Raw genomic sequence first — 57,671 nt, forward strand, 5'->3', positions numbered from 1 at the left:
GGTTATAGTGATTTAGATTTGACTTGGAAACAAAGCCGACCTTATCGAATTCATTTAAGTTTAGATGACTCTGGTTCTAAAACAACAGCTAAATATCAAGGTACAGCGACAATGTCCTTTGATCATCTTTTAACGCTGAATGATTTATTTTATACAAGTTATACGCATGATGTATTCCAGCATGAAAAGAATAAAGGAAGTACAAGTGTATATTTGAATTATACCGTGCCATGGGATTACTTTTTATTTTCTGTGAATTATAGTGACTCTAAGTACAGCCAAAATGTAGTGGGTAAAAATGAGAACTACCAGTATAGAGGCAACAGCAATCAACTTAATTTTGATATTACATATTTAGTTTATAGAGATGCGTATCGTAAAGTGTCTCTAGGTACTGGAGGGTGGTGGAGACAATCCCATAATTTTATTAATGATGTTGAAGTGCTTTCACAATATCGACGTACTGGCGGTTGGCAATTCCATATAGATTATACTGAATATTTAAACAAAGCGACGATAACGTCAAGACTTTCTTATAAGCGTGGAACGGGTGCTTTTGGGGCAATTCCTTCATCAGAAGAACAATTTAATGAAGCCTTTACCCGTGTTGGGATTTGGCAAGCAAATTCAACATTACAGATTCCATTTAAAATTTCCTCCACACCATTTTCTTATAGTATGGATTTACGCTATCAATATAGTGATAAAATTCTAACACCTCAAGACCGTTTTTCCATTGGTAATCGTTACAGTGTGCGTGGTTTTAGTGGTGAGGAAACGCTTGTTGGAACAAACGGATTTTCTATTAGAAATGAATTTAACTCTTCTCTCTTTAATTCACCTCATTTACTTTATTGGGCAATAGATTATGGATCTGTTGGAGGGAAGAGCTATGATTATATTGAAAATAAGCCTTCTTATCAAAAAACAGATAATCACTTACTTGGTACAGCCATTGGTCTAAAAGGCCAAATATCAAAATTGAATTTGAACTATGATATTTTTGTTTCAACACCTTTAGAGCAACCAACTAAGATGAAGCCTGATCACTTAGTGACAGGTTTAAATTTGAATTGGAATTTTTAATTTTCTTTTTTTTATTATTTAGTATTTATTTTGGGTGAGTCAGATGAATAAGAACTGCTATCGTGTTATTTTTAGCCAAGCTTTGGGTGTGTTTATTGCTGTTGCTGAATATGTTAAAAGTAAAAAAAAGCAATTGGGGCAGTCAGGTGGGTGCAGAAATAGTACAGTTTTAGCGGATGTTGCAAATGCTCACGAAATTACATATAAAAAATTAAAGTCTATTAGTTTCTCGATTATGGTCGGACTTGGGGCAACAGTTGTAGTTTGCCCTACTTTTGTTGTTGCAGACAGTCAAATCGTTAGTGATCGTTCAGCACCGTTACATCAACAACCAACAATTTTAGAAACAGCAAATCATATTACACAAGTGAATATTCAAACACCAAGTGCTATGGGAGTTTCTAGAAATACATACTCTCAATTTGATGTGGGTCAAGAAGGATTAATTTTAAATAACTCAAGAACCACAGCAAAGACAAACTTAGCTGGTTGGGTTCAAGGTAATCCTTGGCTTGGTCGAGGCGAGGCCAAAGTTATTTTAAATGAAGTAAATAGTAATAACCCAAGCTATTTACGAGGGTTTGTTGAAGTTGCTGGAAAATCTGCACAAGTCATTATTGCAAATCCTACAGGTTTAGTTTGTGATGGCTGTGGGGTGATTAATGCAGATCGTTTTACCTTAACAACTGGCCAAAGTAAGTTTGATTCTAGTGGTTATTTAGAATCTTTTCTAGTCAGAAAAGGAGACATTACAATTGCTGGGAAGGGCTTAAATGGTAGCCTAACTCCTTACACAGATATCTATGCAAGAGCATTAAAACTTAGTGGGAATCTAGTTGCAGAGAATCTGACTACAATTACTGGCGAGAATGAGATTAAATATAAGGTAGAAGATGACCAGAAGGTGGTACCTTTGGATAATGGGAATCATCAATCTGAGTCAAAGCCTGAATTTGCAATAGATGTTGCACACTTAGGAGGGATGTATGCTAAAAAGATACAACTCATCGCGACAGAAAATGGAGTGGGAGTCCGTAACTCAGGTACATTAAGTAGTAATACTGGGCCCTTAAAACTAAATATTCAGGGTGATCTTACCAATACTAGAGAGGGTAGTATAGTCTCGAATCAAAACGAGATAAATATCCAAGTGGATAGCTTGAAAAACCAGAATGTTATTCAAAGTCAACAAGATAAAATACTGATTAATACAAAAAATATTAATAATGAAGGTTCACTGAATACGGATGATGAAATTTTTATAGAGAATAAAAATAATTTAATCAATACGGGGAAGATAACGGGTCAACAACTTAATATTCATTCTGATGTGCTTACAAACATAGGGCTCATTGTACAAGAAGGACAACAAAATTTAGAGTTAAGTACAGAAAAACTATCAAATAAATTAGGTGAAATAGGAATAATAACATCTAATAATGCATCTAATAATGCATCTAATAACAAGGTAAATCGTAAGGTTTATACCCAGTCAGGTACGCTCATCTCAGCTTCTGGTATAAATAATCAAGGGCATATTTATAGCAATGGACAACTCAATTTATCTATAAATGACTTGGTAAGTAATAAAGAAGGGCAAATTAATGTTGAAAATTTTATAAGTAATATTTCTATAAATAATGATGATGGAAAGCTTAATTCAAAAAATTTGACGGTCAATGGAAATTATTTAAGTAATCAGCAGGGTGAAATTTTTAGTCAAAATATTGATATAAAAAATCAGGCTGTTGACAATAGTAATGGGGTGATATTCGCAAGTAATATGGCAAAGATTACTTCATTTGAAGATATTAATAATGCGCAAGGGAAACTTGTAGCTAATAAAGATCTTCATTTAGATGCAAAAGGACTTGTTGATAATACGTCAGGGCAACTTACCTCTCAAAATAATCTTACAATTAAGTCTGGAAAATTAGAAAACCAATTTGGTAATATCGCGACAAATAATATTATTGATGTTGTAAGCCATGAAATTTTAAATAATAAAGGTAATATCCAAGGAGAGAGTATTCTTCTAAGTGGACAAGATTTTTCTAATTATGGGCAGCTTTATGCCAAGAAAAATTTAAATATCGCAATAGATAAAGTTTTAAATGATGGAGTATTAAGTTCAAGTCAAGATATTGCTATAAAAAGCAGTTTATTCTCTCAAGGTATTCATGGCGTATCGATAGCTGGTTTGAATAACACTGTTAAATATGGCAACTTAAATATTTTAAGCCAGAATATAATTGCCAGAGGGATTTTAGAGGCTACGAATAGAACAACGATTACTACACAAGATATACTTAATCTAGAGCATAGCCAGATCAGTGCTCAGGACATTACCCTGACCTCGAAGCAAAGCGACCTCTCTACAGCCCAAGCCCAAGTACAATCGAAAGGGCAATTAACACTCAGTGCATCCCACAGCCTCAACAACCAACAAGGCCAACTCCAAGCCAACCAAATCAGCGTATCTGGAGACAGCCTAAACAACCAACAAGGCCAACTCTTACAACTTGGTCAAACAGCCCAAAGCATACAGTTATCACAGATCAATAACGAACAAGGCCAAATCAAGACCAATGCCACAGACCTAAGTGTACAAAGCACCCAGCTGAACAACCAATCAGGCGTCATAGTACATGCGGGCAAAGGCCAACTAGAGATCAACAGTCGCACACTCGACGGTGCACGTGGAAATATTGCAAGTGAAGGCCATCTTAGCGTACAAGGCCAAAACATTGACCTCAATCATGCCAAGACCCAAGCATTAGGGATTGATATTACAGCAGACACACTGAACCATGATTCAGGAGAACTATTACAAACAGATCAAAGCCAACAGCTCAAGATTGCGGTTGCACAAGGTCTGAACAACCAATCTGGTCGTTTAGTTGGATTGGGTGATGTGAGCGTAAACAGCCATGATTTAAACAACCAACAAGGCACTCTTCAAAGTGGTAAAACACTTGGATTGACAAGCGTTAGCCTCAACAACCAACACGGTCTGATCGATCAGTGCAGGAACAAAAGCCACCCTTGAAGCCACGACGATAGACAACAGTCAACAAGGCCAGCTTCAAAGCACAGGCCAGCTAGAGGTCAGCAGTCAACAGCTCAATAACAACAGTGGACACATCATTGCCAATGATCACATCACACTGACAGGTCGTGATCAAATTCACAACCAAAAAGGAGAGATTGGTAGTGTCAAGGGAGAAATCCGTCTGGTCGGTGGAGAGATAGATAACCGTCAAGGCCTGATCCAAGGAGAATCGCTACAGATTGAAGGGCAACAGCTGCAAAATACAGCAGGTAAACTGCTATCAAAGCAATCGATGAAGATCGAGCAAACGGGTCACTTTGACAACAGTGCAGGTACACTACAAGCAGGGCAACGCCTAGATTTAATTGCTCAAGGCATCATCAACCAACAAGGATTAATCCAAGCCGGAGAGCAGCTACAGATTGATGCCAAAGGCGGTGACATAGACAACCAAGCGACCCAAGACAAACAAGGGATCATCAGTGGTGGTGCGCTGGTGATAGAGCAAGCCAACCAGCTCAACAACAACCAAGGTCGTATCATTGGTCAAGAAACAGCGAAGATCACAGCCAAGCAATTAGACAACCTCCAAGGCCAAGTGGCTTCAAAAGACCTGACACTTAAAATTGATACAGTGAACAACAGCGGGCTGATACAAGGAGAAAACCAGCTGAAGCTCATTGGTCAACAGCTAGAAAACCAAGGCCAATTGACAGGTGGTCAGATTGACTTAAGCATCAAAGACACCCGTAACCAAGCCACAGGTCAGATCATCGCCAAAGAGCGTCTAAATATGACATCTTATGGTTTGATAAATAATGGCGGACTCATTCAGGCTACCCATCAATTAAACATTGACACACAAGGGCAAGACTTAATTAATGACGGATCGAATACATCTAATCAAGGTATATTGAGTTATGGGGACATCACACTCAATCATGTGAGAAATTTAATGAATACATCTGGCTATATTGGTTCAGGTGCAAATATAACAATTGATAGTAATCAACTCAACAATACGAAAGGCACGATACTGGCTGGTGAAAGACTGACTTTGGGGGTGAATAATGGTCGAGTGACCAATATTGACGGATTGCTCTCAGGTCAAAAGTCAATTTCGATTACAGCAAAAGACATTGATAATAGTCGTTCTTCTTTGAGTTCAACACATGGACAAATTACTTCGCAAGGTGATGTGGGATTAGCGGTCGATTACCTTACAAACAATGGCAACACTAAGGGGATTGTTGGCCAAAATATTGAAATTTATGCGAAGCAAATTGACAATAATAATGGCAGTATGGTTGCTGTAAATAATACCACACTTAATCTTTTCGCATCGCATGGGTGGTTTGGAAGATCACAAAGATTAAGTAATACTAGGCTTAATCTTTCAGGGACACTTGATAATACCCAAGGTATGCTGATTTCTGGTCAAAACTTTAGTTTAAATGCAGCAGATACTGTATTTACAAATACAGGAAAAATACTTGCTGGTCAGCAAATTAACTTAGATTTAAAAGGTTTAACCACGTCAGGTGAATTTAAAACCAATGGTGATATGAGTGTTCATGTCAAAGATAATTATGAACATACAGAAAATGATCATTTCCTCGTAGATGGTGCATTATCTATTACAAGTGATCAAAACATTCGTAACTTGGCAACACTGACAGCTGGTCAAAAAATTAATTTAACTGCTAATCGAGTAATTAATGAAACAACGGGTACAGTTAGTGCAAAAGACACACAAATAAAAGCACAAGAATATATTGATAATTATGGTCTAATGAATGGTGGTGAAACGTATCTAAAATCTCAAGTGATTAATAATAATGGAGCAAGAATTTATGGTGACCATGTTGCTATAGATGCAGTGACATTAAATAACAGTAATACCCCTCAACAAGGTGGTGTCATTGCCTCACGTGGCAATATGGATTTAGGCGTTCAGTATTTAAATAACTTTGCACAGCAAGATAATATTCATGAAAAAGCAGCTGATAATGCATGGATATTTAGTCAGGGTGATTTATTTGTTGGTGGTTCACTCAATAGTCAGCATCAAGCCACGGGTCAAAGTAAATCTATTTACAATGGCAGTGCTCGTATAGAGTCCATTGGTAATATGTCGCTCGCTGCCGATAAGATTGATAATAAAAATCTTAATTTGGTGGTTCAGCTTGAAGAAGTAGAGCGTAAGCATGTAACAGAATATGAAAAGAATGGTGAAAGATGGGATTCTAGTGTTGTTCAGCTTAGAAATATCGACAGAGCGCCAAATGGAGAATTATGGGTATTAAAACCTGATGAAGAAAGGATACGTCCATATTATCACACTGTATATGAATATATTGGCTCTGGTCGAAATAGAGAAGTTATCGGTTCGCACGAGGAGTTAATAACTCCTGAACAATATAAAAAGATTACCGAAGATTATGGTATTTACAATTATGACCGAGTTGTAAAAAAAGAAATTGTCAAGCAAAGTAGCCCTGCACAAATTATTGCTGGTGGAAGTTTAAATGTTCATACCAATGCGTTTAATAATATCAATAGTGAGGTGATTGTTGGTGGTGATCTATTTATAGAAAATAGTGTACTCAATAATCAAACCACTGAGTTAAAGAATATTACTAATGTATCTAATGGAAACTACGTATACCATGAAGTAAAATATGAAACGCAAGGTATTAATCAATATAAGAGAGATAAATATAAAAATCATGCTGCATACACCCCAGCAGATGAAGTAACCACTCAAAATGCCACGTTTGGTAAGATTGTTAAAAATACACTGGTATCATCAAATACGCCAACCACAGATGCTGTAAGTGGATCTCATCCTAATGAAGCCATTGAAACCACTGGTTCGGAAAAAAGCAATGAAAAAGCACTACAACAAGTAGGTAGCCAACCATCATCTGGACTACAACCTGCAACAACTGCACCATTAGAACAAAAGTCATCATCCACTCCACAGGCAAGTACAATCAATGCCATTACCTCAAGTACGGATATCAACAAAAAACAAGACATTGCTACAGGTTCACAAAAAACGGTCGATACCACGGTTCAAGAAGACAGTGGTCAACACATTTCATTGAATCAGCCCTCTATAAGTACACCATTGCAAAAAACTGTGGATGGTGAACAAGAAATACAAGCAACATCAAACGTACAACAGGTTGATGCACCTAGAGCAAATACTGCCACTGTAAATACGCAAAATGCGGGCTTAGATGAAGTCAAACAAGCAAAAGCTGAAGGCAGATTAATCACGCCTATTGATGCACAAAAAAATGTCAATCAACAAAGTCAATTGAATGTCTTTTCAGGAGAAGATACACCTTTAGGTGTAAGGATGATAATCAATCAAGAAACAGGTGAGATAGAAGTTCTTGAGGTCATCAATCAACAGCATTCTACTGCATTAGCACCCTCTGATACTTCGGATAAAGTAGATTATGCTTTAACGACACGCCATGATCTCGACGTTAAGCGTACTCATGAAGTCACAGTAGATAAGAAAGACATTGGACCGATTACAAAAGGTAGGTCTAATCTTGTAGAAAACAATACAAATTTATTACCTAGCCAACAAGTATCAAATACGCAAGATGTTGCTACGGTTGGTGTAAAAAATAAGCAAATTGTTTTGACGGAAGGAGCAGTCACTGAAAGTTCACCACAGATAAAAGCGATCAATAAAGATAATGACAACATAGATACAAAACCAAAAGACCAACAGATGTATCAGTTACATGTTGTTGAGACTGTAGAAGAATTGAACGTTGCGCCAGTGAAAAGCTCTGACACTTCGGAGAGCAAAGCAGATTATGCCTTAACGACACGCCATGATCTCGACGTTAATCGTACTTATGAAATCACAGCAGATAAAAAAGACATTAGACAGATTGAACGTGAAAGTCACGTCAATACTCAAGCAACACTTCAAACATCAGATCAGCAACCACAGGCAGTAAACACCAAGTTATTGCCAAATACCCAAGATCAAGTTGTACGTGAAACTGATCTTGTAAGATCAAAACAAGAGATCCCACAGGTTGTTGAATATCAAAGTTCAGTCAGTACAAACACACCGCTTGAGTCAAACGAAATAGAGCATACTTCAAATCGAACTGTGGTCAAAGCTCCTGAAAATAATTCAGTTGTACTTTTGGGTGAAACACTCACACCACAGCAAGTTGCAGCCATTGAAGCCCAACAAAAAGCAGCTCCAAGCCCATCTGTTTCAACGCCAAACCCTGTTCAAGCAGATGAAGTTCGCCATCTTGACTTAGGCACAGTCCAAATACCACACAGTGCACTGTATAAAGTAGCGACAGCAACACAAGCCTCTTACCTAGTAGAAACAGACCCTGCGTTTACCAATTACAGAACATGGTTATCATCAGACTACATGCTCAGTGCCGACAGTACACAAGGTGCTATAAACATTCATGCACAAGACAACATCCACCTAAGCAATGGATTAAATAGCAACAGCATAGATGAGCGCCATTTGTCCCAAAGTTCAGGGTTACTGGGTAAAAGAAGCGAAGATGTCCAGTTCAAATACGACTTAAAACAGTCCATTGCCAATACACTCAATGCAGGCCAGAACATCTCAATGACGAGTCAAATGGGTGATTTACAAGCCACTCACTTGATTGCCAATGCAGGGAGTAATATCAGCTTAAATGCTGACCATGGAAACTTACAGTTACTATCTGCTGTGAATAGTGAAAGCAGTGACTTTAAATCAGAAAAAAAGAATGCCATAAAATATGAAAACAACCGTGTTGGCTATGTCCATGAAGACATCGCCCAAACACAACTCAACGCAGGGAAAAATATACAGATCAATGCAGGGCAAGACCTGTATATTGCGAACGTAAAAACCAACACAGCCAATGGGCAACTTAACCCATCGACGACCCCTTTGCCACAAAATATACAGATCTCTACCCTTGCGACCCAAAATGAACAATGGAATGAACACCAATCAGGATACCGAGGCATAGCCAAAGAGCTGATTAAGGTAACTGCAATGGGTATGGAAGGCTTGCCACTGTTTAAAGCCCCGATGAGCATTGGAGAAAGCAGTAAAACATACAGCCAAAACATCACCCAAAATGCAGGTCAGTTAAATGCCACCCACATAGGCATACAAGGCTTAGGCAATACCACATTAACCAGCACAGATATTCATGCCAAAGACGTCCTCATCACAGGAGAAAAAGTCACCCTTGATGCGGCTGAAGAACAGTCGAAGAACATGAGCAGTCAGGGTGAAGAAACCATAAAAGGTTTAGGTTTAAAGCTTAACAAAGACAGCATACGTGTTGCAGGTTCCAAATCAGAAGACATCACCCAAAGTACCACAACGACCTCCACATCGCATAAAGCAGGTCAAATCAGTGCAGGCAATTTAAAGATACAAAGCAATACAGGGATAGACATTTATGGCCAAGAGATTAAAGTTACAGGCTTAACAGAGATTGATCAGGGGCAAGGTGCACTAAATATTGGTGGTTATGAAAATAAAACCACTACAGAACAAAAAACCCATGTAGAAACCATTTCTACAGAAATAGGTGTACGTAACGCCTATCTAGATGCAGCCCTTGCTGTGATTGCAGTAAAAGATGCTGCTAAAGCCTTAAAAGATGCAAAGCAAGCATATAGCCAAGCAGAACAAGACTATGCGACAGGAAAAATTACCAAAGACGCCTTAAATGACAGTAAAGCCAATATTGCCATGGCGACAACCAACCTTGCTACTGCCCAAATTGCAGCAGGTGCGGCGGTGGCGGGAGCTGTTGCTAGCACAGCGACTTATGGATTTACCATAGGAGCCAGTGGCCAACGCCAAGAAAGCACAGACATACAAAGCACCATTCAAGGCCAATGGCAAGGCAGCCAACTTGACCTGAACAACCTGATTGGGGGGGTTACCGTAAAGCAAAAGCAAAAAAAATGCGTAACAGTTGGGGGACTGTTACGCACAAAATTGAATCTAGATAGGGGGCGACCTATCTGTCTTTCTATGTTTTCATAGTAAGTGATTTGGCTGTATCTTTCAGTCAACATGCTGTATCAGTATGTGTGTGTTCTGTAAGAAATAGCCAAATTGCGTAAGTCAAACTCCAATGGTTCCCCATAACTTAAAATTTAAACATACCTAAGCCATGCTTAATTTCATCTAAAGTACTTTGGGTAACGATTTGACATTTTTCAGTGCCAGCCTTGAGTACATCCATGATGTAGTCAGGATCTTTTGACAATTCATTACGACGATCTCGGATAGGTTCGATCATTTCTTTAAGTACCGCTTCTAGGCGTTTTTTGACCGTACCATCACCTAAACCACCACGGCGATAATGCGCTTTAAGTTCTTCAACTTCTTCTTTGTTTGGATCAAAAGCATCTAAGTAGGTGAATACCACATTACCTTCAACTTGGCCTGGGTCTTCTACACGTAAGTGATTTGGGTCAGTGTACATGGCATTGACCGCTTTTTTAATGTCTTTATCAGTCGCATTTAATACAATGGTATTACCTAAAGATTTTGACATTTTCGCTTTACCATCAAATCCTGGTAAGCGTCCTGTATTTGAGAGTAGTGCTTTACATTCAGGTAAAATGTCTTGACCAATTTGGCGGTTAATACGGCGTACAATTTCGTTGGTTTGTTCGATCATTGGAATTTGATCTTCACCTACAGGTACAACACTGGCTTTAAATGCCGTAATGTCTGCGGCTTGTGCAACGGGGTAGCATAAGAAACCAGCTGGAATATCTCGCTCAAAACCACGCATTTGAATTTCAGACTTAATGGTTGGGTTACGCTCTAAACGAGATACTGTCACAAAATTAAGGTACAGCATGGTCAGTTCATTGAGTGCAGGTAAATGCGATTGCACACAAATGGTCGTTTTGGTGGGGTCAATGCCCACAGCCAAATAGTCTGTCGCAACTTCAATAATATTACGACGTACTTTTTCGAAGTTATCTGCATTATCAGTCAATGCTTGTGCATCTGCCAATAAAATATGTTGATGGTGCGAGTCTTGTAACCCCACACGAGAGCGTAGTGAACCCACAAAATGGCCAAGGTGAAGCTGTCCTGTCGGGCGGTCTCCAGTCAAAATAATTGGGCGTTGATCTGTGCTCATACGAGTCAATCCTAGATGTTTTGTTGTTAGCAATAATTTAGCTATTGTACGATATTCAACAGCAATATGTGATAATTTGCCACTAATCTATATTTTCTGATGAAAACTTTATCAATATATTGTGTTTATATTCGCCAATCTTACAGAATATCTTTAATATAAAGCTAAAATCAAAACAAAAGACAGGTGTGTTATGGCGGGTAGTTTGTTGCTTTTATTAGATGACATTGCAACAGTATTAGATGATGTTGCGGTCATGAGCAAAACAGCTGCGAAGCAAACAGCAGGGGTGTTGGGTGATGATTTAGCACTCAATGCACAACAAGTTACAGGTGTTTCTGCAGACCGAGAGTTGCCTGTCGTATGGAAAGTGGCAAAAGGCTCTTTTTATAATAAATGTATTTTAGTGCCTTTGGCATTATTGATTAGTGTGTTTATACCGTGGCTGATTACGCCACTTTTAGTGATTGGTGGTTTGTTTTTATGCTATGAAGGTGTAGAAAAAGTCATGCATATGTTTATGCATAAAGCCTCAAGTGAAAAAACACAGACACAAGGTAATCAGCCTCAAGATTTAGCCAGTTATGAAAATGAGAAAGTAAAAGGTGCAATCCGTACCGATTTTATTTTGTCTGCTGAAATTATTGTGATTACTTTAGGTACTGTAGCAACAGCACCATTGATTGATAAAATTATTGTAATGAGTATTATTTCTGTTGCCATGACCATTGGTGTATATGGCTTTGTGGCGTTGATTGTAAAAATTGACGACTTTGGTTTGTTTTTACAAAAGAAAACAGCAATATGGCAACAAAAAATAGGCCAACTGCTTTTGGCATTTGCACCTAAATTAATGAAAACATTGTCTGTGGTAGGTACAGTGGCAATGTTTTTAGTGGGTGGCGGAATTATTGCTCATGCAGTGCCTGCGGTGCATCATTTCACAGAACACAACACAGAAAGTTTAGGACAAATTCCAAATGTAGGCTTTATTATTGGTAGTTTAGTGCCAACAGGTGTGAATCTGGTCTTGGGTGTGGTTGCGGGTGCTGTCGTGGTTTTACTGGTGATGTTGGTGCAAAAAATATTTAAAAAGTCATCTGCATCGTGAGTTTAGGTGAGAATAGAATATTAAGGTGAGTCATTATGCGTTGGAAAGATAGAGAGCAGAGCACCAATGTTGAAGATCGCCGTGGTGGCGGTGCTGTAAAAACAGGTGGAATTAGTATTGTGGGTTTGGTTGTGGCCTTTGTTGCATGGAAGTTCTTTGGTGCAGACCCACAACAAGCGTACCAAGTGACCAAACAAATTACATCGCAAAGTGCTGGTCAAACACAAGGGCAGGCACTACGCCAGCCAACAGCAGAGCAAGCCGAATCTAAACAATTTGTGACCACAGTCTTGGCAGATACAGAAAAAACATGGTCGCAAATTTTTAAAGAGCAAGGCAAACAATATACACCACCCACAATTGTTTTATACAGTGGTACAACGGCTACAGCTTGTGGCACAGGCCAAGCCGCAATGGGGCCATTTTATTGCCCAGCTGATCAAAAAGTGTATTTAGATACGACTTTTTTCCAAGATATGCGTAGCAAAATGGGTATTTCTGGTGAAAAAAATCAAACAGAACTCAATACCAAAGGGCAAGCGGGCGATTTTGCGATGGCTTATGTAATTGCACATGAGGTAGGGCATCATGTACAAACGTTGTTAGGCATTTCAAAACAAGTGTCACAGCTGAGTGCTAAATCTAGCCAAAAAATTGCCAATCAATTGTCTGTTCGCCAAGAATTACAAGCAGATTGTTTCTCTGGTGTGTGGGCAAAACGTACCAATGATCGTGAACACTTTTTAGATGAAGGTGATATTGCTGAAGCCATGGACGCTGCACAAAAAATTGGTGATGATTATTTGCAAAAACGTGCTACAGGGCAGATTGTACCAGATAGCTTTACGCATGGTACAAGTGCACAGCGTATGCACTGGTTTGATCGAGGTTTTCAGTCAGGCAACATCAGCAGTTGTGATAGTTTTGGGCAAGAGATTTAAGTTTAAGACCTTTGTAAAGTATTGATTTAAAAAGGTCTTATTTTTATGATTCAGTTGTTTTTATAAAATGAGAGAACAACATGAAGCCATTCAAGGTTTTCACTTTGTGTGTAGATGATGCAGAACAAACTTTTCAAGCTTTACAAGACAAAGACATTTATCATTTTATTTCAGATGTGCAGTACCAAACTATAAATGAGCTAAAAGAACGATATACATTTTTAGTAAATGGCTCATTAAATAGTAATGAGACATGGTTGAACTGGGTGATTTATCAAGATGATACTAAAACTGTACCTGTAGGCACAATACAAGCCACTATTTTAAAAGATGAACAAAAAACATATGTTGGCTATGTGATTTTTAAAGAGTTTTGGAATCAAGGTTATGGGACAGCTGCGTTAAATTGGTTAATTCAGTTTTTGATTGAAAATATAAATATAAATATAAATATAAAAAGTTTAGAAGCATCTGTTGATATGCGTAATACGTATTCTATTCGATTACTCGAAAAATTCTTATTTGAACGAGTTGGTACAGATGGCGGTGATTTTATTTATAGAAGAGATTTATAATATATATATTGGTATATATTTTGCTTTCTTTGTAACTTAGCAGGCTTTATTCTTTGATCATAAAGCCTGAAATGATAATAGAGGGTTTTTCATTGAAATTCAAATATATAAAAACAGCACTATTAAGTGCTATGCTTTTAACAAGTTTAACAGTGTATGCTGAAGGAAATAAGTCTGGGATTGAATCTCAGTATTTTGACAATAGTACGAAGCCTACAGACGACTTTTATCAGCACATTAATGGATTATGGTTAAAGACAAATAGTATTCCTGATGATAAGTCTACATGGGGAACTTTTGTTATTTTAGATGAAAAATCTAGAAGTCAAATACATGAGATTGTGAATAGTGTAGCAAGTAAAAGTTTTTCTCAGGGTACAGATGAACAAAAAGTTGCAGACTTATATTCTAGTTTTATGAATGAAAGTGAAATTAATAAATTAGGCTATCAGCCCATACAAGCAGAAATTGCAAAAGTTAATTCGTTACAAACAAAAAAAGATATTGCAAGTTTAGTTGCAGATTTCTCAAAAATTGGAGTAACCACACCTTTTGATATTGGGATTACGCAAGATATGAAGAACTCAACGAAGATAATTGTTGAGTTGTATCAAAGTGGCTTAGGGTTACCTGATCGTGACTATTACTTAAAAGATGATAAGAAATTTAAGGAAATAAGACAAAGTTATTTAAAATATATTGAAAAAACACTGAGTTTGGTGGGTGACACTGATGCAAAAAACAGTGCAAAAAATATCCTACGTTTGGAAACTCAACTCGCACAAGCTCAGTGGACGAATGTACAAAACAGAGATACACCAAAAACATATAATATTTATAAAACTAAAGACTTATCTACACTTAGCTCACAGATTGATTGGAAGCAATATTTAGATGTAGAAGGCTTGACCGGAAAAATTGACACCATTCAGGTTGCACAGCCTAGTTTCGTGAAAGCATTAGATCCAATTATTCGTAATAACTCTCTTACTGTATGGCAGTCATATTTTAAATTTCACTTAGTCAATAATTTTTCACCTTTATTGAGCCAAGCATTTGTTGACAATCAGTTTAATTTTTACAGTACTCAGTTAAGAGAGATAAAGCAACAAAAGCCTCGCTGGAAGCGTGGTGTTGAAGTTGTTCAAGCATCTTTAGGTGAAAGCTTAGGTAAAATTTATGTTGAAAAAAACTTTTCACCTGAAAAGAAACAGCGTATGGAAGATTTAGTACATAATCTTTTAAAAGCGTATGAACAAAGTATTAATAAGTTAGATTGGATGAGTACTGAAACTAAAATAAAAGCAAAAGAAAAGCTCTCAAAAATTGCTGTAAAAATTGGTTATCCAAATAAATGGCGTGACTATTCTGGTTTAAATATTGTGAGTGGTGATTTAGTTGGTAATGTCATACGCTCTCGTGAGTTTGAGCATCAGTATGAATTAAGTAAACTTGGTAAACCAGTCGACCGTGACGAGTGGGGAATGTTACCCCAAACAGTAAATGCGTATTACAATCCAACACTAAATGAAATTGTATTCCCTGCTGCAATATTACAACCGCCATTTTTTGATATGGAAGCAGATGATGCAGTCAATTATGGTGCAATTGGCGCGATTATTGGGCATGAAATTAGTCATGGCTTTGATGATCAAGGAAGTCAATTCGATGCGATGGGAAATATGAAAAACTGGTGGACGCCAGAGGATCAAAAGAAGTTTAAAGAAAAAACAAAAGCATTAATTGCACAATACAATAATTATGAGGTATTACCAGGCTATCATGTAAACGGTGAGCTAACTTTAGGTGAAAATATTGCAGATAACTCTGGACTGTCGATTGCTTATAAAGCATATGAGCTCTCGCTCAATGGTAAGCCGTCTCCGGTCATTGACCATTTAACGGGTGAACAACGTTTTTATATTGGTTGGGCACAAGCTTGGCGTGAAAAAATAAGAGATGGGCAACAACTTGAGTACCTGAAATCTGATCCACACTCTCCAAATAAAGTACGAGGAAATGTAACTTTACTGAATCAAAGCCCGTTTTATGATGCATTTGGTGTGAAAAAAGGCGATCAAATGTATCTTGCACCACAGAAGCGAGTATCTATTTGGTAGTTTGTACGGTTCAATAAAATAATATACTTCTGCTGACTTTATAGTGGAAGTATATTGAATGTCATGAATTATATTTTAAAATCAGACACTTGATTTTGTATAAAAACTCTAGAATACCTATTTAAACGCATTTTATATGGTATGTTTATAAGTTGGTTTGGGGTGATTATATGTGTGCCAATGTGATATACATTCGTAAAAATAATCTTGGCAGTAAATTTGAATTACCTCTTGTCAAGTATCTTTATTCTCATAAGTTAGCGTATTTAAACCATCAAGATAATCATTTTGTCATTGCAACACATTTAGATCATATTGTGGGTGTAGGTGTCATCTATACCAATGATTTTCATCCAAGTAATCATTATTTTTATATTCATGTCTCTACTATGTTTCAGCGTCAGGGCATCGCTTCAAAACTATTAAAATATGTAGAATGTATGCAATGTGTTGATAGGTTACAGTGCTTGATTAATGCTAAAAATATTGTGGCTAATGATTTTTTATTAAAGCATCAGTTTTATTTGGTGAGAAAGACATTTGATATTGAGGTCATTGAGGTTTCTTCAGAAAGTATGATGTACGAAACCAAAAAATTAAATGAACTGAATGTGGATGAGTTTAATCAATTTAAAACAATATTTTATTCAAATTATTTTAAATATCATGAAAGTGTAAACCCACTCAACCTTAAATTTGATCAAAACACTTTTTTTGAGAGTGTGAAAGAGACATTAGATTTAGATCAGTCGATCGTACTCATAGGCTCTCAATTTGATACAGCATACTTGGGGGCAGATGGTGTTTTGGCTTATATGTTATTTGGCGACTCAGATCATAAATCTGTTGAACTTGCATATTTGGGTGGGCAGTCTGAGTCGGAAATTGATTATTATTGTGGTTTTTTCTCTTATGTCATGGGTATGTTTTTAAAGCAATATAGTAAATTATATTTTGAATCAGACAGTACAGATTTTTATATGACCAGCTTGGTGAAATATTTAAAGATACAACCTTCCCAACAATACAATACCTATATTAAAAAGCTATCTGTTTTGGAATAGAACGCTACATATTTTAGCTTTTAAGTATAGTGTTTGATGTGACTAGTTTATATGCCATAGTTTAAGATTTTTGCAGGAGTACAAAATGTTAGAGCTACGTCCAAGTTGTGAGTGTTGTGATGTTGATTTACCTGCTGATTCAGTGAGAGCATTTATTTGTAGCTTTGAATGCACATTTTGTAGTGACTGTGCAGATAAAAAACTTAATTATATTTGCCCGAATTGTGGGGGAGAGTTGTTAAAACGGCCTCGTCGCCCTAAAGAAAAATTAATGAATTCTCCTGCATCAGAGCATAGGGTTTATAAATTAACAGGGTGTTAAGTGGGGTTATATTCCAAATGAAGAAGATATAATTTAGGTTGATTTGAATAAAACACAAAGTTTTTTGGGAGTAATATGTTGTATCTCTAGGTGCTTTCACGCTATTTGTTTGACCAGATACACAATATTAAGAAGTTAGCGTTTTAAGTTTATAATGAAGATGTTGAAAGCATCTGCGAGTGAAAGCTATAGATCACCGATAGGCAAGACCTTAATTGTGCCATTTGGGTGAAACAAATACCTAGTTGATCTTGCATTAAAAATAGATCTAAGAGGCTGTTTTAAATACAATATATTTATTTTAAATATGTATAATCACATATAGTAAATGATAATTATTAATCATTTAAAAAGGTTCTAATCATCGCTATGTAAGTTCTAAGTATTACAGATGAGTACATATTGATCGGATTTATGACAAATCCATAAATAAATTTGGATAATAACCAATGCCTATTAAATTAATTTCAGTCTTAGCGTCATTTTGTATATGTCTGACGGGGTGCCAAGTAGTAGAAACAGCAGATAATAAAAAATCTGTTTCAATGTTACCTTTGTATATTCCAAAAGAAGAGCGCTATCTAGATATACGATCAGATGCACCTATTGCGGAAAAGCGTGAATTATATGTAGCCCAATTGGTGAGCCCAACACAGAAATATGCCACAATTAAAACAATCCCATACACCTTTTTCCAAGGTTCAGGTTCTTTAAGTGCTTATCCATATACCATATATACTTTTGATCAAAAGCGTGTGAAGTTTGCAGAAAACTCAATATTGAGTCCTTCAACGACGATGTCTAGGTTTGATTACTCACAATTAAAAGTGAAGTTGCCTATAGGACAGCATGATATTGTTTTTGTAAGTGGTGTAGGGAGCCATAGCTATTTTACTGAAATTAAAAATGTGCATTTAGAAGAAAATAAAGACTATGTCATAGGTATTGATCAACAACCTAATGCAAAACCACTCGTATTTATTGCGGAATATGAGGTTGATTCAAGGTTTAAAGCCAATGAACCAGAATCTATTATCATTAAAAAACGTATTGTTGAGGGCATTGAGCATGCAAATCTTAAAAATATCAAAACTTATTAAAAGAGCGATGATATTATGTGTCTGCATTTCATTTCCACTCATGCAAGGTTGTGTAAGAGCCATATTACCTACGTCAGATGCAGAATTGGTTTCGAAGTCGATAAATGGTGGTGGGTCAGTTGAAGTTCAATTAAATTATGTTCAGGCATATGCAAACTTAAAACAGGCATATATTAAATGTGTGCAATATAAAAACTCAAATGACTATTTAACGGTTGAGGCTCATTTGGATCGTGAAAATAAGATTGGAACTTTTTATGGTAGACCGCCTTTTGGAACATATATATTCAAAACAATCATTACACCTATTGATATAAAGACATCGAAGCTTACACTTTATACACTCAAAGCCAGTTTGTTAACGCTCAATGCGAACCAAAGTATACTGGCAGAGCGTTTGGCGATAGATAAAGCTCGTGCTTTAGGGCAAGATAAACAGTGTAATAAAGATTGAGTAACTTACCTAAAACGTCATTAAGTTATATGCTCAATTAAAGTATAAAAAAGACCAGCAATGTGCTGGTCTTTTTTATACATGTTGAATGCTTATTTTATGTTTTTAGGTAGTTTGTATGCCACAAGTGCATCACTTACGCCTGTACCCATAAAGTGGTGACCACCTGCCATAATCACGAGGTATTGCTCGCCATTAATAGAGTAGGTCATTGGTGTTGCTTGTCCACCAGCAGGTAATGTGTCGCTCCAAAGTTCTTTACCTGTTTTAAGATCTATGGCACGGATTTTGTTGTCTGTCGTTGCTGCAACAAAGATCACACCACCTGCGGTAATAATCGGGCCACCATTGTTTGGTGTACCAATATTAATTGGTAAATGCGTTGCCATATTAAATGGGCCATTACGCTCAGCACTACCAAGTGGTTTTTGCCATAAGATTTTTTTAGTGTGTAGATCAATTGCACTCATCATGCCATATGGTGGTTCGCTACAAACCATACCCGTTGGGCTAAAGAAAGCACTAATTTCGACACCATAAGGTGTATCAGACATTGGGCGACCTATACCACCAACAGGTTTGTAGTTTTTAGCATCCATAGACTCCAAACCATCTTTATTGGCTTGAGCACGGGTAATGAGTTGACCATACATCGGTACATTATTCCAGTTGGCAATAATCACACCACGATTTGCATCGTAAGCATAACTACCCCAGTCGCTACCACCGTTATTACCAGGATACATAATCCAATGTTTATCTAAACTTGGTGGTGTATCTATGCCTTGATAATTTGCTTGACGATATTTGATACGGCATAGCATTTGATCAATGGGTGAAACGCCCCACATTTTGGTTTCATTTAAATCAGGGAAGCCAAGTCGTGGAATGTCTACAGAAAATGGTTGTGTTGGTGAGCGTGGGTCATCTGCAACGCCATCTGTCGTTGGTACAGGTTTTTCTTCAACTTTGCTTAAAGGTTTTCCTGTTTCACGGTTGAGAATAAAGGTTTGCCCTAATTTAGTGGGTACGAGCATAGCAGGTACAGGCTTACCAGTACTGTCAGGATAGTCTATTAAGGTGGGCTGTGAACCTAAATCTTGATCCCATACATCTTTATGTACGGTTTGGAATTTCCAACGTACATTACCTGTGTCTGGATCTAATGCCACAACAGCATCATTTACGGCTTCTTCTTCAGGGCTACGCATTGCACTATAGTGATCGGCTGCAGCATTACCCATAGGTACATACACGAGGCCAAGTTTTTCATCGCTCACCATAGGTGACCAAGAGTTTGGTGTACCACGGCTATATTCTTGCCCATCTTTTGGTTCACTATGGTCATCTGGACGTTTCATGTCCCAAGCCCATTTGAATTTGCCTGTTTCAGCATCATAGCCACGAATCACCCCCGATGGTGCCCAACGGCGTTGGTTATCACGGACTTCATGGTTCACAATAATCGTATTTTTAACAATCGTGACAGGTGAGGTGACAGAAACAAATCCTGGTACGGTATAGCCTAATCCTTTGTTTAAGTCAGTTGTGCCATGTTCACCAAAGTTTTCACAGGGTTGACCTGTTTCGGTATCGAGTGCAATCAGACGCATGTCAAGCGTACCAAGTACAATGCGTGTATGGCAGGCTTGACCTGTTGGAATGGTTTTTGATTCGTAATAGGTTAGGCCACGGCATGCTGCAGTATAAGGGATACTTTTATAAGCAACGTTTGACTTAAACTTCCAGACTTCTTTACCTGTAGCAGGGTCAATACGGCTAACATTGTTGGTCGCACTACACACATATAAACCATTGCCTACTTTGATCGGGGTGTGTTCTGCAGCCCAAAGGTCTTTTTTACCTGCAGGTGGTAAATCACCTGTGTGATAAACCCACGCACGTTGTAAATCTTTAGCATTGTCTGCATTAATTTGTTGAAGTGGTGAATAGCGTGTTGCGTTGGCATCACGACCGTAATATTTCCAGTCGGAGTCTGCCTGCGTTGGGTCATTATTATTGGTATTGGTGAGCGCTTGAGTTGGAAAGGCTTCATCTGATGAATATTCGTTATGTGGTAAAAATGCAAGCACGAGTGCAACTGCAAAACACACAGCGATAATCGATGTGAGTGTATAAGCCAACTTTTTGCGTATACCTTGACCAATATAAGGTAATAGTAAGGTTAAGAAGAAGGCCAAAACTGCAAATAATGCTAAGCGAGGAATCCAACCCCAAAACCGTGACCCTGTTTCATAGATGGTCCACGCAATGGTGGCAACGAAAAACACCCCAAAAATATGGGCACCAATCAGTTTATCCTTAAACAGCAGTAGCCCTGAAACGACCAATGCAAGCCCTGAAAGTAGGTAATACCAAGAGCCACCGAGTGTGCTCAGGTAAATACCACCAAACAATAAAGGCAATGCAATGAGTATGACGATCACAGCAAAAATTTTTGTCAGCACGATGTGCATTTGTGTCTTTGGTATATCCATTTAACCCTCCAAAAGACTTAGTTATTGTATTTACGTTTTTAAAATATGATGTATAACCACTTTGGGTTACTCATATGATTGAAGTGCATCATCATTGATGTATCCCTGTTATTTGAATCAATGATGGCCTATTGTTTATTTTAGTGAAGTTATGGTTTTATCATAATATGATATTGTTAGGTTATTGTCACAGTATATCGGTGTTCGGTAAGTATCAGACAATATACTGTGATGCTGTTCAAGTTTTTATTTAAATCTGAGTTGCAGGAAAATCATCGGCATCGAGTGCCTTTTTAATACGACTTGCATCTAAATGTGAGGTGACCTCAATGGTTTTATGCTCTAAGTCTGCCTTGACTTGGGCATTAGGATCTACATCTTGAATGCTCGCAGTGACACCACGTACACAACCGCCACAGGTCATATTGGGAATATGAAATTTCATGGGTTACTCCATTAATTTTGTTTTTGAAAGGTCATTGTAAACCTGACCATTGTGGTAAGGTCAATAGGCTTGACCTTGCCATACTGTCAAGGTTTAATCTAAGTAAAATTAATTAAACATGCCGTATAGGTCAACCATGAATCACACAACAATAGACCATATTGAACTTCGTATTACAGGCATGAGTTGTGCATCATGCGTTGGCCGAGTAGAAAAGGCATTAAAAAAACAAGTCGCGGTCAGCGAAGTGAGTGTGAATTTGGCCACCGAAAAAGCGGTGATATGGGGTGATCATTTAGACCGCCAACAGTTGGTTGCATGTATTCAAAAAGCAGGCTACGACGTTGAAGACGTACAGACACATAATATTGTGTTAGATATACAAGGTTTAAGCTGTGCCTCATGTGTTGGGCGAGCAGAAAAGGCGTTATTAAAAGTACAAGGTGTGCAAAATGTCGTGGTAAATTTAGCCACCAATCAAGCCCATATTATTGCTAATACTGATGTTGCTGTTTCGAGTTTAATGACAGCCATTGAGCGTGCAGGCTATGGTGCAACTGTGGTTGCACAGGCAGAGCCACAACAAAAAACACCTACAGATCAATCACAGGTTTTACTGCATCAGCTAATACAAGCGACTGTACTGACGATACCAGTGATGTTGTTGTCTATGCTTGGTCATGTGTCTATGGCTTGGCAGCAATGGCTCGACCATGTTTTAGGTCAATCTTTAAATTGGTGGTTGCAAGGGCTTTTGGTCAGCATTATTTTATGTTTTCCTGCACGACAGTTTTATAAAAAAGGTATACCTGCATTGCTACGCCGTGCACCAGACATGAACGCCTTGGTGGCGGTAGGTACATTAGCAGCATATCTTTATTCAGTCATTGCAACAGTTCTGCCACAGTGGTTACCACCTCAGGCAGTACATGTATACTTTGAAGCCGCTGCCATGATTGTAACGCTAATTTTGTTGGGGCGTTATTTAGAGGCAAGAGCGAAAGGGCAAACCACGCAAGCCATACAGCAACTGATTGGCCTACAACCGACAATCGCGCATGTGAAAAAGGGTACTGTGATTGAAGACATTGCTATTGCTGATGTCACTTTAGACATGCAAGTGTTGGTCTATGCCGGTGAAAAAATGCCTGTTGATGGTGTGGTGCTTGTAGGTCAAAGTGTAGTCGATGAGTCGATGCTTACAGGTGAGCCTTTAGCCGTAAAAAAACACGAGGGTGAGCATGTCAGTGCGGGTACAATCAATCAAACGGGGGTACTTGAAGTCCAAGTCAAAGCCCTGCATCAAAATACGTTACTGGCACAGATTATTCAGCTTGTCGAACAGGCACAGGCCAGTAAACTGCCCATACAGGCATGGGTAGATAAAATCACGCTGTGGTTTGTTCCTGTGATTATGTGCATTGCTGTGTTGACAGGTCTTGTTTGGTGGGTGTTTGGGCCAAGCCCATCTATTTCTTATGCATTGGTCAATGCCGTTGCGGTATTAATTGTTGCTTGCCCTTGTGCGATGGGGCTTGCAACCCCTACCTCAATTATGGTGGCCACAGGAAAAGGCGCACAAATGGGCGTGCTTTTTCGTCAGGGTGCCGCATTACAGCAACTCAAAGAAGTCAAAGCGGTGGGAGTAGATAAGACAGGCACACTCACACAAGGCAAACCGACCTTAACCGATTTTATTTGTTTAGATGAGCAGCACAAAAGCCAAATTCTACAATATGTGGCTTCGGTTGAGCAGTATGCAAACCACCCGCTTGCCACAGCTATTGTGGATTATGTAAAACAGCAAAAGCTTGCACTATTTCACGCGACGCAAGTAGAAACGCTAACAGGATTGGGTATACAGGCAACGGTTCAAGATAAAAAGCTACAGATTGGTGCTGACCGTTTTATGGCACAGTTAAATATAGATATTTCAGTATTTAACGTACAGGCGGAGCAACTGGCACAGCAAGCTAAATCGCCAATTTATGTAGCGATAGATGGTATGCTTGTAGCTATATTGGCTGTGGCTGACCCGATAAAAGAAACCAGTACAAAAGTTGTGCAACAGTTACAAGATTTGGGTCTGAAAGTGGTGATGATTACCGGCGATCAGCAAAATACCGCCCAAGCGATTGCCAAGACTTTACATATTGATGATGTGATTGCAGGGGTGATGCCATCGGGTAAAGTAGATGCTATAAAAAGCTTACAACAAAAATATGGCAAGGTGGCCTATATTGGTGATGGCATTAACGACGCCCCAGCTTTAGCGCATGCCGACGTTGGGCTTGCGATTGGTACAGGCACAGATATTGCCATAGAATCTGCCGATGTGGTGTTAATGTCAGGTGATTTAAAAGCAGCGGTAGATGCCATTGCATTGAGTCAAGCGACCATACGTAATATTCAGCAAAATTTATTTTGGGCGTTTATTTATAATATTGCACTGATTCCTGTGGCGGCAGGCGTGTTGTACCCATATACGCATATTTTATTGTCGCCGATGGTGGCGGCGGCGGCAATGGCGATGTCTTCGGTATTTGTCTTGACTAATGCACTGCGTTTAAAAGGCTTTCGTTCAGACGATAATGGTTGAGGTGTGTCATGAATATTGGGCAAGTGTCAAAGCGTTTAGGACTTTCAAGTAAAATGATTCGGTACTATGAAAGTGTCGGTTTATTAACCCAAGTCGAGCGTAGCAGTGCAGGCTATCGAATTTATCATGAAAAACACATCGAGACGCTACAGTTTATTTTGCATGCCAAAGCACTGCATTTTTCAACAGAACAAATGAAATATTTATTGCAGTTATGGCAAAACCAAACCAGACACAGTGCCGATGTGAAAGCGTTTGCACAGGCACATATTGGCAAATTAAATGCACAAATACAGCAATTAGAGGGCATGGTCAGTTTGTTAAAACAGGCTGTGTCATGTTGTGCAGGAAATACAGAAGCTGATTGTCCAATTTTAGATAAAATTGCACAGGGTAAAACGCAAGCAAGTACATAAAATGATGATAAAAAATCAGTGTAAAAAACAGTGTGTTTGTATAGAAAGTATTCACACCATCTGGTCAAACTATGTATATAATGCATAGACACTACAGTGGATAGAGCGAGTTATGTTTCAGCATGTTGAGCCTTATGCAGGCGACCCAATCTTAACATTAATGGAAAAATTCCAAAAAGATGAACGCGATAACAAAGTTAATTTAAGTATTGGCTTGTATTACAATGAACAAAGCGTTGTACCACAATTTAATGCTGTAAAAACCGTGGCATTAGAGGTAGGTAAAAATGTAGATAAAGCCAAACTTTATTTACCAATGTCTGGTTTAAAAACCTATTGCGATGCAACACAAGCCTTATTGTTGGGTAATGACAGCAAAGCACGTGCTGAAAAGCGTGCTGTAACCATTCAAACTTTGGGTGGTTCAGGTGCGCTTAAAATTGGTGCAGATTTTCTAAAAAAATACTTTCCAACATCTAAAGTGTGGGTAAGCCAACCAACATGGGAAAATCATATTGCGATTTTCCAAGGGGCTGGTTTTGAAACAGCAGAGTACCCATACTTTGATGCAGAAACTAATGGTGTTGCATTTGAAAAAATGTTAGAAACACTCAAATCACTTCCTGAAAATGACGTGGTGTTATTACACCCATGTTGTCATAACCCAACAGGTGCAGATTTAGTCCCTGAGCAATGGGATCAAGTGATTGAAGTGCTGATTAAAGGCAAACTTATTCCTTTCCTAGACATTGCGTATCAAGGTTTTGCTGAAGATTTAGCGAAAGATGCATACTTAATTCGTGCACTAGATAAAGCAGGTGCACAATTTATTTTAAGCAACTCGTTCTCTAAGATTTTCTCATTATATGGCGAACGTGTTGGTGGTTTAACCGTTGTGTCTGAAGATGCAGCCTCAGCAGAAAGCGTATTTGGTCAACTGAAAGCCACTGTACGCCGTGTGTATTCAAATCCACCAACGACAGGTGCATTATTGGTCAGTGGTGTACTGAACGATGATAGCTTACGTGCAGATTGGGAAGCTGAGTTAAAAGGTATGGCAGAGCGTATTGCAAAAATGCGTACTGTTTTACGTGATGAGTTAGTGAAACGTATTCCAAACAAAGACTTTGATTACCTTGTAAAACAACGTGGTATGTTTAGCTACACAGGTTTAACTGCTGAACAAGCAGATAAACTACGTGAAGAACATGCAGTATATTTACTACGTAGTGGTCGTATGTGTGTTGCTGGTTTAAATGAAAAGAATGTCTATTATGTTGCTGATGCAATCGCAAAAGTTTTAGCATAATTGTACTGAATAAAAAATGGCGACTGTGATAGTCGCCATTTTTTTGTCTGTGATTTTTATTGCATTTGTTCTACAGTAAACTCACGTTGTGGTGCAGTACGCACAGGTGCATCACCTGCTTTGTGATAACCCGCAGTAGAGCGTGGTAGTTTTTGACCACGTATCGCATCTGCAATTTTTTCACCAATCATGATGGTAGTTGCATTTAAGTTACCGGTAATAATGATTGGCATGATTGAGGCATCGACAACACGTAAACCTTCTAGGCCATGTACACGACCTTCATGGTCAACTACGGACATATCATCATGACCCATTTTACAGCTACCACATGGGTGATACGCCGTTTCTGCATGGGTACGTACAAATTCATCAAGCTGTTCATCTGTAACCACATCTTTACCCGGACTAATTTCACGACCACGGTATTCGTCTAGTGCAGGTTGATGCATGATTTCACGCGTAAGACGAATACAGTCACGGAACTCTTGCCAATCTTGTTCGGTAGACATGTAGTTAAACAAAATGCTTGGGTGGTCATGTGGGTTCAGTGATTTAATCTGTACACGACCACGTGATGGTGAACGCATAGAACCAACATGGGCTTGGAAGCCGTGTTCTTGTACGCCGTTTGTACCATTATAATTAATGGCTACAGGCAAGAAGTGGTACTGGATATTTGGCCATTCAAATTCAGGGCGACTACGAATGAAACCGCCTGCCTCAAATTGGTTTGATGCCCCAACACCTGTACCTAAGAACATCCACTCAGCCCCAATCTTAGGCTGATTTTGCCATTGAAGTGCAGGGTAGAGGGATACTGGTTTTTTAGATGCATATTGTAAATATAGCTCTAAATGGTCTTGTAAGTTTTCACCAACCCCTGGCAACTCGTGAACCACAGGAATAGACAACGAGTCCAATAATGCTTTAGGGCCAACCCCTGAGCGTTGTAAAATTTGCGGTGAAGCAATTGTACCTGAGCTAATCAATACTTCTTTACGTGCATTGACTGTAATAGGTGTTGTACTGCTACCATGTAAATACTGAACACCAATGGCTTTTTTACCTGAAAACAGCACTTTGTCTGTCACAGCATGGGTGACAATGGTGAGGTTTTTACGTGGTTTTGCAAGGTCTAAGTAGCCACGAGCGGTACTTGAACGGCGACCTTGTGGAGTCACGGTACGGTCCATTGGGCCAAAGCCTTCTTGTTGATAACCATTTAAGTCATCTGTACGTGGGTAGCCTGCTTGTACACCTGCTTCAACCATGGCATGAAATAAGACATTATTGCCTTCTTTTGGTGTAGTCACACATACAGGGCCTTCGCCACCGTGGTAGTCATTTTCACCAATGTCACGCGTTTCGGCTTTACGGTAGTACGGTAAACAATCTGCATAAGACCATTGTTCTAAACCTTTTAGCTTTGACCAACCGTCTAAGTCCATGGCATTACCACGAATGTAGCACATACCATTAATGAGTGATGAACCACCTAGGCCTTTACCACGGCCACATTCCATACGGCGGTTGTTCATATTTGGTTCTGGGTCAGTTTCATACGCCCAGTTATAGCGACGACCTTGCAGTGGAAATGCCAATGCTGCAGGCATTTGGGTGCGGAAATCTGCACGGTAGTCAGGGCCACCTGCTTCAAGAAGCAGTACAGTGACGTTTTCGTCTTCAGTGAGGCGAGTTGCAAGTACGTTCCCTGCTGAGCCTGCACCGACAACAATATAATCAAATTCTTGGTTTGCCATGTTTAAAGTATCCTTATTTTGATGGTGAATTTCTGTTTTATCTATGTTTTAGCTTGGCGAAAAAATAGATTGATATTCACCCATTTCAACTTGAACAGATTTAATGCGAGTGTAATGATTCAGCGACACTAAGCCATTTTCACGACCAACCCCTGACTGTTTGTAACCGCCGACTGGCATTTCAGCAGGTGATTCACCCCATGTGTTAATCCAGCAAATACCTGCTTCAATTTGATGAATGATTTGGTGTGCTTTGTTAACGTTTTCAGTCACAACACCTGCTGCAAGACCTAATGGCGTGTTGTTGGCACGTTCGATCACTTCGGCTTCTGTGTCATAGCTTAAAATGCTCATCACTGGGCCAAAGATTTCATCTGTAACAATCGACATGTCATCTTTACAGTCTGTAAAAATGGTCGGTTCGATATATGCACCTTGGGCTAAAGCAGGGTTTGTTGCACGTTGACCACCACATAGCAGTGTTGCACCCTGAGCTTTGCCTTTTTCAATATAAGACAGCACTTTGTCTAAGTGTGGGAAGCTTGAAAGCGGACCCATGTTAGTCTCTGCAAGCATTGGATCACCAACTTTCACATAAGGAATTCGCTCAAGTAATGCTTTTTCAAAATCTGCTTTGAGTGCTTTTGGTACAAAAACACGCGTGCCATTGGTACACACTTGGCCTGTGCTAAAGAAGTTGGCCATCATGGCAATGTCTGCTGCACGTTCAAGGTTGGCATCTTCACAAATAATCAGTGGTGATTTTCCGCCAAGCTCCATCGTCACTTCTTTGAGTGATGAGCTTGCTGCGGTCGCCATAACCTTTTTACCTGTAGCCACTGAACCTGTGAAAGATATTTTTTCAATGCTTGGGTGAGATGCAATCATTGCACCCACATCACCTAAGCCTTGTACCACATTAAATACGCCGTTTGGTACGCCTGCTTCGGTATAGATTTCTGCCAGTTTATACGCTGTTAGTGGGGTAAATTCACTTGGTTTAAAAATCATGGCATTACCTGCAGCCAGTGCAGGTGAAGACTTCCATAAAGCAATTTGGATTGGGTAGTTCCATGCACCAATACCTGCCACTACGCCTAATGGCTCACGGCGAGTATAGAAAAAGCTGCTGTCACGTAGAGGTTGTTGTTCACCTTGAATCGCTGTTGCTAGACCTGCGTAATATTCTAAAACATCCGCACCTGTCACAATGTCTACAGTCGATGTTTCAGAAAATGCTTTGCCTGAGTCTGTGGTTTCTAGTGTAGCTAATTCATCGTTACGCTCACGGAGTATGTCTACGGCTTTACGTAAAATACGGGCACGTTCTACTGCTGTTTTTGCTGCCCAAATTTTTTGACCTTGTTGTGCACTCTCGACTGCTTTGTCGATATCTTGTTGAGATGCACTTTGTATTTGAGCAATGACTTCGCCGTTGGCAGGGTTGATGCTTTCAAAGCTTTGACCACTGGTGGCTTCAACATATTGACCGTGAATGTAGAGGGAATACACTGGAATGTTAGACATGGTTTAATTCTCCGTCAGTTTCTGATCTGTGTTGATATGCATTTCTAAATATTGGTAGGCAATATGTCTTGCCTGTGCGACATCAAATTTTTCTTGATGGCTCATGAGGCTTGCACGTAGCCATAACCCATCAATGAGTGCTGCAAGGCCTTGGGTAATGGTATCGACCTGCATGGGTATAACGAGCTGTTGTAAATGGTACTTTAAGTTTGAGTATGAACGATGACTGTTGATACGTTGTAAACGCTGCAATTCAGGCATGTGCATACTTGCAGTCCAAAACTCTAACCAGAGCCGCATGGCTTTGGCACTGGTTTGGCTGGTGTCAAAATTTGAATCAATAATCGCTTGAATCTGTGAAGTTGCATCAATTGCACGTTTGGCCTTGTATTGCACAGTTTTACGTTGTAACTCAGCCAGCATTTCACGCATGCATGCAGTAATCAAGCCTTGTTTGTCGCCAAAATAATGACTCACAATACCTGTAGACAGACCTGCTTGGGCTGCAATTTTAGCCAAAGTGGTATTTGTGAGTCCAAGTGTTGCAATCACTTCAAAAGCAGCTTGAATGATTTGTTCACGCCGAACATGTTCGGGTTGTATACGACTATTTTTGGCTTCGTTGACACTCATAATGACATATAAAAATAGATGCGATTGACAAATAGTGTAACACTCATTGATTGAACGATCAATCAATGGGTTTTTTTGATGGAATGATTAAAAGAAAAACATCATGAAAAAAAATAACTGCGATTATTTGTACAATTAATAAAAATAATTGAATAGTGTTATTTTGTTTTTAAAGTATTGTTTTTATTTTATATTTTTTATTTTGAGTGAGTTTTATACAGTTGTTATTGGTTGAAATTTAATGTGTAGATTTGTACATTTTTTTTTCAGCACTTATACTCATCCCAATGACGCAAAACAATTTTGCATGATTTTGTATGACTTTAGACGTTTTTTTTAGATTTTTTTATGTCTATTTTTGTTTAATTTTTACACTTTTAAGTGGTTTTCATGTACTTTTATCGTGATGGTTCTTGGAGTGTTTTAGGTTGCTTCTTCATTACTTAAAGCGCATTAAAAAAGGCTAAATCGTATTGTACTTTAAACACTTATGTCTTTTGGTTATGTATAGAGTGGTTCGGTATGAATGACTTTGTAAGTAACTGTTTATTATATTTTTACGGCAAAGAACGCTGATTTATCACAATTTTTGCCATAAAAATACTCCTTACGCCGTGATGGTGTTGATTTTGCACTGCTACCTTTAGATAGAGGTCAGCAAAGCATTTATCTTTTTATAAAAAAGAGGATTGTATGAATCAAGATAACTCCTCCGAGGATCTGAAGGCAACTGCCAATGAAGACCGACTAAATGGTAAGGTATTTTACCTTTCTGCAGGTCTAGTCTTGGCATTTGCATTATTTACCATTTTTTTTAATGCTCAAGCCACGGTAGCACTAGATACAACACTCGATTGGGTTGCATCTACTTTTGGTTGGTATTACTTTGCCATTGCTTCGGTTTATATTGTATTTGTGATTTTTTTAGCATCGTCACGCTATGGCGATATTAAGCTTGGTCCAAAACACTCTAAACCTGAGTTTAGCATGGTAAGTTGGGCATCAATGCTGTTTGCTGCAGGTATTGGTATTGACCTGATGTTCTTTTCGGTGGCAGAGCCGATTGCACAATATATGCAACCGCCTGTTGGTCAAGGGCAAACCATTGATGCAGCACGTCAAGCCATTACTTTAACCATTTTTCACTATGGTTTAACGGGTTGGTGTATGTATGCCTTGCTGGGTATTGCTTTAGGTTACTTCTCATACCGTTATAATTTACCACTCAATGTACGCTCTGCTTTATATCCAATTTTTGGAGATAAGGTAAATGGTTGGATTGGTCACTTGGTCGATGTTGCCGCTATTTTGGGGGCAATTTTTGGTTTAGCAACCACCTGTGGTATTGGTGTTGTACAACTTAACTATGGTCTGAGCTTACTATTTGGTGTTCAAGAGGGGTTAACCGTACAAGGTTGGCTTGTCGTGTTTGCTGTGACGATTAGTATTATTTCAGCCACTACTGGGGTAGATAAAGGTGTTAAATTTTTGGCAGAAATGAATGTATATTTTGCCATCGGTTTATTGCTGTTTATTTTATTTGCAGGAAATAGTACGTTCTTGCTCAATAGTTTAGTGCTGAATATTGGCGATTATATTAGCCGTTTCCCTGCTATGACTTTAGATACTTTTGCTTATAACCAAGATGTAAATAAGCAAACAGGGCAGTGGGTGAAAGATTGGACGCTCTTTTTCTGGGCATGGTGGGTAGCGTGGTCACCATTTGTTGGTTTATTCCTTGCTCGAATTTCACGTGGTCGTACCATTCGTGAGTTTGTTTTAGGAACTTTAATTATTCCATTGCTATTTACCATTGCATGGTTATCTATTATGGGTAACAGTGCTTTGTATGAAGTGATTCATGGCAATTTACAGTTTGCTCAAGAAATTTTAGCGAAACCTGAACTTGGTTTTTATAAACTTCTGTCATTCTATCCATGGTTCTCATTTACAGCTGTGTTGGCATTTATTACAGGATTACTGTTTTATGTGACTTCGGCAGATTCTGGCGCAATTGTTTTGGGTAGTTTTTGCTACCGATTAAAAGATGTCAATAGCGATGCACCAAACTGGATTCGTATTTTCTGGTCTGTTGTAATTGGTGTATTGACCATTGCGATGATGATGTCTAATGGTATTAGCTCATTACAAAAAGCTACTGTGATCATGGGCTTGCCGTTCAGTTTTGTCATGATTTTAGTGATGCTTGGTTTGTTTAAGTCACTTCGTTTAGAAGACTACCGTAACCAAAGTACATCGTTAAATGCTGCTCCTGTTGTTGGTAACGTAGATATTTTAAATTGGAAACAGCGTTTATCTCGTGTTATGCATCACCCTGGTCGTAAAGCCACATTACAGATGCTAGATACGGTCTGTAAACCTGCACTTGAAGAAGTCATGCGTGAGCTAGAAAGTAAAGGTGTACAAGCTTCAATTACAGTCAATGCTATGACTGATGAACAAGACCATGATTTGTATCATATTGATTTAAGTGTTGGTCTACATGACGAGCAAAATTTCATTTACCAAATTTGGCCACAGCGTTATCATGCACCTGAGTTTAGCCGCCGTAGCAAACTTGGTAATACATTTTATTATCGTTTGGAAACCTTCTTGTTTGAAGGTAGCCAAGGCAATGATTTAATGGGATATAACAAAGAGCAAGTGATTAATGATGTTTTAGATAAATATGAACGTCATTTAACTTTCTTGCACTTAAACCGAGAGCAGACGGTGGGTAAAAGTTTAAGTTTTCCAGACCCAAGTGACTCCTAACGAGTAAAGCGTATGTTTAGCGTCTATATCCACTCTTTTGCGTTATTTTTTGCATTGATGAACCCATTCCTCATGAGTATTTACATGGCGGGGATGATTAGAAATACAGATGCAAAAATATTTAATAAAGCACTCATTCAAGGGAGTTTAATCTCTTATGTCGTGTTTGTATTTTTCGCATGGGGTGGAGAGACGATTTTCACTGAATATTTAAATGTACGCTTTGAGTCCTTTCAAATTTTTGGTGGCATTATCTTTTTGGTGATTGGTTATCGCTACGTATTCCAAGGTGCAGATACCATTGGTGATACACGAGGTGCGACCGAAAATTTGGCGGGTACAGTGGCGATGCCATTCATGATCGGGCCGGGTACAATTAGTGCTTCGGTGGTCATGGGGATGGAGATTAAAACCATTGGTGCTATTTTAGTACTAGCACTCACGTTATTTTTAACATCAACGATTCTAATGTTAATGAAGTATATGCATGATAACCTGCGTTATAAGCATGCCAAATTTGTTGACTATTATTTTGATATTGTGGGTCGTTTATCTGCACTTTTAATTGGTACGATTGCCATAGATATGATTGTGACAGGTGTAACACGTTTAATTCAGCATAGCGGTGCATCTGTGGTTTAGAGCAGGTAGTATAATGATTATTGTGACTTTAACCTATAAAAAGCCTTTATCTGAAGTAGATATGCTATTACAAGAGCATGTACTTTTTTTAGATTATTATTATGCTGAAAAGAAATTTTTAGCCTCTGGTCGTAGAGAAAATAGAGCAGGTGGTGTAATTTTAGTGTTAAGTGATGATCTAGAAGAGGCTAAAAAAATCATGCAAAAAGACCCTTTTTATATTCATGATGTTGCTGATTATGACTTTATGTGGTTTGAAGTGTCTAAGTGTTTAAATAGTATAGCCCCAAGTTAGATATTACTTAATTCTTGAGGTCCTAAAGTTTTTTTACTATAGAATTCTTTATCTATATCTCTAATTTCAACACAAAGCTATATGCTTAAACCATTTGAAGAAGTAATCTCTTGTTCTAATATTTGTAATAATGTCTGACTTAACACGCTTTTTTGATGAGCATCACGCCCACTTAATATATACAGAATGACATGAATATAAGCTTCTTGAGGTTCATCTAAGCCAATCACTACATTACAATTACTCCAACCACGAGATTTAATTTCTTGTGAAGTTGAAAATAGCCCTGTAGAAAATAAAGCTTGATTCATTTTTGATAATAAACTTTTTATATTGATGTGCTTAATATTATTAGAATACTGAGTAATTAGGTGAGGCATAAGGCTGTTATTGTTTTGAGTATTTAGATTCTTATATTTAGCATAAAAAAGAGATAGGGTGTAATAATATGCCTAATATCATTCTAAAGGTAACCGATTTTGGTTGTAATAGATTCGGTAACTTATATGTACTATGCAATATTTTTAGAAAAATACACATTTCGTAAATAAAAAAGTATTTGAAGCTTAAAGAAACTTTAGGCTTCATTGAAGTTTATCTTTTGAAGTATTACTAAAATTTTAGTCCCAATAGTTAGATAAAACCATTTTTAATATATTAAAAGTATGGTCATTCATTGATTGTGCAATATTGAAGCGTAAAAAATCGCGAGCATTTGATGATTGGCTAAATACATTGCCTGGTGCTAAGACCACTCCTTGTTTTAAACATTCCTGAGCAACAATCGTTGCATCAATACCTTTAGGTAGTTGACACCAAAGAAAAATTCCAGCTTGAGGAACTAGCCAAGGTTTGATATGTATCTCTTCAAGTTTAACAATAATTTTGGCCATTTCATCTGCTAATTTTAAGCGTACAGTTTCCATATGTCTGCGATAACCACTGTCGGTTAGTGTCATAAATATGACTTCTGCTGCTAACCTTCCTCCCCCAAACGAAGTAGATATTTTTAAATTAATTAAGTGCTCAATCCAATTTTTTTGTGCTGCAATATAGCCACAACGTATTGATGATGAAATAGTCTTAGAAAAGCTTCCTATTTGAATTACTCTAGATAATCCATCAAACGCAGCTAGTCTAGGGGCTGGTGAAACCTCAAAATCGGTAAAAGCATCATCTTCAACAATAACAAGGTTGGTGTTGTCGATCATTTTTAATAATCGATGAGCAATAACAGGGGAAAGGATAGCACCCGTTGGGTTGTGAATGCCTGAATTTGTAATATACAGTCTTGGGTTATGTTCTCGTAAAGCATTTTCAAAGCAAGTGATATCTGGGCCATTTTCAGTATAAGGAACACCTATAACTTTGACACGATGTGCCTTGAGTAAAGCATGAAAATTGAAATAACAAGGGTCATCTACTAATACTGTATCACCTGGTTCTAGCAAAAATCGGCAAATTAAATCAAGGGCTTGTGTACCAGACTCAGTTAACATAATTTGTTCTGCTACTGTTTCAATACCAAAATTAGACAATCTTCTCACTAAAAGTTGGCGTAATCCTAGATGACCCAAAGGAGTTGCATATTCGACTAAATCTAGTGTTTCTGCTTTTGATAAAGTACGTAATGCTCTACGTATTCCTGTTTCATATAGCCAAGATGCTGGTAACCAACCACAGCCTGGTTTAATAACATCATTATTAATTTCTAATGATTGACGTGAAACCCATAATGGATCAATTTCTCTATCTAATCTGGGTTCTATTTGTGTTAATGCAAGTGGTGCGATAGGTTCTACAATATAGAACCCTGATCCAGGTCTTGAAATAATAACCCCTTCGGCCATTAATCTTTCATAAGCTTCTACGACGGTTGAAACTGAAACCTGCATACGTTTTGCTTGTGCTCTAACAGATGGTAAACGAGCACCAGGAAAGTAAGTGCGAGAAGCAATTTTTGAATGAACTTCTTGTATAACAAAATTGATACGAGTGCTTTTTTTCTTCATCTTTTGCTAACTGTATTGGTTAAATAACAATAACAGTTTCTATGAATTGTACTGAATTGTACATAGTTTATAGCACTTATCTATGTTTCACTTATTGCCATAAATGAAGGGGGAATAAATGAAAAAAATCAAAAATGGTTGGATTAATGGGTTGATTGGCGTCTGTATTTTTGCTGGATCATTACCTGCGACACGGATAGCAGTGCAAGATTTCCCCCCAGTATTTTTAACAAGTATACGAGCAAGCATTGCAACGCTATTTGCAATCATTTTACTCATTATATTTAAACCACCTAGGCCCCAACGTAGCCATTTACTTTCACTAATTATTAGTGCAGTCGGCGTGATTATCGGGTTTCCATTGTTAACAGCTTTAGCTCTAATGTACGTCACTTCAGCGCATTCAATTGTTTTTGTCGGTTTATTACCAATGAGTACTGCAATTTTTGCAGTCATTAGGGGAGGTGAAAAACCAAAGCCTTTATTTTGGATATTTTCACTAATTGGTGCACTATCTGTAGCAGGCTATTCAGCTTTAGACAGTACTGGTTCTTCTTTGATAGGTGATTTACTCATGTTGTTGGCTGTTATTGTCTGTGGTTTAGGCTATGCAGATGGAGCTCGTCTTTCTCGTACATTAGGGGGGTGGCAGGTGATTAGCTGGTCACTGTTAGTTTCATTTCCAATAGTATTACCAATTGCTTTAGTTACTATGCCTACATCATTTCAATATGTCTCTACATCTGCTTGGTTTAGTCTAGCTTATGTATCAATTTTTAGTATGTTACTTGGTTTTATATTTTGGTATAGAGGGTTAGCTCAAGGAGGAATAGCTGCTGTTGGTCAGCTCCAATTGTTTCAACCTTTTATGGGGCTTGCACTTGCGTCTGTTTTACTTCACGAGTCGATTAGTTGGACGATGTTAATCGCAACATTGGTTGCAGTAGTGTGTGTTGCTGGTGCAAAGGAATATGCCAAATAATATTTTTTATCAAATTAAATGCTAGTAGGTACTGGAAAATGACTAGACTGAGTATTAATGTCAATAAAATTGCTTTGATTAGAAATTCACGAGGAAGTAACTTCCCTGATTTAACAGGATTTATTGAAAATTTATTAGCGTTAGGAGTTGTTGGTATAACGGCTCACCCACGTCCTGATCAAAGGCATGTTAAAGATGATGATATTTATATTATCTCTAAAATAATAGAGCGTTATCCTAATGTAGAACTTAATGTAGAGGGCTTTCCTGATCGAAGGTTTATTAACTTAATCAAAGATGTTAACCCTGCTCAATGTACGTTAGTGCCAGATTCGCCAACACAGTTAACATCAGATCATGGTTGGGATTTACGTGATTCATTTATACTTGAATCAGCTATACTAGATTTAAGATCAAGCTCTACACGTATTGCTTTACTGATAGAACCAAATAAAGAAGATGTTCTTTTAGCAAAAGAATTTAATGTTGATGCAGTTGAAATATATACAGAAAACTATGCAAGTAAAGCAAAAGAAAATGAAGCCAATTTAGCACTTCAAGCAATTGCTAATGCTTGTAATGTTGCAAAACGAGAAGAGATGATTGTGAATGAAGGCCATGATCTTAACTTAAATAATTTAGATCAATTACTAAGAACATGTTCTATTCACGAAGTTTCAATTGGCCATGCTTTTACAGTTGAGTGTATTCATCATGGTTTAAATAATGTAGTCAGCAAATATCTTGAAATTTGTAGAAAATATTAAAATAGTCAGAGTTTTATTTGAAAGAGGACATGATTAGACTGGTAAATTGAACGATTGGGATGAGTGGAGTTTTTAAGGCCACAGCGTATGTAGTGAGTTGCTATCTTCGCTATATTCATCAATGAAGTTACATCTTGACATATCTACCATGTGGAAAGAAATATGGGTTAATGTAACCTTTGAGCGGGTTAGACTAGTTACTATTTGGTGGCACAGGTGGTTGTACAGTATTTCTATTTGTTTCGGGAGGTTTAGGGGTTTCAAATTTCTGCCAAGTATATCGGTGCGTTTGAATTTTTAAGACTTTATTTTTTCTGACCACTGTAAGGTGTATCTCGTGTGAAGTAGGAGTATTTCTTATTAAACGCATCAAGTCTTCGGGTGTAGCCACTTTATGTTCATTCACCGTAACAATAATATCCTGTGTCTTTATATCTAAGTCCATATTTTTCTGAGAAATTGCTACAACTAGAACACCATTTTTTGTACTTTTTAATACAAGCTTTCCTGCGGTATTGTTTACAGATACCATGCCAGTTTGATTGACTAATGGTTGCGCACTGAGATGTGTTGTTGTAAACAGACAAAGACCAATAGAAATGGAATAAAATAGTTTACTCGCAAAATTAGAGTATATTATTTTTGGTATATACATTTTTTAATATCCTCATTTTGAAATTATTTTTGTTAATTCTAGCATTAAAAAATTCTAAGGTAACCTCATTGGGGTTACATTATATAATCTAAACTCTAGGTGAAAAAAACATCATTAAAACAATGGAAAGTTAGTAATATTTTGCTTAATCATCATGAGCTTTTCGCATGTACCTGTTGTATTTGGTTAATAAAATTTGATCATTTTATGATGAAGTACACGGCTAAATACTACTTAAATCTTTTAAGGCAAGATCATTATTTTTAAAAGAGATATTCATCCTTCTGACAAATAGGCTTTGAGTCATTTAAATATTGCATGCTATTTAGACTTTTTACTTGAAAAAACATGTAATATTAAAAAGTATGCAATAAAGAATAATAGGGTAATTTTTAATGACAATAAGAAGTGCAGAAATTTCAGATGCTTCACGTATCGCAGAAATACAAGTGAGTGGTTGGCAATATGCATATGTTAATATTATGTCTCAGAGTATACTTGATGGGCTTTCTGTCCCCCCAAAAACAGCCATGTGGGCAAAAATAATTCAAGAAAATAATAAAAAATTAATGGTTTACGATGAACCATCTAAGGGAGTTGTTGGGTTTATTGTATATGGTGCATCACGTCATAAAGATGATGACAGAACAGTCGGAGAGATTGAGGCATTTTATATTGACCCAAATTACCTTCGGTGCGGTTATGGTAAAGAGTTATATAAAGAAGTCATATCTGAGCTTCAACAAGCAGGGTATACAAAAGTATATTTATGGGCATTATCTGCTAATTTAAATGCAATTGCATTTTATGAGAAAATGGGGATGGTTCGAAATATGCAAGAAATCAAGACATTAAAAATTCAAAATGACAGTTTAGAAGAGATCATGTATTACATGTACATTGAAAAATCATAGGTTTAGACATAGCAATTTGATGTGTGAATGATGTGAGTACAGGGCTTTAAATTTAAGCGTATTTACTGCATTATTATAATAGCTATAAGGATGTGGTACTTCTTTTTTTATTAAAGGTTAAGAAGTGGACGTATGCGTCAACTCATCACTTGAAAGTGATTAAAAATAAAACATAAAAATATTGTATAGTCATGTATTCAAGATCATTTTTAAGAGAGTAATATGAACTCTAATGTTTTAAGTAAAATTTTTCCTCAACGAAATGAAGATACCAATAAAAATGGTTTATTTATATTTTCTGGTCCATGCGTGGTAGAAAACTATGATGTGACCATGGAAATTGCTGAGACATTAGCACATATTCAAGATAGAACAGGTGTGGATATTGCCTTTAAGGCCAGCTTTGTTAAAGCCAATCGGACATCAATAAACAGTTTTACAGGACTGCCTTTACAGGAGTCATTACAAATTTTAGATACCGTCAAAAAACAATTTAATTTTAAAATTTTAAGTGATGTCCACGAATATACAAATTTTGATGAAGTTGGTGAAGTAGTCGATATTTTTCAAACACCTGCTTTTTTAGTGAGACAAACGGAATTTTTAAGAAGAGTTGCACAAGCTGGTAAGCCAATTAATATTAAAAAAGGGCAGTTTTTAAGCCCACAAGAAATGATCGCTGTTGTAAATAAAGTAAAATCGTTTGGTAATCATGATCTTTTGGTCTGTGAACGAGGCACATCATTTGGTTATAACTATTTAATTAATGATTTTAGAGGAATACAAGAATTATTAACGCTAGATGAACCTTTAGTGTTTGATGCGACACACTCTGTACAACGACCAGGTGCATTGGGTGGTACTTCGGGAGGAGATTCTCAGTATGCGCCTAAATTAGCAAAAGCAGCACTTGCTGTAGGTGCGAATGGTATATTTATGGAAACACATCCAAATCCATCAGTTGCACTGAGTGATGGGCCCAATATGATTCCTTTAGCTGATATGCTTGAGCTTGTGAAAGAACTCAAAGATATACATGCATTGATTAATAAACTCTAAAAAATCCTGGTTTTTATTGATGTAAAAAAGGCGAAACATGATGTTTCGCCTTTTTGCTTTACACTGTATATCTACGACTGAGTCCCCAATCTGCCAAAATTCGGCGATACATGGTTGATGAACGGTCAGCCTCAAAATGTGCTTCAGCTGTTAGATCTAAAGGAAGCTCTTCTGGTTTTTGTGACTCAACCATGTCTTGATCTTCTTCAAAAATTTGTGCGTTGAAGTCATATACGGCTTGTAAGTCACCTGTAGTATCAAAGTTGCGTGTCAGTGGAACAAACAAACGTGTTTTGTTATGTGACATTGGGCAACAAGCATTTAAAATTTTTAATACGCCATCTTCTGGAAAGTCTACTGTGAGTACCGCTGAAAATGGTGGATACACATCAAAGGTGCGTTTCCATAAAAAGCCTTCAGGTGCAAGGTGTTGCATACCATGAGGATAGTTACTTACATCGCTAATATATTCTGTTTGTAGACCATAAGGGGTTTTTACAGTTTTATACTTAGGTACAACTTGATTGTCTCTGCTTGCAAAGGCTTCATGGTGCACCCATGCAAAGTGAGCAACGTCAATAAAACCTTCAAGTTGTCTGCCTGATGAACCGTCAATATCTACAAATGGCGGTAAAATTGGTTGATGGCCTTCACATTCCCATGTGTCTAAAACAGGGAGGTTGGCCTCTTCAATATCTCTGTTAAGTAGACTTGTCCATACCAAACCATATTTTAAAATAACAGGGAATTGCGATAGGGTGAAACGGTCTGAAATTTTAACTAAGTCAGGCTGTGCAGGAATTTTGGTGCATTTCCCTGAGCCATCATAACGTAAGCCATGATACGGACAAATAATTTCTTCACCTTCAACCCAGCCTTTACTTAAAGGTACACCACGGTGAGGGCAAATATCTCTGACAAGATGAATTTCGCCACTTTCTGTTTGATAGGCCGCAAGCTTTACATCAAGCAAAGTAACTTGTTGAGGTTTAGTGCTGATGTCTTGAATTCGAGCAACAGGGTACCAATGTTGTGCCAAAATATCCCAGTCTTTTGGGTCAAATTGGCTGTAGCATGGGCGACTGAGTAAATTGGTTGTAGGTATAGCATTCATAAAGGCACCTAGCAAAAATTAAAGTGGTTTTTAGTGTTGGCTACTGAAATAGTTAGAGGTCTATTTCAATTGTGGCTGACTTGGCGCGAGAACAACATAAGGCAATATACTGTTCTGTTGCACATTTTTCTTCATCGCTTTGTACAGTATCTTGGTGGTCTATCTCGCCACAGTGTACTTTGGTGAGACAAGCACCGCACATGCCCATTTCACAAGATAGAGGCACATAAATATCATTTTCTTGTAAAACATTGGCAATGGTCTTATCTGCAGGTACGGTATAGCTTTGCCCACTTGATCTAAGCGTAACAATAAATGTATCTGCATCAAGTTCACTGCTTTTATTGAGTGCAGGTGGGTGGAATGCCTCTGTAAAAATTTGCTCATTTAGCCAACCGTGCGTTGTTGCAACCTCGGTAAAATGTGCCATAAAGCCTTCAGGGCCACACATGTAAATTTGTGTGTTGGCTTGTGGCGTTTGTAATAATTCTGGTGTGATTGATCGTAAGCTTTGACCATCATCACTACTTAAAATCTGTACTGTACCATGCTGAAAACCCATGTTTAAACGGCGAAGCATGGCTGCAAATGTATGGTTTTTTACATAATAGAGTAGAGTGAAGGGTTGGGATTTAGCTTCTAAAGCTTCTGCCATAGACAAAATAGGTGTAATCCCAATCCCTGCTGCAATAAGTAAGTAATTTTCTGCCGCTTGCATGGCAAATGCTTGGCGTGGTGCTGAAATTTCAATCGTTTGGCCGACACGTAGTTGCTCATGTACGTATTTAGAACCACCACGAGAGCTGTCTTCTTTTTTTATGCACAACTGGTAGTGGCCAGTGTCTTGCGGGTTACCTGTCAGTGAGTATTGACGAATAAGTTTGTTGGGTAAATGAAGGTCGATGTGTGAGCCTGCTTCCCATTCGGGTAGCGTGGCATTGTTGTCTACAGGGACAAGGGTGACAGCAATATTATTGCAACCTTGACGGGACATACTGTCAACAATCACATGGATATTTTCCATAGCTTGACCTTTCTATACATAATTATTGAAATAAGATGGCTGACCATGTTTTTTTGCAAGCATCATGGCTGCTTTCTATTTGAAAGTATCTCTTGGTTTTGGTGTTCTGTCTATTTCAATGTTTTGTATTAGTTGTTCTAAAAAATGGAACAGTTGGTTTTATTTTAGCTGAGGTTTGCGGTATATATGACTTTGCCGTTATAGATATAGAACACTGTGTATTATTTTTTATCTTTTAATAAAAAATTAAAACAATACACTTAATAATATGACATACATTACAAAATGAGAGGTATTTACTGATGAACACATTACGCTATTTTGAATTAGGCACATTAAAATCCGCTGTATTATTGTTAGCACGTATTTTACTTGCTTTTCTATTTATTAAGTTTGGTATTCCAAAACTTTTGGGCTTTAGTGGCACGATTGGCTATATGACAGCTTTACACCTGCCACTGCCTGCAGTCACTGCGGCTGTTGTGGTATTAATTGAAGTGGTTTTTGCTGGTTTATTAGTCCTTGGTTTTTATACACGTCCATTGGCCTTAATTTTAGCATTGTACACACTAGGTACAGCGATTATTGGTCACCCATATTGGAGCTTGACGGGCGATAGCGTAATGCCAAATGCCATTAATTTTTATAAAAATATAAGCATTGTTGGTGGCTTTTTATTGCTTATGATCACAGGCCCAGGTGCAATATCGCTCGATAAGCGTTAAGACCTAAAAGCACTGCAATCGAATGCAGTGCTTTTTTATTTACACCAAGAAGAAGTCGCCAAAACCTGCCTTTTTTAGACAGCGTCTAAACATGATTGAGCTACGATCTGCAGGAATGTGTGCTTCTAAAGTTAAGTCAAGTGGTAGGCGTTCAGGCTTTTGGTTTTCTACCATCATGCGGTCTTCTTCAAAAATTTTAATGTTGTAGTCAATGATGTCTTGCTCATTGTCATCTAAGTCAAAGTTTTTAACCAGTGGGGCAAACAACCGTGTTTGCTTGGCTGAAATAGGGCAAGCTGCATTCATAATGACCATTTTCCCTTGGTTGCGGAAATGAATGGTGAGTGTGGCCGTAAATGGTACATGTAATTTGAAGTGTCTGAGCCATTTAAAGCCAAGATCTCCTTTAAATTCATGGCTTGCAGGATAATCACCCACAGTGCTCCAGTAGTCAGCCTCAAAGCCAAAATCTGTTTCTACAGGGGTGTAATCAGGCACTTCCTGATTATTGGCATCGGCAAATGTGCCACTGTGTACCCATGCAAAATGGGCAACATCTAAAAACCCTTCGACCTGACGACCTGCAAAGCCTGCCACGTCTACAGGTGGGCAAACCACGTGTTGCACATGGTCATCATGCCACAATGGCATATCGGGCACTTGCGTTTGAGTGTCTGCTTGTAAGCAGGTCCAAATCAGACCATATTTTTCAACACTAGGAAAGGTTAGCAGGTTGAGTTTGTTGGGGATATTTTGATTTGGACTAGAGGGTACGCGGTTACAGTGGCCTTTCTCACCAAAACGTAAACCGTGATATGGACAAATGACGCCTTCATCGTCGTGCGTACCTAGGGTGAGCGGTACGCCACGGTGTGGGCATACGTCTTTAGCAACCACGATTTCATCTTTCACACGGTAAATGACTAATTGTTCATCTAATAACACCGCTTTCATTGGCTTTTGTGTGATATCTGCACATCGAGCCACAGGGTACCAGTATTGTGATAACAGTAACCAATCATTTGCGGTAAATGAGCAGTGTGCAGGAAGTTGAATATTTTTCGTTGTAATCGGTGCGTTCATTTTAAACTTGCCTATGTATTCAGTGGGTGAGTTTTACTTGTTGTAGATAATATGGTTTTAAAAAAGCATTTCGTCTATTACAATGATTCCAACAATCTGTTCTAATTTTTAGAATCACATGACTATTCCATTTTCTCGGTTTTCTGAGTACTTCATGGCTGTTGCACGTACAGGTAACTTACGCCGTGCGGCTGATCTATTGTTTATCTCTGTGTCTGCGGTGCATCGGCAAATTGCATTGGCCGAAGAGAGCTTAGGTGTACAGTTATTTGAGCGCTTGCCAACAGGGTTAAAATTGACTTTGGCAGGTGAGCTTTTATATGCCGATCTTTTGAAGTGGCAAAAAGATTTTCAACAGACGTGTGTACGCTTTGATGAAATACAAGGTTTAAAGCGAGGCTCTATAGATTTTGGTCTGATTACTGCACTCAGTGATGGCTTAATTATTGATGCGATTGATGAAATGCGACAAAGCTACCCTTGGTTAAACTTTAATATTCAAGTCGATAATAGTGATGTGATTGCCAAAAAAATTGTTGATGCTGATATCGATTTTGGGGTGATTTTAGACCCAATTCAGCGTACCAATTTAGATGTCTTGTCATTTGTGGAAATGCCTTTGGGCTTTATCATGTCACCACAACATGAGCTTGCAAGTGAAGAAAAAATATCATTGTCGATGACTTACCATGAGCGTCATATTGTTGCTGATGAACCATTGGTGATTCATGACCGTGTGACTGCAATTTATAAGCGGAATCAGTTGAATCCTAAGCAAGTGACAACCTGTACCGATATTCGCTTGATGTTGTCATTGCTGAAAAAAAATATGGGTATTTCTATTTTGAGTTATCTAGATGCGTATTCTGAAATCCAGCGTGGTGAATTGGTGTTTATTCCACTCAAAGAAAAAGGGGTACAGCCTTTAACTGTAGCATTGTGTATTGCACCTAAACGTCAATTATCTCGTGCATCACAGATTTTAATTCAGTTATTGATGAGTAAGTTAGAGCAATTTAAGGTAATTTAACTGTGGAATTGCTTGATTTATCATCTAAAAACTCAAAATTGGCGAAACTCTATGCAATTGAGTGGTTTAAGTCATAAAATAACTTGATCAATGCTCAGAAGGTTTATATCATACCGCACATGGAAGCGTGGCAGAGCGGTTTAATGCACCGGTCTTGAAAACCGACGAGGGTTTACCCCCTCCGTGAGTTCGAATCTCACCGCTTCCGCCAAATTCAAAAAAGCCCTGACATTGTCAGGGCTTTTTTATTTTAAAATAAATATGCAAAACGTAAGTACGTATCTATATTTTGTTTAAAACCATTTTCGGTTTTAAAGTCTTTTCCTACACTCATATTTACTTGAAGCTTTGGTGTAATAAAGTGTGTGGCAACCAGTTTTCCATAAATGGTATTACTGCGATTATCTTGATTAACGTCGTTCACTTTTGTTTCGCCACCCCAAATCCAACCCCCACCAATGCCCAATGCAGTTGTAGGTGAAATGTTGTAACGTAAATAGCTTTGATACTCATATTTGGTTTTTTGCTTTAACGCAGCGTGGCCTAAGTAGTCTGAGTTTTTGCCATAAACTGTACCATCTATAATATTTTCTAAAGTAAATTGTGGGTGTATATGATACAACCATGCCAACTGTACAATCGTATTCCAACGGTTTTCGCCCAAGTTTAATGCACTATTGTGGTCATATTTTCCTGTAGGTAGTGTTATAAATGGAGCAATCCCAAAAGTATGTTTTGGTGCTGCACTGGGAATATATTTAATTGGCATACCATAAACAACATCACCAATTGCAGTTGTTTTACCCAGTGCCGCAATGTCTCCGCCTGTGGTAACACGTCCAAAAGGAAGAATCACTTGTGGTTCAATACTTACATTGGGTATAGGGTGAATGGCATAAATGAAACGTGCTAATCCAGCATTGGCTTTGAGTTTAGCATTATTCGATATTTGGTTGTCATTGACATATAAGTCCTTGCTAGAGGTATAGTTATAATACAGGAGCCCCATCGCTGTACCATTGGGCAGTGCTTCGAAGTCACCGGGTTGTACTTCAAGTGCATAAGCATGGTTTGCAGCGATTGCAGTGAGTGCAGTAAAAAGTGTTTTTTTCATTTATAACTCCCCAAATGGCAGCGTATTTAAAAGCCCTGTTTTGTCATGGCAGTGTATGTACTCAAAGTATTGTGATTGTGAAGGAATACTCATGACTTCATGAAATAGTTTGAGGTTGATTTGAAAATTCATCTCTTGTACATATTTCATGAAGCTACCAAAAATTTGGACGTGTGTTGGGTGTGATTTTGCCCAATGTTCTAGGTGTTCTAAGTCACTAAAATAAGCCAAGCCAAAAGTTTTATTGCATTTTTTACCTGTATTTTTGTCGAGTACAGTCATGTAACGACAGTTAAAACAGCCTTCTGTTACCCCTTCATTGGCTAAAAAATCCATGCCTTGACGTAAAATTGGTTCAACATCATTTAAATATAGTGCTCTTTCTTTGCCTTCGGTGCCTTCCCAATCTTGGCCTGAACGAATAAGGCTTAGGTTTTATTTCCCTTTAAGCTGAATACGTACGGCCTGATTTGAAGTGCCTACAACTGAAAAATGCCCATCTTCACCTTGAATTGTAGAGGTCTGTGCAATAGGTAAACGGTCTCGCATACTGCCATAATAAGCATGTTCTTGCATTTCATCACTCATGCCTTGGGCAAGGTGAGCGATACCTTCGGGTGTTTTGGGGTTTGAAAAAATGGTTTCAAACTCAGTGATTTTAGGATAGTAAACTTCTAAAAAGTAACCATATTGTTCACGCTCTCGCTCGTTATTACTCCACCATGTTTGAAAACCTGATTGCTTACACCAAAAGTCAAAAGGTTCTACGTCTAACCAGTAGGCTGTAATCACCAAATGATGATAGTTTTGGGCATCTATAAATGTTGCAGGAACCCAATACTGTGGTTGGTATTGGCCTTTGAAATACTGTGTAAATATTTGGTGCTTGCTATACTCAATTGCAGTTGTAGATTGAATTGCAAAATAAGCCACTGTAAATTGTTTGGCATTGGTTTCAAAGCGAGTTGTCCATGCTGGAAACGGTGGTAGATAATTATTATCTACCAAGTTTCGTGGACAAGTTCGTTTCTGCTCCAAATGTTTAGGAATAGCAGATTCCATCTTGTTTAGCCCTCAGCATGGTCTTCAATGGCAACAGTATTTTCGGTTTGCTCTTGCTCGTAGTCTTGCTTAGTGATGACTTTTTTGGCTACACTTTTATTAAAGATTAGCTGAAAAACATCTGGGCGAGAGTAGTGACCTACAGGATCAGCCGCTGTTTTAGCAATCGTAATATGGCTGAGATCTAAGTCTGCATATAATAGGCCTTCTTCATCTTCGGCAAGTGGTGTCACTAGATCACGACCATCAGGCCCAAAAATACGGGCATGGCCACCGCCTACAGCAAGCAATTTTTTCTGCTCTTCTGTTTCACACATAAAGTCTTGCATCTCTTTAGAAACAGTGGCACATGGTGAAATGACAAAGCACTGGCCTTCTGCTGCATAAAGACGAGAAGCCGCAATATTTACATCTGGCCCAATTGAAGCCATTTGTGGTTGATACAATGAAAAACTTGGCCATGCAGCAATGTGAATTTGTTCATGCTGTGAATACATGGCATAGCGGGCAAGGGGTTGTAAATGCTCCCAACAGCAAAGTGCACCAATACGGCCTAAACTGGTTTCATCCACACGAATTGAGCTACCATCACTTTCACCAAATAAGGTGCGTTCTACGTGAGTGGCTTTAAGTTTACGGCGAGTAGATACTGTTTCACCGAGATTGTTAATTGTCCACTGAGAAATATATAAACTGCCATGGTCACGCTCACTAAAGCCAAGCACCACAAAAATATTATTCTTTTTTGCGGCCTCTTGAATGCTTTTCGCAGTGTCACTGTCTAGTTCAAGTGAATTTTGATGGTATTGATAGACTTTTGGCACATTTGCCATAGGGGTATCTAACCATAAGAACCACGGATACCCAGGAATCCATGTTTCAGGAAAAGCGATCAGTTGTGCACCATTTTGTGCTGCTTGTTCAATCAGTTGAATTGTTTTATTGACAGTCCCTTGTAAATCCATAAAAACAGGGGCTGCTTGTACGCAGGCAACTTTAATTAAATTGGTCATTTATCACTCTTTTTTGTCTTTGGTCTGTGGAGTAACTTTTATAAACCAAGCTTTGTTTATTTAGATATTCTGAGAAGGAACAAGTGATGTTATGAGAGAGAATGGCATTGATAAGTATCTGGAATCTCTTGGCTTTTGGTATGAGATTTGCTTTTATTTTATAGAGATTATAGATCAAAGTGACTGGTGCTATGGGATCGATTCTTTTACCAAATACAACTTCTGAGTGTTTTGATACACGCCGTGTTGATGTAAAGCAACAAAGTGATTATTGGCAGTATGCGATTAGTCAGGCATTTGTACCTTTAGATTGTGCCATTCAGTCACCACAGTTTTGGGGGAGTTTAGATGCTAGATCATGCTCTAAACTGGGAATTGTACATGTACAAGGTGAGTCTCAGCATGTAGAGCGACGAAAAAATAAAATGAATACGAATCAACAAGACGTTGTGCTTTTGAGCTTAATGCTCAAGGGGAGTATGGGGCTTGTCTATAATCAACAAGAATTAAATCTGACACAGGGACAATTTGCTTTTTACGATACGACTCAAGAGTATGATTTAAACTTAGCTCAAGCATTTGAGCAAATTGTGATTTCAATTCCTAGAGTGGAGTTTTCACGGCGTTTAGGGCGAGTGAAAGATATTTGTGGCGTTGCTTTTGGTACAGACCATGCCTTATACCCATTTGCCTGCAATTATATTAAAGCGTTTTTTCATGCTGGTGCATTATCTTATCCTCAACAAGATTTAATTAGTGATCATGTACTAAATATGATGAGCTGTATTGTTGAAGACAGTTACCAGAGCGTGAAACCTCGGAAGAAAATATTTTTATTTGAACAGATTGAAAGCTTCATTTTGGCAAATCTACATGACTGTACATTTGACATTCATCGGGTTGCACAGCAATTTCAAGTCAGTGCTCGTTATGTCAGTAAGTTATTTCAAACACAAGAAACGACATTTGGTCAGTTTATTTTGTTGAATCGGTTACAAAAAAGTAAGGATGCTTTACAAAGTACATCACACCAAATGTATAGCATACAGCAAATTGCATATAGTTTTGGCTTTACAGATATGTCTTATTTCTCAAGAGAATTTAAAAAAAGATTTGCAGTAACACCATCGGAAATCAGGCTTGATCGTGTGTGGGTTTAAATAAAAATAGGGTGTTATTAAACACCCTATTTCAAAGACTTACGGCTAATTACTTAACCATTTACCATAATACCGCCATTAATATGAATGGTTTGACCTGTAATGTAAGACCCATCTTGGCTGGCTAAGAACACAAAACTTGGGCCAACTTCACAGGGTAGACCTGCACGTTGCATCGGTGTGTCTTTACCTAGATCATCAATTTTAGACTTGTCAATCTGTCCCCATGTGTTTTGGATTGGTGTCCAAATTGGGCCAGGTGCAATATTGTTGACACGAATACCTTTCGGTGCAAGTTGGTTAGACAATGCACGGGTAAAGCTGGTCATTGCACCTTTGGTTGATGAGTAGTCAACAAGTTCTTTTAAGCCAATATATGCATTGACTGAAGATACATTAATGATTGAGTCGCCTGATTCAAACTGCGGTAACAGTGCTTTACTTAGGTAAAACATGGCATCTAGGTTTACATTAAATACTTTTTTCCATTGCTCATCAGATACTGTCGTGAGGTCTTCTTTGGGTGATTGCATACCTGCGTTGCTGACAAGTACGTTTACACGACCAAAGTCTTTAAGAACATCATCTGCAAATTTATAGCAAGCATCTTTATCACCTAAGTCTACTTCATACACACGACAGGTACGGCCTAAGTCTTCTACCCATTTTTTTACAGATAGTGCTTGTTCGCCTGATGATGTATGGCTCGTAATGGCAATATCTGCACCCTCAGTGGCAGCGTGCATAGAAATTGCACGACCAATACCCGTACCCCCACCGGTAACTAAAACAACTTTTCCTGCCAGTTTGCCTGTGCCTTTATAGTCTTCACGAAGAAAGTTTTTTACTTGCTCTACACTAGTTAAGTCGTAATTAGACATGAAGTGTCTCCATTTGCATTGTATTTTAAGATGAAATATTTAAAAAAATCATAGCAATGACTGTGCCATATTTTACAATTGCACTGAGATTTACTGACATCAACGCTATGACAAATGCCTGAGTCGCTTTGATTATATGCATACAATATGCGATAAAACTTCAATTTTAATAAAAAGATACAATACTTTTACTCAACCACTCGGCATAAGATATGTACTCCTATACGAAAAAGTATGTATTGCTGTAAAAGATTGAATGCTGAAAATGTTATGATAAATGGGAATAATTTTTTGGTTTTAACGCTATGAAAATCGTTGCAGATGAAAACCTTGCACTGACAGATTACTTTTTTTCTGATTTGGCACAGGTTCGCTCACTGTCTGGTCGCACGCTCACTCATGCAGATGTCCATGATATAGATGCACTGTTGGTACGTTCAGTGACTAAAGTAAATCAGGCATTACTACAAAATAGTCAGGTGACGTTTGTTGGAAGTGCAACGATTGGTACAGATCATATAGATTGTAATTATTTAGAACACCATAAAATTTCTTGGGCCAATGCGGCAGGTTGTAATGCACAAGCGGTGGCCGAATATGTGGTTACTGCATTATTACATTTAAACCCACAGTTATTGCATGCAGAAAAAACCTTTACTTTGGGAATTGTAGGTTTGGGAAATGTCGGTCAGCGATTGGCACAGGTGGCTCAAGCAATGGGGTGGCAAGTGGTTGGTTATGACCCATTTGTGTCAGGTGAGCATATTCAGCAAGTCGCTTTTGAGACGTTATTACAGCAAGCGGATGCGGTGTCTATACATGTGCCACTGACACATACGGGGGAGCATGCGACTTATCATTTGTTCAATGAGCAGACCTTTGCGCAATTAAAACCTAAAGCAATTGTTTTAAACAGTGCGAGAGGGGCGGTCATTGCTGAGCAAGCACTTTTAGCTGATATTGAGAAAACACAGCGTGATGTGGTGTTAGATGTATTTGAGCATGAGCCAAACATTAGTCAGACTTTACTGAATGCGGTGAAATTGGTTACACCACATATTGCAGGCTATAGCTTAGAAGGTAAGGCAAGAGGCACACAAATGATTTATGAGGCATTTTGTCATCATATATCACACAGCCCAAATAAAGATTTTAAAACACAACTACCAGATTGTGAGCAATTTAAACAGCCATTACGTACCGCATTGGCACAGCATCTGGGTCAAATTTATAATATTGCCCAAGATGACCAAAATTTATGTGCCTGCGTGCAAGATGGCATGGTGTCACAACAAGCATTTGACGCATTACGTAAAAACTACCCATTACGCAGAGAATGGGCATCACACGGAATTGATATTCATGCCTGATTTAAGCTACCAACCGACGTGTGACCTTGATGCAATCAAAGCACGTGCAATGTTGTATCAACACATACGCAGTTTTTTTGCTGAGCGGCAGGTGTTAGAGGTGGAAACGCCTATTATCTCTGCAGCAACTGTTACAGATGTGCATTTAGCTTCTGTAGCAACAGCTCGCCATGTACAAGGGAAAATACAACAACACTACTTGCAAACCTCACCTGAATTTGCAATGAAGCGTTTATTGGCCAGTGGTAGTGGACCGATTTATCAAATCTGTAAAGTCTTTCGTGATGATGAGCATGGCCGTAAGCATAATAGTGAATTTACTATGCTTGAATGGTATCGCCCTGATTTTTCATTGCGGCAACTTATGCATGAAACCACTGAGTTATTACAGCAGTGTTGTGTAACACGCTTTGCAGATATTCGCCCAATGGTACTGAGCTATAAACATGCTTTTTTCGACCGTTTAGATATTAATCCCATTACTGCAACACTTGCACAGCTAAAAAACACGGCGCAACGTGTTGGCTTAACACTCGATTTAGGCGATGACCGTTTAGGATATATAGACTTACTATTTTCTCACATGGTTGAGCCGAGCTTAGGATTTGATACACCTGTATTTTTAACAGACTTTCCACCTGAAATGGCATCACTTGCAAAAACAAGAATTGATGATGATGGTGAAGAGGTTGCCGCACGGTTTGAATTGTATATAGACGGTTTAGAACTTGCCAATGCGTATGATGAACTGATTGATGCCGATGTATTACGCATGCGTTTTAATGCAGATAATCAAGCACGTGAACAGCTAGGTTTAAAGACCATGCCAGTTGATGAACACTTATTGGCGGCTTTACCACATATGCCCGCATGTGCAGGCATTGCACTTGGTGTGGATCGTTTATTAATGGTAATACAACGCCGTATGCGTTTAGAGCAGGTGATTACGTTCCCTGCTCATTTGGCATAGTTTTATTGGCTTTGCTTAGCTAAGAAATCTGCTTTAAGTATTGCAAGGGCTTCGATGCGTTTGGTAATCAGCATTTCACCAATATCGGGGCCTTTAATGTCTGTAGGTAAATCTTGTGCTTTAATGTTCCGTACACACTGAATAGCTGCTTGCATATAATCTGCTTGTGGATAGGCACGATCTTCTAGGCCTAAACGTCCTTTCGCATCACTTTCACATGCTTGAATAAACTCAAGCACTTTTTCAGGGCGGCGTAAAACATCTAAACGCTGTAACAAACGCCACAGTGTACCTGGTTTAAGTTGCAGTGCCTGATGGCATTTTAAATGCTCTTTACATACAGAGATCGCGAGTTTTTTGGTACTTGTGGGTACTTTTAGTCGCTCACAAACAGCGGTTACAGGTTCAACACCACGTGCTTCATGCATGGTGTGCCTTGGTAAAATATCTTTTGGTGTCAGTGCCTTACCTAAATCATGTAGCAGTACTGAAAAACGTACATCTAAGTTGTAGTTTTGACGGCAGGCTTGTTGTAATGACATTAGTGTATGAATGCCACAGTCAATTTCAGGGTGAAACTCAGGACGCTGAGGTATGCCAAATAGGGCATCAATTTCAGGAAAGAGTACTTTCAGTGCACCGCAATCACGCAATACGCTAAAGTAAACTTCCGCATGCGGTTCCATGAGCGCTCGAGCAGTTTCTTTCCAGACTCTTTCAGGGGTTAAGTGGTTGAGTTCACCTGAGTCACTGAGTGTTTGCATCAGCTGTAGTGTTTCGGGTGCAATACTAAAGCCATATGTCGCATAACGAGCCGCAAAGCGTGCAACACGCAGTACCCGTAACGGGTCTTCAACAAAAGCGTTAGAGACATGACGTAATATTTTATGCTCAAGGTCTGATTTGCCACCATAAGGGTCAAAAATTTCCCCTGTACTCGGGTCTTGTGCAATCGCATTAATGGTTAGATCACGCCGTAATAAATCTTGTTCTAGAGAAATATCTGGCGATGTTGAAAATTCAAAGCCATGATAACCTTGCCCTTTTTTTCTTTCCATACGGGCAAGCGCATATTCTTCTTTACTTTCAGGGTGTAAAAACACAGGAAAGTCTTTACCTACGGGTTGATAACCTAAGGTGAGTAGTTGTTGTGGTGATGCTCCAACCACAACATAATCTTTTTCTTGATAAGGATGGCCAAGGAGCTGATCTCGAACAGCACCACCGACTAAATAAACACGCATGAAAAAACCTCTATTCTTGGCATTATCATGCATGAGAATAGAGGTTTCTACAAGTGAGGAAGTTAAAGCATTTTGTATATTAAATGCTTATTTTCCTTGATGAATCACTTCTGCAACAGTGAGTGCTGTCATATTAACCACACGGCGAGTTGTTGCTGTTGGGGTTAATATATGTGCAGGCTTCGCTGCACCCAATAAAATTGGGCCTACAGTCACATTGTTACCTGCAGTAGATTTGAGCAAGTTAAATGAAATATTTGCTGCGTCTAGGTTTGGCATAATCAGTAAGTTTGCTGAACCACTATAGCGAGCATCAGGGAATGCAAAGTTGCGAATGTTTTCATCAATCGCTGCATCACCATGCATTTCACCTTCAACTTGTAAATCAGGCGCACGCTCAGTCACAAGACGATACACTTCACGCATTTTTTGTGCACTTGGGTCAACTTGGTCGCTACCAAAGCTTGAGTGTGAAAGTAATGCAATACGTGGTTCTAGACCAAAGCGACGTACTTCCTCTGCTGCTAATATGGTCATCTCAGCCAATTGTTCAGCGGTTGGATTGGCATTGACATAAGTATCTGCAATAAATAAATTGCGACCTTCGAGCATAAGGGTATTTAGGCTAAAGAAGTGGTTAGAACCTTCTTTCATACCAATGAGGTTGCGTACAAGGTCTAGGTGCATGTCATAGCTACCATAAGTACCACACAACATACCATCGACTTTACCAGACTTTAACAACATGGTTGCAACTAGGGTAGAACGACGACGTGCTTCACGCTGTGCAAAAGCAACTGTCACCCCTTTACGTTTTATGACATTATGGTAATCCTTCCATGTTGCTTCGTAGTCAGGGTTGTTGTCTTGGTCTACAATTTCAATGTTAATGCCATTGTGTAAACGTAAGCCGAGTTTTTTAATGTTGGCTTCAATGACAGCTGTACGACCCACTAACACTGGGCGAGCAATGCCTTCATCAACTACAACTTGAGCCGCACGTAAAATACGTACATCTTCACCTTCTGCATAAGCAATACGTTTTGGTGCAGCTTTAGCTTGTGCAAACACAGGTTTCATAATAAACGCCGTGTTATAAACAAACTCAGACAGTTGTTGGTTATAGGTATTCATGTCTTGAATTGGACGAGTCGCTACACCAGAGTCCATAGCTGCTTTAGCAACTGCAGGTGCAATTTCTAAAATTAAGCGTGGGTCAAGTGGTCCTGGAATGAGGTATTCACGACCAAACGTAGATGATTTTTCACCATAGCTTGCTGCATCTGGTTCAACATGTGCCATACGTGCAATGGCATGTACACAGGCCACTTTCATTTCTTCATTAATCGTGCTTGCACCTACATCTAATGCACCACGGAAGATATACGGGAAGCACAGTGCATTGTTGACTTGGTTCGGGTAGTCTGAACGACCTGTTGCCATAATGACATCATCACGAACTTCGTGAGCATCTTCTGGTAAGATTTCTGGGTTAGGGTTAGCAAGTGCAAAGATAATCGGTTGCACAGCCATTTGTTTAACCATCTCTTTGGTTAAAATACCTGCCGCTGAAAGCCCCAAGAACATATCTGCATCTTGCATCACTTCATGTAATTGCGTTTGTGCAATGTCTTGCATATAACGTTGTTTTGACGCATCGAGATTACTGCGTGAGGTGGTAATAAGACCACGTGAGTCAGCAACAATAATATTTTCTTTACGTGCACCTAAAGCACACAGTAAATCTAAACAAGAGAGCGCCGCTGCTCCTGCACCTGATGCAACAATTTTAATGTCTTCTAATTTTTTGCCATTGAGCTGGAGTGCATTGATTAATGCTGCACCCACAATGATACTTGTGCCGTGTTGGTCATCATGGAATACAGGAATACCCATACGCTCACGAAGTTTTTGTTCAATGTAAAAACATTCAGGTGCTTTAATATCTTCTAAGTTGATCCCACCAAATGTTGGTTCGAGTGCTGCCACAATATCAACAATTTTGTCTGGGTCATTTTCAGAAATTTCAATATCAAAAACATCAATGCCTGCAAATTTCTTAAATAAAACGCCTTTACCTTCCATGACAGGTTTAGATGCGAGCGGGCCAATATTTCCAAGACCAAGTACGGCAGTACCATTGGTGATTACAGCAACAAGGTTACCACGTGCTGTATATTTCGCAGCTGTCGATGGATCACGTGCGATTTCTAAACAAGGCTCTGCAACACCAGGAGAATATGCCAAAGCTAAGTCACGTTGATTACTCAGTTGCTTACTTGGCGTCACGCTAATTTTCCCTGGTTTTGGGAACTCATGGTACATTAGCGCTTGCTGTTTCAGTGTTTGATCGTCCATTTTTATCTCGTTTACTGCGGTTAATCTAGCATGTGCTAGTAGAATTTTCTGAATATATCACTACTTTAGTATACTCGCACAGTTTCAAAACTACCAAAATGCATTTACATATTTGAGTATGGATTAACTCGATGATGAATAATGTATTTTTAGATAATGGGTTGCATCTGCTACACAAAGTGGTTTTGAGTAAATGTAGCCTTGTATAATATCGCATTGCCTGTACTGTAAAAACTCAAGCTGTTGCTGAGTCTCTACACCTTCTGCAATGATTGTAAGGCCCATGGCTTTACCCATGGCAATAATGGCATTGAGTACGGCAATTTGTGTTTTATCTGCAATGTTTTGCACAAAGTGTTGGTCAATTTTAATGGCATCGAATGGAAAGTTAGTCAAGTAGGCAAGGGAGGAGTACCCTGTGCCAAAGTCATCGAGTGAAAGTGTTATTCCACGTTCTTTCAGTGCGTGAAGAAGTGCTTTTATATGGTCAGTTTTTTCTATGAGTGCAGATTCAGTGAGCTCAAATTCTAAATGTTGGCCATCAATCTCATAAGTTGCCAATATCTCATCAAGTAGCTCTAAAAGTTGGCCTCTGTAGAGTTGTTGAGGGTCTATATTAATTGAAACACTTATGTCAGCATAGCCTAAATTTTGCCATGTTTTTATTTGCTTTGCAGACTGCTCTAAAACGTAGTGCCCAATTTCAGACACCATACTGGTTTGTTTGGCATAAGATAAAAATTGTGAGGGTGGAATTAGTCCTTTTTTAGGGTGATTCCAGCGAATAAGGGCTTCAAAACCCACAATCGTTTGATTGTCTACTTTAATTTTTGGTTGATAAAAAACTTCTAAACCATTATTTTTTATTGCATATCTTAGTTCGTTTTCTAAATTAACATCTTGTATATAGTCAATGTTTTGCTGTGAATAGTATTGTACAGTATTACCACCTAGTCGCTGTGCTTGTAGTAATGCTTGGTGTGCATAGTTATTCAGTTGTTCAGCATCAAGTGTGTGTTCTGGGTAAATGGAGACACCCACTGAGACTGTTAATATCAGATCTTGTTTACTGACGTGGAAGGCGTCATTAAACTCCTGAATAATTCGGCCACAAATCTCTTCAATACTATTGTGTCGTTGATTTAGCTCATATATCAATGAAAAATCACCGTGGTTGATACAGGCAATAATAAATGCATCGTGATGATTGAGATTTAAACGAT

44 protein-coding genes, 1 tRNA gene and 2 pseudogenes (1 of these 47 running past the window's edge) are annotated in these 57,671 nt (G+C 38.5%); 28 read left to right on the forward strand and 19 right to left on the reverse strand.

Translation table 11 applies throughout. The features are described from left to right. From I2F31_RS03560 to I2F31_RS03575, 4 genes and pseudogenes are all read left to right on the forward strand, one after another. A partial coding sequence (locus tag I2F31_RS03560) for a ShlB/FhaC/HecB family hemolysin secretion/activation protein (RefSeq protein ID WP_195773468.1) occupies window positions 1-1,086 on the forward strand: 1,086 nt, incomplete at its 5' end. 43 nt (window positions 1,087-1,129) lie between these two features. Continuing rightward, window positions 1,130-2,224: pseudogene (locus tag I2F31_RS13530) on the forward strand (two-partner secretion domain-containing protein); the annotation flags it as partial. Window positions 2,225-2,869: 645 nt separating this feature from the next. Beyond that, on the forward strand, window positions 2,870-4,135 hold the full coding sequence (locus I2F31_RS13535; protein ID WP_456050107.1) for a hypothetical protein: 1,266 nt from the start codon (window positions 2,870-2,872) through the stop codon (window positions 4,133-4,135). A 10-nt stretch (window positions 4,136-4,145) separates the two neighbouring features. After that, the gene (locus tag I2F31_RS03575; protein ID WP_407647861.1) at window positions 4,146-10,205 is read left to right on the forward strand and encodes a hypothetical protein; all 6,060 of its coding nucleotides are present in this window, start codon (window positions 4,146-4,148) and stop codon (window positions 10,203-10,205) included. Between the two features lie 106 nt (window positions 10,206-10,311). On the opposite strand, the gene trpS is transcribed toward I2F31_RS03575, so the two are convergent. Then, entirely contained in the window at window positions 10,312-11,322 is a 1,011-nt protein-coding gene (trpS, locus tag I2F31_RS03580; protein ID WP_195769333.1) for a tryptophan--tRNA ligase, read from the reverse strand. A gap of 193 nt (window positions 11,323-11,515) precedes the next feature. Here trpS and I2F31_RS03585 point away from each other — a divergent pair, with 193 nt between their 5' ends. From I2F31_RS03585 to I2F31_RS03620, 8 genes are all read left to right on the forward strand, one after another. Then, the gene (locus I2F31_RS03585) at window positions 11,516-12,433 is read left to right on the forward strand and encodes a DUF808 domain-containing protein (protein ID WP_195769334.1); all 918 of its coding nucleotides are present in this window, start codon (window positions 11,516-11,518) and stop codon (window positions 12,431-12,433) included. A gap of 35 nt (window positions 12,434-12,468) precedes the next feature. Continuing rightward, window positions 12,469-13,374, forward strand: coding sequence for a KPN_02809 family neutral zinc metallopeptidase (gene ypfJ, locus I2F31_RS03590; RefSeq protein ID WP_195769335.1), 906 nt, complete (start codon window positions 12,469-12,471; stop codon window positions 13,372-13,374). An 80-nt stretch (window positions 13,375-13,454) separates the two neighbouring features. Continuing rightward, window positions 13,455-13,949, forward strand: coding sequence for a GNAT family N-acetyltransferase (locus tag I2F31_RS03595; protein WP_195773471.1), 495 nt, complete (start codon window positions 13,455-13,457; stop codon window positions 13,947-13,949). 92 nt (window positions 13,950-14,041) lie between these two features. Then, window positions 14,042-16,069: a M13 family metallopeptidase gene (locus I2F31_RS03600; RefSeq protein ID WP_195769337.1), complete on the forward strand. Its 2,028-nt coding sequence runs from the start codon at window positions 14,042-14,044 to the stop codon at window positions 16,067-16,069. Window positions 16,070-16,239: 170 nt separating this feature from the next. Further along, the gene (locus I2F31_RS03605) at window positions 16,240-17,133 is read left to right on the forward strand and encodes a GNAT family N-acetyltransferase (protein ID WP_213014807.1); all 894 of its coding nucleotides are present in this window, start codon (window positions 16,240-16,242) and stop codon (window positions 17,131-17,133) included. An 85-nt stretch (window positions 17,134-17,218) separates the two neighbouring features. Then, window positions 17,219-17,455, forward strand: a complete 237-nt coding sequence (locus I2F31_RS03610) for a DUF1272 domain-containing protein (RefSeq protein WP_195773473.1) — start codon at window positions 17,219-17,221, stop codon at window positions 17,453-17,455. A 449-nt stretch (window positions 17,456-17,904) separates the two neighbouring features. Further along, window positions 17,905-18,555: a hypothetical protein gene (locus tag I2F31_RS03615; RefSeq protein ID WP_195773474.1), complete on the forward strand. Its 651-nt coding sequence runs from the start codon at window positions 17,905-17,907 to the stop codon at window positions 18,553-18,555. Continuing rightward, window positions 18,524-19,009 (forward strand): hypothetical protein, encoded by a 486-nt coding sequence (locus I2F31_RS03620; RefSeq protein ID WP_195770211.1) that lies wholly within the window; start codon window positions 18,524-18,526, stop codon window positions 19,007-19,009. The genes I2F31_RS03615 and I2F31_RS03620 overlap by 32 nt, the downstream gene beginning before the upstream one ends. 92 nt (window positions 19,010-19,101) lie before the next feature. Here I2F31_RS03620 and I2F31_RS03625 read toward each other — a convergent pair whose 3' ends face one another. Together I2F31_RS03625 and I2F31_RS03630 are read right to left on the reverse strand one after the other, a co-directional pair. Further along, window positions 19,102-21,507, reverse strand: coding sequence for a membrane-bound PQQ-dependent dehydrogenase, glucose/quinate/shikimate family (locus I2F31_RS03625; protein WP_195773475.1), 2,406 nt, complete (start codon window positions 21,505-21,507; stop codon window positions 19,102-19,104). A gap of 250 nt (window positions 21,508-21,757) precedes the next feature. Next, window positions 21,758-21,952 carry a heavy-metal-associated domain-containing protein gene (locus I2F31_RS03630; protein WP_195768177.1) on the reverse strand — a complete coding sequence of 65 codons (195 nt, stop codon included), beginning with the start codon at window positions 21,950-21,952 and terminating at the stop codon, window positions 21,758-21,760. Between the two features lie 136 nt (window positions 21,953-22,088). Here I2F31_RS03630 and I2F31_RS03635 point away from each other — a divergent pair, with 136 nt between their 5' ends. The 3 genes from I2F31_RS03635 (at window position 22,089) to I2F31_RS03645 (ending at window position 26,276) form a co-directional block, all read left to right on the forward strand. Beyond that, a complete protein-coding gene (locus I2F31_RS03635) occupies window positions 22,089-24,551 on the forward strand; it encodes a heavy metal translocating P-type ATPase (RefSeq protein WP_195773476.1) in 2,463 nt (820 codons plus the stop codon). Window positions 24,552-24,559: 8 nt separating this feature from the next. Next, window positions 24,560-24,967: a Cu(I)-responsive transcriptional regulator gene (cueR, locus tag I2F31_RS03640; RefSeq protein WP_195768179.1), complete on the forward strand. Its 408-nt coding sequence runs from the start codon at window positions 24,560-24,562 to the stop codon at window positions 24,965-24,967. Between the two features lie 112 nt (window positions 24,968-25,079). Then, a complete protein-coding gene (locus I2F31_RS03645; protein WP_195768180.1) occupies window positions 25,080-26,276 on the forward strand; it encodes an amino acid aminotransferase in 1,197 nt (398 codons plus the stop codon). Window positions 26,277-26,332: 56 nt separating this feature from the next. Here I2F31_RS03645 and betA read toward each other — a convergent pair whose 3' ends face one another. From betA to betI, 3 genes are read right to left on the reverse strand one after another with little or no spacing between them, the layout of a single operon-like run. After that, window positions 26,333-28,039 (reverse strand): choline dehydrogenase, encoded by a 1,707-nt coding sequence (gene betA, locus I2F31_RS03650; RefSeq protein WP_195768181.1) that lies wholly within the window; start codon window positions 28,037-28,039, stop codon window positions 26,333-26,335. 48 nt (window positions 28,040-28,087) lie between these two features. Next, window positions 28,088-29,566, reverse strand: coding sequence for a betaine-aldehyde dehydrogenase (gene betB, locus I2F31_RS03655; RefSeq protein WP_195768182.1), 1,479 nt, complete (start codon window positions 29,564-29,566; stop codon window positions 28,088-28,090). A 3-nt stretch (window positions 29,567-29,569) separates the two neighbouring features. Then, a complete protein-coding gene (gene betI, locus I2F31_RS03660) occupies window positions 29,570-30,199 on the reverse strand; it encodes a transcriptional regulator BetI (RefSeq protein WP_195768183.1) in 630 nt (209 codons plus the stop codon). Between the two features lie 693 nt (window positions 30,200-30,892). On the opposite strand from betI, the gene betT reads away from it, so the two are divergent. From betT to I2F31_RS03675, 3 genes are read left to right on the forward strand one after another with little or no spacing between them, the layout of a single operon-like run. After that, window positions 30,893-32,974, forward strand: a complete 2,082-nt coding sequence (gene betT, locus I2F31_RS03665; protein ID WP_195768184.1) for a choline BCCT transporter BetT — start codon at window positions 30,893-30,895, stop codon at window positions 32,972-32,974. A gap of 12 nt (window positions 32,975-32,986) precedes the next feature. Next, the gene (locus I2F31_RS03670) at window positions 32,987-33,616 is read left to right on the forward strand and encodes a MarC family protein (RefSeq protein WP_195768185.1); all 630 of its coding nucleotides are present in this window, start codon (window positions 32,987-32,989) and stop codon (window positions 33,614-33,616) included. Between the two features lie 13 nt (window positions 33,617-33,629). Next, window positions 33,630-33,911 carry a YciI family protein gene (locus I2F31_RS03675; RefSeq protein ID WP_195768186.1) on the forward strand — a complete coding sequence of 94 codons (282 nt, stop codon included), beginning with the start codon at window positions 33,630-33,632 and terminating at the stop codon, window positions 33,909-33,911. A 77-nt stretch (window positions 33,912-33,988) separates the two neighbouring features. Here I2F31_RS03675 and I2F31_RS03680 read toward each other — a convergent pair whose 3' ends face one another. Together I2F31_RS03680 and I2F31_RS03685 are read right to left on the reverse strand one after the other, a co-directional pair. Next, the gene (locus I2F31_RS03680) at window positions 33,989-34,291 is read right to left on the reverse strand and encodes a 5-carboxymethyl-2-hydroxymuconate Delta-isomerase (protein WP_195768187.1); all 303 of its coding nucleotides are present in this window, start codon (window positions 34,289-34,291) and stop codon (window positions 33,989-33,991) included. 240 nt (window positions 34,292-34,531) lie between these two features. Further along, a complete protein-coding gene (locus I2F31_RS03685) occupies window positions 34,532-35,923 on the reverse strand; it encodes an aminotransferase-like domain-containing protein (RefSeq protein ID WP_195768188.1) in 1,392 nt (463 codons plus the stop codon). Window positions 35,924-36,041: 118 nt separating this feature from the next. On the opposite strand from I2F31_RS03685, the gene I2F31_RS03690 reads away from it, so the two are divergent. Then, the gene (locus tag I2F31_RS03690; protein ID WP_195768189.1) at window positions 36,042-36,905 is read left to right on the forward strand and encodes a DMT family transporter; all 864 of its coding nucleotides are present in this window, start codon (window positions 36,042-36,044) and stop codon (window positions 36,903-36,905) included. A gap of 38 nt (window positions 36,906-36,943) precedes the next feature. Beyond that, a complete protein-coding gene (locus I2F31_RS03695; protein WP_195773477.1) occupies window positions 36,944-37,672 on the forward strand; it encodes a pyridoxine 5'-phosphate synthase in 729 nt (242 codons plus the stop codon). 193 nt (window positions 37,673-37,865) lie between these two features. On the opposite strand, the gene I2F31_RS03700 is transcribed toward I2F31_RS03695, so the two are convergent. Continuing rightward, complete coding sequence (locus I2F31_RS03700; RefSeq protein ID WP_195768191.1) at window positions 37,866-38,327, reverse strand: PDZ domain-containing protein; 462 nt, start codon at window positions 38,325-38,327, stop codon at window positions 37,866-37,868. Window positions 38,328-38,722: 395 nt separating this feature from the next. Between I2F31_RS03700 and I2F31_RS03705 the strand changes: the two genes are divergently transcribed. Further along, complete coding sequence (locus I2F31_RS03705) at window positions 38,723-39,241, forward strand: GNAT family N-acetyltransferase (RefSeq protein WP_195773478.1); 519 nt, start codon at window positions 38,723-38,725, stop codon at window positions 39,239-39,241. 222 nt (window positions 39,242-39,463) lie between these two features. Beyond that, window positions 39,464-40,300 (forward strand): 3-deoxy-8-phosphooctulonate synthase, encoded by an 837-nt coding sequence (gene kdsA, locus I2F31_RS03710; protein WP_195768193.1) that lies wholly within the window; start codon window positions 39,464-39,466, stop codon window positions 40,298-40,300. Between the two features lie 58 nt (window positions 40,301-40,358). Here kdsA and I2F31_RS03715 read toward each other — a convergent pair whose 3' ends face one another. After that, entirely contained in the window at window positions 40,359-41,414 is a 1,056-nt protein-coding gene (locus I2F31_RS03715) for an aromatic ring-hydroxylating oxygenase subunit alpha (RefSeq protein ID WP_195773479.1), read from the reverse strand. Between the two features lie 52 nt (window positions 41,415-41,466). Beyond that, window positions 41,467-42,438 (reverse strand): PDR/VanB family oxidoreductase, encoded by a 972-nt coding sequence (locus I2F31_RS03720; protein ID WP_195768195.1) that lies wholly within the window; start codon window positions 42,436-42,438, stop codon window positions 41,467-41,469. Between the two features lie 302 nt (window positions 42,439-42,740). On the opposite strand from I2F31_RS03720, the gene I2F31_RS03725 reads away from it, so the two are divergent. Then, window positions 42,741-43,163, forward strand: coding sequence for a DoxX family protein (locus tag I2F31_RS03725; RefSeq protein ID WP_195768196.1), 423 nt, complete (start codon window positions 42,741-42,743; stop codon window positions 43,161-43,163). 39 nt (window positions 43,164-43,202) lie between these two features. On the opposite strand, the gene I2F31_RS03730 is transcribed toward I2F31_RS03725, so the two are convergent. After that, window positions 43,203-44,246 (reverse strand): aromatic ring-hydroxylating oxygenase subunit alpha, encoded by a 1,044-nt coding sequence (locus I2F31_RS03730; RefSeq protein WP_195768197.1) that lies wholly within the window; start codon window positions 44,244-44,246, stop codon window positions 43,203-43,205. A 118-nt stretch (window positions 44,247-44,364) separates the two neighbouring features. On the opposite strand from I2F31_RS03730, the gene I2F31_RS03735 reads away from it, so the two are divergent. Together I2F31_RS03735 and I2F31_RS03740 are read left to right on the forward strand one after the other, a co-directional pair. Continuing rightward, on the forward strand, window positions 44,365-45,276 hold the full coding sequence (locus I2F31_RS03735; protein WP_195768198.1) for a LysR family transcriptional regulator: 912 nt from the start codon (window positions 44,365-44,367) through the stop codon (window positions 45,274-45,276). Window positions 45,277-45,397: 121 nt separating this feature from the next. Then, a tRNA-Ser gene (locus I2F31_RS03740) sits at window positions 45,398-45,487 on the forward strand. Between the two features lie 39 nt (window positions 45,488-45,526). Here the strand turns inward: I2F31_RS03740 and I2F31_RS03745 are convergent. The 3 genes and pseudogenes from I2F31_RS03745 to I2F31_RS03755 form a co-directional block, all read right to left on the reverse strand. Continuing rightward, window positions 45,527-46,390: a transporter gene (locus I2F31_RS03745; protein ID WP_195768199.1), complete on the reverse strand. Its 864-nt coding sequence runs from the start codon at window positions 46,388-46,390 to the stop codon at window positions 45,527-45,529. After that, window positions 46,391-47,452: pseudogene (locus I2F31_RS03750) on the reverse strand (phenylacetaldoxime dehydratase family protein). 5 nt (window positions 47,453-47,457) lie between these two features. After that, on the reverse strand, window positions 47,458-48,465 hold the full coding sequence (locus I2F31_RS03755) for a carbon-nitrogen hydrolase family protein (RefSeq protein ID WP_195768200.1): 1,008 nt from the start codon (window positions 48,463-48,465) through the stop codon (window positions 47,458-47,460). Between the two features lie 191 nt (window positions 48,466-48,656). Between I2F31_RS03755 and I2F31_RS03760 the strand changes: the two genes are divergently transcribed. Continuing rightward, a complete protein-coding gene (locus I2F31_RS03760) occupies window positions 48,657-49,625 on the forward strand; it encodes an AraC family transcriptional regulator (protein WP_195768201.1) in 969 nt (322 codons plus the stop codon). Between the two features lie 53 nt (window positions 49,626-49,678). Here the strand turns inward: I2F31_RS03760 and I2F31_RS03765 are convergent, their stop codons facing one another. Beyond that, window positions 49,679-50,506 carry an SDR family oxidoreductase gene (locus I2F31_RS03765; RefSeq protein ID WP_195768202.1) on the reverse strand — a complete coding sequence of 276 codons (828 nt, stop codon included), beginning with the start codon at window positions 50,504-50,506 and terminating at the stop codon, window positions 49,679-49,681. Between the two features lie 305 nt (window positions 50,507-50,811). Between I2F31_RS03765 and I2F31_RS03770 the strand changes: the two genes are divergently transcribed. Further along, window positions 50,812-51,876, forward strand: coding sequence for a 4-phosphoerythronate dehydrogenase (locus tag I2F31_RS03770; RefSeq protein WP_195773480.1), 1,065 nt, complete (start codon window positions 50,812-50,814; stop codon window positions 51,874-51,876). Next, window positions 51,869-52,846, forward strand: a complete 978-nt coding sequence (epmA, locus tag I2F31_RS03775) for an EF-P lysine aminoacylase EpmA (protein ID WP_195768204.1) — start codon at window positions 51,869-51,871, stop codon at window positions 52,844-52,846. The genes I2F31_RS03770 and epmA overlap by 8 nt, the downstream gene beginning before the upstream one ends. Window positions 52,847-52,848: 2 nt before the next feature. Here the strand turns inward: epmA and I2F31_RS03780 are convergent, their stop codons facing one another. The 3 genes from I2F31_RS03780 to I2F31_RS03790 all read right to left on the reverse strand — a co-directional run. Beyond that, a complete protein-coding gene (locus I2F31_RS03780; protein ID WP_195768205.1) occupies window positions 52,849-54,090 on the reverse strand; it encodes a multifunctional CCA addition/repair protein in 1,242 nt (413 codons plus the stop codon). A gap of 87 nt (window positions 54,091-54,177) precedes the next feature. Continuing rightward, entirely contained in the window at window positions 54,178-56,448 is a 2,271-nt protein-coding gene (locus I2F31_RS03785) for an NADP-dependent malic enzyme (RefSeq protein ID WP_195773481.1), read from the reverse strand. A 123-nt stretch (window positions 56,449-56,571) separates the two neighbouring features. Next, on the reverse strand, window positions 56,572-57,671 hold the 3' end of the coding sequence (locus I2F31_RS03790; protein WP_195768207.1) for a sensor domain-containing protein. 1,477 nt of this gene lie beyond the right edge of the window; 1,100 of the gene's 2,577 nt are visible here — the last part of the coding sequence; the start codon falls outside the window, past its right edge; its stop codon occupies window positions 56,572-56,574.

The organism is Acinetobacter rathckeae, from assembly GCF_015627125.1.
In the GTDB taxonomy this organism is placed as follows: domain Bacteria; phylum Pseudomonadota; class Gammaproteobacteria; order Pseudomonadales; family Moraxellaceae; genus Acinetobacter; species Acinetobacter rathckeae.

Bases quoted from the DNA above. Each gene is read 5' to 3' on its own strand.
- I2F31_RS03785 (WP_195773481.1), bottom strand. From the start codon at position 56,448: ATGGACGATCAAACACTGAAACAGCAAGCGCTAATGTACCATGAGTTC.
- I2F31_RS03695 (WP_195773477.1), top strand. From the start codon at position 36,944: ATGACTAGACTGAGTATTAATGTCAATAAAATTGCTTTGATTAGAAAT.
- ypfJ (WP_195769335.1), top strand. From the start codon at position 12,469: ATGCGTTGGAAAGATAGAGAGCAGAGCACCAATGTTGAAGATCGCCGT.
- I2F31_RS03770 (WP_195773480.1), top strand. From the start codon at position 50,812: ATGAAAATCGTTGCAGATGAAAACCTTGCACTGACAGATTACTTTTTT.
- I2F31_RS03685 (WP_195768188.1), bottom strand. From the start codon at position 35,923: ATGAAGAAAAAAAGCACTCGTATCAATTTTGTTATACAAGAAGTTCAT.
- I2F31_RS03690 (WP_195768189.1), top strand. From the start codon at position 36,042: ATGAAAAAAATCAAAAATGGTTGGATTAATGGGTTGATTGGCGTCTGT.
- I2F31_RS03715 (WP_195773479.1), bottom strand. From the start codon at position 41,414: ATGAATGCTATACCTACAACCAATTTACTCAGTCGCCCATGCTACAGC.
- I2F31_RS03730 (WP_195768197.1), bottom strand. From the start codon at position 44,246: ATGAACGCACCGATTACAACGAAAAATATTCAACTTCCTGCACACTGC.
- cueR (WP_195768179.1), top strand. From the start codon at position 24,560: ATGAATATTGGGCAAGTGTCAAAGCGTTTAGGACTTTCAAGTAAAATG.
- betI (WP_195768183.1), bottom strand. From the start codon at position 30,199: ATGAGTGTCAACGAAGCCAAAAATAGTCGTATACAACCCGAACATGTT.
- I2F31_RS03610 (WP_195773473.1), top strand. From the start codon at position 17,219: ATGTTAGAGCTACGTCCAAGTTGTGAGTGTTGTGATGTTGATTTACCT.
- I2F31_RS03585 (WP_195769334.1), top strand. From the start codon at position 11,516: ATGGCGGGTAGTTTGTTGCTTTTATTAGATGACATTGCAACAGTATTA.
- I2F31_RS03700 (WP_195768191.1), bottom strand. From the start codon at position 38,327: ATGTATATACCAAAAATAATATACTCTAATTTTGCGAGTAAACTATTT.
- I2F31_RS03680 (WP_195768187.1), bottom strand. From the start codon at position 34,291: ATGCCTCACCTAATTACTCAGTATTCTAATAATATTAAGCACATCAAT.
- I2F31_RS03605 (WP_213014807.1), top strand. From the start codon at position 16,240: ATGTGTGCCAATGTGATATACATTCGTAAAAATAATCTTGGCAGTAAA.
- I2F31_RS03735 (WP_195768198.1), top strand. From the start codon at position 44,365: ATGACTATTCCATTTTCTCGGTTTTCTGAGTACTTCATGGCTGTTGCA.
- I2F31_RS03620 (WP_195770211.1), top strand. From the start codon at position 18,524: ATGCAAATCTTAAAAATATCAAAACTTATTAAAAGAGCGATGATATTA.
- I2F31_RS03725 (WP_195768196.1), top strand. From the start codon at position 42,741: ATGAACACATTACGCTATTTTGAATTAGGCACATTAAAATCCGCTGTA.
- trpS (WP_195769333.1), bottom strand. From the start codon at position 11,322: ATGAGCACAGATCAACGCCCAATTATTTTGACTGGAGACCGCCCGACA.
- I2F31_RS03670 (WP_195768185.1), top strand. From the start codon at position 32,987: ATGTTTAGCGTCTATATCCACTCTTTTGCGTTATTTTTTGCATTGATG.
- I2F31_RS03760 (WP_195768201.1), top strand. From the start codon at position 48,657: ATGGGATCGATTCTTTTACCAAATACAACTTCTGAGTGTTTTGATACA.
- I2F31_RS03675 (WP_195768186.1), top strand. From the start codon at position 33,630: ATGATTATTGTGACTTTAACCTATAAAAAGCCTTTATCTGAAGTAGAT.
- I2F31_RS03630 (WP_195768177.1), bottom strand. From the start codon at position 21,952: ATGAAATTTCATATTCCCAATATGACCTGTGGCGGTTGTGTACGTGGT.
- I2F31_RS13535 (WP_456050107.1), top strand. From the start codon at position 2,870: ATGGCAAAGATTACTTCATTTGAAGATATTAATAATGCGCAAGGGAAA.
- betB (WP_195768182.1), bottom strand. From the start codon at position 29,566: ATGTCTAACATTCCAGTGTATTCCCTCTACATTCACGGTCAATATGTT.
- I2F31_RS03705 (WP_195773478.1), top strand. From the start codon at position 38,723: ATGACAATAAGAAGTGCAGAAATTTCAGATGCTTCACGTATCGCAGAA.
- kdsA (WP_195768193.1), top strand. From the start codon at position 39,464: ATGAACTCTAATGTTTTAAGTAAAATTTTTCCTCAACGAAATGAAGAT.
- I2F31_RS03635 (WP_195773476.1), top strand. From the start codon at position 22,089: ATGAATCACACAACAATAGACCATATTGAACTTCGTATTACAGGCATG.
- epmA (WP_195768204.1), top strand. From the start codon at position 51,869: ATGCCTGATTTAAGCTACCAACCGACGTGTGACCTTGATGCAATCAAA.
- betA (WP_195768181.1), bottom strand. From the start codon at position 28,039: ATGGCAAACCAAGAATTTGATTATATTGTTGTCGGTGCAGGCTCAGCA.
- I2F31_RS03745 (WP_195768199.1), bottom strand. From the start codon at position 46,390: ATGAAAAAAACACTTTTTACTGCACTCACTGCAATCGCTGCAAACCAT.
- I2F31_RS03595 (WP_195773471.1), top strand. From the start codon at position 13,455: ATGAAGCCATTCAAGGTTTTCACTTTGTGTGTAGATGATGCAGAACAA.
- I2F31_RS03755 (WP_195768200.1), bottom strand. From the start codon at position 48,465: ATGACCAATTTAATTAAAGTTGCCTGCGTACAAGCAGCCCCTGTTTTT.
- I2F31_RS03780 (WP_195768205.1), bottom strand. From the start codon at position 54,090: ATGCGTGTTTATTTAGTCGGTGGTGCTGTTCGAGATCAGCTCCTTGGC.
- I2F31_RS03615 (WP_195773474.1), top strand. From the start codon at position 17,905: ATGCCTATTAAATTAATTTCAGTCTTAGCGTCATTTTGTATATGTCTG.
- I2F31_RS03625 (WP_195773475.1), bottom strand. From the start codon at position 21,507: ATGGATATACCAAAGACACAAATGCACATCGTGCTGACAAAAATTTTT.
- I2F31_RS03765 (WP_195768202.1), bottom strand. From the start codon at position 50,506: ATGTCTAATTACGACTTAACTAGTGTAGAGCAAGTAAAAAACTTTCTT.
- betT (WP_195768184.1), top strand. From the start codon at position 30,893: ATGAATCAAGATAACTCCTCCGAGGATCTGAAGGCAACTGCCAATGAA.
- I2F31_RS03720 (WP_195768195.1), bottom strand. From the start codon at position 42,438: ATGGAAAATATCCATGTGATTGTTGACAGTATGTCCCGTCAAGGTTGC.
- I2F31_RS03645 (WP_195768180.1), top strand. From the start codon at position 25,080: ATGTTTCAGCATGTTGAGCCTTATGCAGGCGACCCAATCTTAACATTA.